The 57671-nt window shown below is 36.5% G+C and carries 59 protein-coding genes and 1 riboswitch (2 of these 60 running past the window's edge); of the genes, 43 read left to right on the forward strand and 16 right to left on the reverse strand.

The genetic code is table 11. The features are described from left to right. Positions 1 to 304 carry the 3' portion of a zinc-binding alcohol dehydrogenase family protein gene (locus NSS71_RS22895; RefSeq protein ID WP_061800699.1) on the forward strand. Its footprint begins 716 nt before the window's first position, so the window shows 304 of its 1020 coding nt (coding positions 717–1020); its start codon lies off the left edge, out of view; it ends in the stop codon at positions 302 to 304. 181 nt (positions 305 to 485) lie between these two features. Here NSS71_RS22895 and NSS71_RS22900 read toward each other — a convergent pair whose 3' ends face one another. Beyond that, positions 486 to 1331, reverse strand: coding sequence for an SDR family NAD(P)-dependent oxidoreductase (locus NSS71_RS22900; protein ID WP_235844539.1), 846 nt, complete (start codon positions 1329 to 1331; stop codon positions 486 to 488). Positions 1332 to 1492: 161 nt separating this feature from the next. Between NSS71_RS22900 and NSS71_RS22905 the strand changes: the two genes are divergently transcribed. The 10 genes from NSS71_RS22905 (at position 1493) to NSS71_RS22950 (ending at position 10230) form a co-directional block, all read left to right on the forward strand. Further along, positions 1493 to 2038: a TetR/AcrR family transcriptional regulator gene (locus tag NSS71_RS22905; protein WP_053215771.1), complete on the forward strand. Its 546-nt coding sequence runs from the start codon at positions 1493 to 1495 to the stop codon at positions 2036 to 2038. 66 nt (positions 2039 to 2104) lie between these two features. After that, positions 2105 to 2674 (forward strand): helix-turn-helix domain-containing protein, encoded by a 570-nt coding sequence (locus NSS71_RS22910; protein ID WP_061800697.1) that lies wholly within the window; start codon positions 2105 to 2107, stop codon positions 2672 to 2674. Positions 2675 to 2885: 211 nt separating this feature from the next. Beyond that, a complete protein-coding gene (locus tag NSS71_RS22915) occupies positions 2886 to 4103 on the forward strand; it encodes a CynX/NimT family MFS transporter (RefSeq protein ID WP_061800695.1) in 1218 nt (405 codons plus the stop codon). Positions 4104 to 4286: 183 nt separating this feature from the next. Beyond that, positions 4287 to 4598, forward strand: a complete 312-nt coding sequence (locus NSS71_RS22920) for a DUF3243 domain-containing protein (RefSeq protein ID WP_061800693.1) — start codon at positions 4287 to 4289, stop codon at positions 4596 to 4598. 580 nt (positions 4599 to 5178) lie between these two features. Next, a complete protein-coding gene (locus tag NSS71_RS22925; RefSeq protein WP_047943963.1) occupies positions 5179 to 6228 on the forward strand; it encodes an iron-siderophore ABC transporter substrate-binding protein in 1050 nt (349 codons plus the stop codon). Then, entirely contained in the window at positions 6229 to 7263 is a 1035-nt protein-coding gene (locus NSS71_RS22930) for a FecCD family ABC transporter permease (protein WP_172885210.1), read from the forward strand. Beyond that, complete coding sequence (locus NSS71_RS22935) at positions 7260 to 8291, forward strand: FecCD family ABC transporter permease (RefSeq protein WP_061800688.1); 1032 nt, start codon at positions 7260 to 7262, stop codon at positions 8289 to 8291. The genes NSS71_RS22930 and NSS71_RS22935 overlap by 4 nt, the downstream gene beginning before the upstream one ends. Then, positions 8291 to 9094 carry an ABC transporter ATP-binding protein gene (locus NSS71_RS22940; RefSeq protein ID WP_047943965.1) on the forward strand — a complete coding sequence of 268 codons (804 nt, stop codon included), beginning with the start codon at positions 8291 to 8293 and terminating at the stop codon, positions 9092 to 9094. Before NSS71_RS22935 ends, NSS71_RS22940 begins: the two co-directional genes overlap by 1 nt. A 162-nt stretch (positions 9095 to 9256) precedes the next feature. Next, a complete protein-coding gene (locus tag NSS71_RS22945) occupies positions 9257 to 9730 on the forward strand; it encodes a hypothetical protein (RefSeq protein WP_047943967.1) in 474 nt (157 codons plus the stop codon). After that, positions 9727 to 10230 (forward strand): hypothetical protein, encoded by a 504-nt coding sequence (locus NSS71_RS22950; protein WP_047943968.1) that lies wholly within the window; start codon positions 9727 to 9729, stop codon positions 10228 to 10230. Before NSS71_RS22945 ends, NSS71_RS22950 begins: the two co-directional genes overlap by 4 nt. Before the next feature lie 105 nt (positions 10231 to 10335). On the opposite strand, the gene NSS71_RS22955 is transcribed toward NSS71_RS22950, so the two are convergent. Together NSS71_RS22955 and NSS71_RS22960 are read right to left on the reverse strand one after the other, a co-directional pair. Continuing rightward, the gene (locus NSS71_RS22955) at positions 10336 to 10716 is read right to left on the reverse strand and encodes a DUF1634 domain-containing protein (RefSeq protein ID WP_047943970.1); all 381 of its coding nucleotides are present in this window, start codon (positions 10714 to 10716) and stop codon (positions 10336 to 10338) included. Continuing rightward, on the reverse strand, positions 10716 to 11558 hold the full coding sequence (locus NSS71_RS22960; RefSeq protein ID WP_047943971.1) for a sulfite exporter TauE/SafE family protein: 843 nt from the start codon (positions 11556 to 11558) through the stop codon (positions 10716 to 10718). The genes NSS71_RS22955 and NSS71_RS22960 overlap by 1 nt, the downstream gene beginning before the upstream one ends. Positions 11559 to 11942: 384 nt before the next feature. On the opposite strand from NSS71_RS22960, the gene NSS71_RS22965 reads away from it, so the two are divergent. The 4 genes from NSS71_RS22965 (at position 11943) to NSS71_RS22980 (ending at position 16455) form a co-directional block, all read left to right on the forward strand. After that, a complete protein-coding gene (locus NSS71_RS22965) occupies positions 11943 to 12578 on the forward strand; it encodes a helix-turn-helix domain-containing protein (protein ID WP_047943972.1) in 636 nt (211 codons plus the stop codon). Positions 12579 to 12597: 19 nt separating this feature from the next. Further along, positions 12598 to 13569, forward strand: coding sequence for an LCP family protein (locus tag NSS71_RS22970; protein ID WP_047943973.1), 972 nt, complete (start codon positions 12598 to 12600; stop codon positions 13567 to 13569). Between the two features lie 317 nt (positions 13570 to 13886). Continuing rightward, complete coding sequence (locus tag NSS71_RS22975) at positions 13887 to 15461, forward strand: hypothetical protein (protein WP_061800683.1); 1575 nt, start codon at positions 13887 to 13889, stop codon at positions 15459 to 15461. Between the two features lie 124 nt (positions 15462 to 15585). Continuing rightward, positions 15586 to 16455 carry an aminoglycoside 6-adenylyltransferase gene (locus NSS71_RS22980; RefSeq protein ID WP_341152064.1) on the forward strand — a complete coding sequence of 290 codons (870 nt, stop codon included), beginning with the start codon at positions 15586 to 15588 and terminating at the stop codon, positions 16453 to 16455. A 58-nt stretch (positions 16456 to 16513) separates the two neighbouring features. Here NSS71_RS22980 and NSS71_RS22985 read toward each other — a convergent pair whose 3' ends face one another. Then, positions 16514 to 16990: a DsrE/DsrF/DrsH-like family protein gene (locus NSS71_RS22985; RefSeq protein ID WP_047943977.1), complete on the reverse strand. Its 477-nt coding sequence runs from the start codon at positions 16988 to 16990 to the stop codon at positions 16514 to 16516. A 135-nt stretch (positions 16991 to 17125) separates the two neighbouring features. On the opposite strand from NSS71_RS22985, the gene NSS71_RS22990 reads away from it, so the two are divergent. From NSS71_RS22990 to NSS71_RS23000, 3 genes are all read left to right on the forward strand, one after another. Then, on the forward strand, positions 17126 to 17602 hold the full coding sequence (locus NSS71_RS22990) for a GNAT family N-acetyltransferase (RefSeq protein WP_047943978.1): 477 nt from the start codon (positions 17126 to 17128) through the stop codon (positions 17600 to 17602). Positions 17603 to 17708: 106 nt separating this feature from the next. Beyond that, positions 17709 to 19037: a branched-chain amino acid transport system II carrier protein gene (gene brnQ / locus NSS71_RS22995; RefSeq protein ID WP_061800679.1), complete on the forward strand. Its 1329-nt coding sequence runs from the start codon at positions 17709 to 17711 to the stop codon at positions 19035 to 19037. 307 nt (positions 19038 to 19344) lie between these two features. After that, complete coding sequence (locus NSS71_RS23000; RefSeq protein WP_341152065.1) at positions 19345 to 21036, forward strand: methyl-accepting chemotaxis protein; 1692 nt, start codon at positions 19345 to 19347, stop codon at positions 21034 to 21036. A 102-nt stretch (positions 21037 to 21138) separates the two neighbouring features. On the opposite strand, the gene NSS71_RS23005 is transcribed toward NSS71_RS23000, so the two are convergent. Both NSS71_RS23005 and NSS71_RS23010 read right to left on the reverse strand, forming a co-directional pair. Next, a complete protein-coding gene (locus NSS71_RS23005; RefSeq protein WP_328587767.1) occupies positions 21139 to 22107 on the reverse strand; it encodes a helix-turn-helix transcriptional regulator in 969 nt (322 codons plus the stop codon). Next, positions 22101 to 23033, reverse strand: coding sequence for an RNA polymerase sigma factor (locus NSS71_RS23010; protein ID WP_016201423.1), 933 nt, complete (start codon positions 23031 to 23033; stop codon positions 22101 to 22103). The genes NSS71_RS23005 and NSS71_RS23010 overlap by 7 nt, the downstream gene beginning before the upstream one ends. A 197-nt stretch (positions 23034 to 23230) precedes the next feature. Between NSS71_RS23010 and NSS71_RS23015 the strand changes: the two genes are divergently transcribed. Beyond that, entirely contained in the window at positions 23231 to 23788 is a 558-nt protein-coding gene (locus tag NSS71_RS23015; RefSeq protein WP_016201422.1) for a DNA-3-methyladenine glycosylase I, read from the forward strand. A gap of 538 nt (positions 23789 to 24326) precedes the next feature. Next, positions 24327 to 25583: a GTPase HflX gene (hflX, locus tag NSS71_RS23020; RefSeq protein ID WP_251689233.1), complete on the forward strand. Its 1257-nt coding sequence runs from the start codon at positions 24327 to 24329 to the stop codon at positions 25581 to 25583. Between the two features lie 69 nt (positions 25584 to 25652). On the opposite strand, the gene NSS71_RS23025 is transcribed toward hflX, so the two are convergent. Beyond that, positions 25653 to 26777: a hypothetical protein gene (locus NSS71_RS23025; protein WP_061800675.1), complete on the reverse strand. Its 1125-nt coding sequence runs from the start codon at positions 26775 to 26777 to the stop codon at positions 25653 to 25655. Continuing rightward, a complete protein-coding gene (locus tag NSS71_RS23030; RefSeq protein ID WP_095320609.1) occupies positions 26761 to 27294 on the reverse strand; it encodes a sigma-70 family RNA polymerase sigma factor in 534 nt (177 codons plus the stop codon). The genes NSS71_RS23025 and NSS71_RS23030 overlap by 17 nt, the downstream gene beginning before the upstream one ends. A 138-nt stretch (positions 27295 to 27432) precedes the next feature. Between NSS71_RS23030 and NSS71_RS23035 the strand changes: the two genes are divergently transcribed. Next, positions 27433 to 28338 (forward strand): NAD(P)/FAD-dependent oxidoreductase, encoded by a 906-nt coding sequence (locus NSS71_RS23035; RefSeq protein WP_047944024.1) that lies wholly within the window; start codon positions 27433 to 27435, stop codon positions 28336 to 28338. A 74-nt stretch (positions 28339 to 28412) separates the two neighbouring features. Here the strand turns inward: NSS71_RS23035 and NSS71_RS23040 are convergent, their stop codons facing one another. Continuing rightward, complete coding sequence (locus NSS71_RS23040; protein ID WP_341152066.1) at positions 28413 to 29570, reverse strand: cyclopropane-fatty-acyl-phospholipid synthase family protein; 1158 nt, start codon at positions 29568 to 29570, stop codon at positions 28413 to 28415. A gap of 175 nt (positions 29571 to 29745) precedes the next feature. Here NSS71_RS23040 and NSS71_RS23045 point away from each other — a divergent pair, with 175 nt between their 5' ends. The 7 genes from NSS71_RS23045 (at position 29746) to NSS71_RS23075 (ending at position 34437) form a co-directional block, all read left to right on the forward strand. Continuing rightward, the gene (locus tag NSS71_RS23045) at positions 29746 to 30252 is read left to right on the forward strand and encodes a GNAT family N-acetyltransferase (RefSeq protein WP_161798408.1); all 507 of its coding nucleotides are present in this window, start codon (positions 29746 to 29748) and stop codon (positions 30250 to 30252) included. After that, positions 30249 to 30749: a GNAT family N-acetyltransferase gene (locus tag NSS71_RS23050; protein WP_047943983.1), complete on the forward strand. Its 501-nt coding sequence runs from the start codon at positions 30249 to 30251 to the stop codon at positions 30747 to 30749. The genes NSS71_RS23045 and NSS71_RS23050 overlap by 4 nt, the downstream gene beginning before the upstream one ends. Positions 30750 to 30754: 5 nt before the next feature. Beyond that, positions 30755 to 31228: a GNAT family N-acetyltransferase gene (locus NSS71_RS23055; RefSeq protein ID WP_047943984.1), complete on the forward strand. Its 474-nt coding sequence runs from the start codon at positions 30755 to 30757 to the stop codon at positions 31226 to 31228. Positions 31229 to 31445: 217 nt separating this feature from the next. Beyond that, on the forward strand, positions 31446 to 32018 hold the full coding sequence (locus NSS71_RS23060; RefSeq protein ID WP_341152067.1) for a sigma-70 family RNA polymerase sigma factor: 573 nt from the start codon (positions 31446 to 31448) through the stop codon (positions 32016 to 32018). Beyond that, the gene (locus NSS71_RS23065) at positions 32011 to 32835 is read left to right on the forward strand and encodes a hypothetical protein (protein ID WP_341152068.1); all 825 of its coding nucleotides are present in this window, start codon (positions 32011 to 32013) and stop codon (positions 32833 to 32835) included. The genes NSS71_RS23060 and NSS71_RS23065 overlap by 8 nt, the downstream gene beginning before the upstream one ends. A gap of 32 nt (positions 32836 to 32867) precedes the next feature. Continuing rightward, a complete protein-coding gene (locus NSS71_RS23070) occupies positions 32868 to 33788 on the forward strand; it encodes an LCP family glycopolymer transferase (protein WP_047943987.1) in 921 nt (306 codons plus the stop codon). Between the two features lie 283 nt (positions 33789 to 34071). Continuing rightward, positions 34072 to 34437 (forward strand): YybH family protein, encoded by a 366-nt coding sequence (locus NSS71_RS23075; RefSeq protein ID WP_047943991.1) that lies wholly within the window; start codon positions 34072 to 34074, stop codon positions 34435 to 34437. Between the two features lie 104 nt (positions 34438 to 34541). Here the strand turns inward: NSS71_RS23075 and NSS71_RS23080 are convergent, their stop codons facing one another. Further along, entirely contained in the window at positions 34542 to 35003 is a 462-nt protein-coding gene (locus tag NSS71_RS23080; RefSeq protein ID WP_047943993.1) for a GNAT family N-acetyltransferase, read from the reverse strand. Positions 35004 to 35196: 193 nt separating this feature from the next. On the opposite strand from NSS71_RS23080, the gene NSS71_RS23085 reads away from it, so the two are divergent. The 5 genes from NSS71_RS23085 (at position 35197) to NSS71_RS23105 (ending at position 38421) form a co-directional block, all read left to right on the forward strand. Further along, a complete protein-coding gene (locus NSS71_RS23085) occupies positions 35197 to 35838 on the forward strand; it encodes an FMN-dependent NADH-azoreductase (RefSeq protein WP_047943995.1) in 642 nt (213 codons plus the stop codon). A 175-nt stretch (positions 35839 to 36013) separates the two neighbouring features. Then, on the forward strand, positions 36014 to 36439 hold the full coding sequence (locus NSS71_RS23090; protein WP_047943997.1) for a DMT family transporter: 426 nt from the start codon (positions 36014 to 36016) through the stop codon (positions 36437 to 36439). Between the two features lie 12 nt (positions 36440 to 36451). Beyond that, positions 36452 to 37165 carry a Crp/Fnr family transcriptional regulator gene (locus tag NSS71_RS23095; protein WP_047943998.1) on the forward strand — a complete coding sequence of 238 codons (714 nt, stop codon included), beginning with the start codon at positions 36452 to 36454 and terminating at the stop codon, positions 37163 to 37165. A 5-nt stretch (positions 37166 to 37170) separates the two neighbouring features. Further along, on the forward strand, positions 37171 to 37644 hold the full coding sequence (locus NSS71_RS23100) for a DMT family transporter (protein WP_061800661.1): 474 nt from the start codon (positions 37171 to 37173) through the stop codon (positions 37642 to 37644). 69 nt (positions 37645 to 37713) lie between these two features. Continuing rightward, complete coding sequence (locus NSS71_RS23105; RefSeq protein ID WP_061800743.1) at positions 37714 to 38421, forward strand: YjjG family noncanonical pyrimidine nucleotidase; 708 nt, start codon at positions 37714 to 37716, stop codon at positions 38419 to 38421. On the opposite strand, the gene NSS71_RS23110 is transcribed toward NSS71_RS23105, so the two are convergent. Continuing rightward, a complete protein-coding gene (locus tag NSS71_RS23110) occupies positions 38418 to 38903 on the reverse strand; it encodes a CBO0543 family protein (RefSeq protein ID WP_047944002.1) in 486 nt (161 codons plus the stop codon). The two genes, NSS71_RS23105 and NSS71_RS23110, sit on opposite strands and share 4 nt — an antisense overlap. 146 nt (positions 38904 to 39049) lie before the next feature. Continuing rightward, on the reverse strand, positions 39050 to 40039 hold the full coding sequence (locus NSS71_RS23115) for a LacI family DNA-binding transcriptional regulator (protein ID WP_047944004.1): 990 nt from the start codon (positions 40037 to 40039) through the stop codon (positions 39050 to 39052). Between the two features lie 274 nt (positions 40040 to 40313). Between NSS71_RS23115 and NSS71_RS23120 the strand changes: the two genes are divergently transcribed. From NSS71_RS23120 to NSS71_RS23135, 4 genes are all read left to right on the forward strand, one after another. After that, on the forward strand, positions 40314 to 41582 hold the full coding sequence (locus tag NSS71_RS23120) for a sugar ABC transporter substrate-binding protein (protein ID WP_341152069.1): 1269 nt from the start codon (positions 40314 to 40316) through the stop codon (positions 41580 to 41582). A gap of 72 nt (positions 41583 to 41654) precedes the next feature. Next, positions 41655 to 42944, forward strand: a complete 1290-nt coding sequence (locus NSS71_RS23125; RefSeq protein ID WP_047944007.1) for a sugar ABC transporter permease — start codon at positions 41655 to 41657, stop codon at positions 42942 to 42944. A gap of 1 nt (position 42945) precedes the next feature. After that, on the forward strand, positions 42946 to 43806 hold the full coding sequence (locus NSS71_RS23130) for a sugar ABC transporter permease (RefSeq protein WP_047944009.1): 861 nt from the start codon (positions 42946 to 42948) through the stop codon (positions 43804 to 43806). Between the two features lie 18 nt (positions 43807 to 43824). Further along, the gene (locus tag NSS71_RS23135) at positions 43825 to 45870 is read left to right on the forward strand and encodes a beta-galactosidase (protein ID WP_341152070.1); all 2046 of its coding nucleotides are present in this window, start codon (positions 43825 to 43827) and stop codon (positions 45868 to 45870) included. A 48-nt stretch (positions 45871 to 45918) separates the two neighbouring features. Here NSS71_RS23135 and NSS71_RS23140 read toward each other — a convergent pair whose 3' ends face one another. The 4 genes from NSS71_RS23140 to NSS71_RS23155 form a co-directional block, all read right to left on the reverse strand. Beyond that, positions 45919 to 46815, reverse strand: coding sequence for an SDR family oxidoreductase (locus NSS71_RS23140; protein WP_412973475.1), 897 nt, complete (start codon positions 46813 to 46815; stop codon positions 45919 to 45921). A gap of 34 nt (positions 46816 to 46849) precedes the next feature. Beyond that, positions 46850 to 47470, reverse strand: coding sequence for a cupin domain-containing protein (locus NSS71_RS23145; protein ID WP_144546749.1), 621 nt, complete (start codon positions 47468 to 47470; stop codon positions 46850 to 46852). Between the two features lie 1035 nt (positions 47471 to 48505). Beyond that, positions 48506 to 50230, reverse strand: coding sequence for an assimilatory sulfite reductase (NADPH) hemoprotein subunit (cysI, locus tag NSS71_RS23150; RefSeq protein WP_172864929.1), 1725 nt, complete (start codon positions 50228 to 50230; stop codon positions 48506 to 48508). A 29-nt stretch (positions 50231 to 50259) separates the two neighbouring features. Further along, complete coding sequence (locus NSS71_RS23155) at positions 50260 to 52077, reverse strand: assimilatory sulfite reductase (NADPH) flavoprotein subunit (RefSeq protein ID WP_144547272.1); 1818 nt, start codon at positions 52075 to 52077, stop codon at positions 50260 to 50262. A gap of 419 nt (positions 52078 to 52496) precedes the next feature. On the opposite strand from NSS71_RS23155, the gene NSS71_RS23160 reads away from it, so the two are divergent. The 6 genes from NSS71_RS23160 to sat all read left to right on the forward strand — a co-directional run. Beyond that, positions 52497 to 53390, forward strand: a complete 894-nt coding sequence (locus NSS71_RS23160) for a LysR family transcriptional regulator (protein ID WP_047944968.1) — start codon at positions 52497 to 52499, stop codon at positions 53388 to 53390. Between the two features lie 171 nt (positions 53391 to 53561). Further along, positions 53562 to 54149, forward strand: a complete 588-nt coding sequence (locus NSS71_RS23165; RefSeq protein ID WP_047944970.1) for an ECF transporter S component — start codon at positions 53562 to 53564, stop codon at positions 54147 to 54149. A gap of 208 nt (positions 54150 to 54357) precedes the next feature. After that, a riboswitch (SAM riboswitch) is annotated at positions 54358 to 54463 on the forward strand. A 193-nt stretch (positions 54464 to 54656) separates the two neighbouring features. Then, positions 54657 to 54785, forward strand: a complete 129-nt coding sequence (locus NSS71_RS23170; RefSeq protein ID WP_235973290.1) for a YezD family protein — start codon at positions 54657 to 54659, stop codon at positions 54783 to 54785. 152 nt (positions 54786 to 54937) lie between these two features. Continuing rightward, the gene (locus tag NSS71_RS23175) at positions 54938 to 55654 is read left to right on the forward strand and encodes a phosphoadenylyl-sulfate reductase (protein ID WP_047944973.1); all 717 of its coding nucleotides are present in this window, start codon (positions 54938 to 54940) and stop codon (positions 55652 to 55654) included. A 19-nt stretch (positions 55655 to 55673) separates the two neighbouring features. Beyond that, on the forward strand, positions 55674 to 56750 hold the full coding sequence (locus NSS71_RS23180) for an inorganic phosphate transporter (RefSeq protein ID WP_047944975.1): 1077 nt from the start codon (positions 55674 to 55676) through the stop codon (positions 56748 to 56750). A 49-nt stretch (positions 56751 to 56799) separates the two neighbouring features. Beyond that, on the forward strand, positions 56800 to 57671 hold the 5' portion of the coding sequence (gene sat, locus NSS71_RS23185; RefSeq protein WP_328283647.1) for a sulfate adenylyltransferase. The gene runs 277 nt beyond the window's last position; only the first 872 of its 1149 coding nucleotides appear in the window; it begins with the start codon at positions 56800 to 56802; its stop codon lies off the right edge, out of view.

Genomic DNA, 57671 nt, shown 5'->3' on the forward strand with positions numbered 1-57671 from the left:
TTTCCCTCAAGGAAGGATTTGCTCGATTGTAGAAATGGCTAATCCTATCGACCTTACTGCTTTAAAAAATAAAAGTGTCACGTTTGTTTGGGAATTTATGTTTACAAGATCCATGTATGAAACTCCAGACATGATCAAACAACATGAACTTTTATCCAAACTAAGTAAACTAATAGATGACGGGAAAGTAACAACAACCCTTACAGAAACTCTTAGACCAATTAATGCCGAAATGCTACGTAAAGCACATAAAATCGTAGAAACAGGAAGTATGATTGGTAAAATAGTAGTTGAGAATGAATAAATGCCTAATGAGATGGTCATCTTATCTAAAAAGTAGACTGTTTGGTTAACAATGACTTAGGATTGAAGATTATTAGTCTATTTAGAACTAAATTTTGGGGATTTGCCTTATAAAAGGGAGAGGAAAACCAGCAAAGCTGTTATCCCCTCCCTAAATAGATTTTTTATTATTGAATTATTCTCTACTCCTCACTATTCAAAAATTCCCTCACATAAATCCTATGTACTCCCTCTAAAACAATGGAACTATATTCAGCAAATGTAACCTTCGTGCTTTTCCCCTTTACAATAAAGTCCCCAGAAACTGCTCCAGTCTTATCCATTGCGGCATCATAGAGTAAAGCAGCCCCTTTTGTCGGTGGGGAAAAGAAAAACTTCATCAATGGTTTTATATAAAAGGGAATACCTGATTTTTTTTCTTTCCGTAACGTATTGTTACTCCCGGGGTCTACACTTAGAAACCGGAATCCATTGGCACTCTCTCTTTTTGCTATTTCTTTTGTCCATAAAGATAAAGCTAGCTTTGCTGTCGCATAGGGACCAAATAACTTTTTAAAGGAAGATGGGTTTTCCAATGTATCTGGATCAAACTGTTTCACGCGAAGGATGACAGCTGAAGATGTATTAACAATTGTCTTATCTTCTCCCATTTCAAATAAAGGGGACAGCTCCTTAAAAATAATATAAGGCACTACTGTCTGAAGTTCATAATGTAGTTCGCGATTTTGCTTAGAAAATAATAACGAAGGAAAACTGCCGCCAGCGTTATTGAAAAGGAAATCTATTTTCTTCTCCGTTGCTTTTATTTCTTCCAGCGCATTTTTTAGACTGTTAAAATCAGATAAATCGGCTTTATAAATTCGTAATTGTCCTGTAGTAATTTTTGATTGAATAAAGAGGTCGTCCTTTGAAAAAGAAGAACGTATTAATGCAATAACTTGACTCCCTTCTGCTAGCATTTTTTTGGCTAATTCTAGACCAATCCCATTATTGGCTCCAGTAATGACTACTACCTTTCCTGTTCCCAAAATAATTACCTCCGATATGATAAATAATTTTTGTTGGTAAATGAACAATTGACACTTAAGTTACAATTGTCACTTAGATTGAAAGGATTGTATAATAAATTTAAGCAAAGAAAAAGCAAAGAATTTTTTTATGTGACACAGGAAAGGAAATTGGTGCATAAATGGATAAACGGGTCGAAAGAACACAAAAATTATTGCTGCAAAGTTTAATGATGTTTAATCTTAAGAATAAAAACTTTTATGAGATTTCCATCCGAGATTTATGCGAGCAAGCTGGAATTGCAAGGCAAACATTTTACAGGAATTATTTAGTGAAAGAAGACATCATTATAAGACAGATATCCAACGTCATGAGTGATTTTAAGTCGGTTTTAAAGCAGCAATCTTTTAACGCTTCAGGCTTTATTCAACTACTAATACAATTTTGGAAACAAAATCAACAGACATTTGCATTAATTGAATGGGCGGGCATTAGTAACGAATTTATTCGTCAGTTAGCCAATTTTAATAAGCTTGTAATGGAGCAACATAAAGCGTTCGGTAAGAATAGTGAATATATTGCAAACTATTATGCAGGCGCTACTTACATGTTTTTAAAGACATTTATGGAAAAGAACGATTTTAGCCAAGAGGCTTATGCCAAAGGAGCTGCGGTTTATAATCAGTTGACCAACCAATGCAAAGGTTTGTTTGAACCACTTAATTAGGAATGGAGTTAAGCTCCTACCATAGGAATAATAATATTTCCCATAATAGAAAAATGGAGGACGAATATGAATAGAGAAACAGATGATTCAAAACAGGTAGTTATTCAAGTTGGAACAGTGCTTAAAAAATTGCGAAAGGAGAGGCGGTTGAGTCTTGAAAATTTATCTGAGATATCAGGTGTAAGTAAGCTGACGCTGGGAAATATTGAGCGAGGAGAAACTAATCCAACAATTGGGGTATTGTGGAAGATTTCGCGAAGTTTATCGATCCCTCTGATGGCGTTATTTTCCTCAGGAAGCAGTGTGAATGTATCGCGGGCTGGTAGCGGGGTAAGAATTTTCGGAGATGATGGCAATTGGGCTGTAGAGCCGATTTTTCAAAATCAAAAGGATGAGATGGAAATGTGTCGAGCATATTTACAACCACATAGTTCTTATTATCCAGAAATGCATCACCCCAATACGACGGAAATAGCTACGGTGATGTCGGGAACCATAACCATTAATGTAAATAATGAGTCATATATCTTAAATGAATATGATTCGATTAGTTTTGATGCAAATGGAAGCCATTCCTATATAAATCATACCGATAAAGTTGCTGTACTCTATATCTTATTGAGATACGGGAGGTAGTGGTTAGGTTATTCCGTCCAATAGCGGGGATATATTTTGTTTCTTCAACTTCTAGAAAAAAGAATGGACAAACACCTGCTTGTTATATTATATTATTCATTATCATAGTGAAAATATATTATAGTATACCAAATTGCTTAACTGACTACTTCTTATTAATGATGAAGGACTCATTTCATAGTCATTTGGCTACTATAATCAGGAGGAAACAATGACTAATCAACATATACAATCAAATCGAGCTGTTCATAAGTCAGCCGTTTGGATGGTTATTATAGGAATAATCTTTATTGCTGCCAATTTAAGAGCTCCGTTAACATCAGTGGGTCCAATAGTAGGATTTATTAGGGATGATCTTCATATTTCTAATACATTAGCAGGGATGATTACCACATTGCCATTATTATCTTTTGCGCTTTTTTCTCAGATTGTACCTAAATTGGCTCGTAAATTTGGTGTGGAAATGATGATTCTGATGTCTATAATCTTTCTTACACTAGGCATTATTTTACGTTCATTATCTGGGGTGGCTGCTTTATATATTGGTACTGCTGTGCTAGGATTGGCGATTTCAATTTCTAATGTGCTATTACCTAGTCTGATTAAACAAGAGTTTCCAACTCGAATTGGATTAATGACAGGCGTATATTCTATTTCGATGAATTTATTAGCTGCTATTGCTTCGGGACTAAGTGTTCCAATTGCCATTGGACTTGGAATTGGCTGGCAGGGTGGATTGGGAATTTGGGGGATACTTAGCTTCGTATCCATTTTATTCTGGCTGCCTCAAATAAAGCATCTCAACAAGGAAACAGCAGCTGTTCGAAATAAAGTAGTAGATTCTCAGGTGAACTTGTGGCGCTCTCCATTAGCTTGGCAGGTGACCTTATTTATGGGGTTACAATCGATGGTCTTTTACATTCTTATTGCATGGCTGCCTGAGATTTTACAACAACAAGGAATAAGTTCAGATCAATCTGGCTGGCTCCTTTCTGTGATGCAATTAGCATTACTTCCCTTTACCTTTATTGTACCTATTATTGCAGGGCGTATGAAAAGTCAGCGTTCTTTAGTCATTATCATGAGCGCTTTGCTTTTAGCGGGGACACTTGGACTAATTTATGGAAGTGCAAAGTTAATTGTATGCTGGATTATCATGATAGGTATTGGGGGAGGTTGTGCCTTCAGTTTATCGATGATGTTTTTTGGCTTGCGAACGGAGAATGGCAGACAGGCAGCAGAACTATCTGGCATGGCTCAATCAGTTGGTTATTTACTAGCGGCTATTGGTCCTACGCTTTTCGGATATTTACATGATGTAACGAATAGCTGGACTATTCCGTTGTTCATTTTAGCTGGTGCGTCATTGCTGCTCTTTGTATTTGGATTAGGAGCAGCTAGAGATCGGTATGTAAGCACAAGTAAATAGTTTATCATAACGAAGGTTTTTTCCGGTGCAACACTGGAGAATCTTCGTTTTTTTTACGGATAACAAAGGACCTGTGAGGAATGAGATAGAAATGGAGATTATTGCTAAGTCGATATAAAGTTTCGCGCGGCTTTTCTGGGGAATAGTTAAGGGACAAACAAATAATTGGAGGGAAGATTATTGATGAATAATTATAATGCAGATCCCAACAAGGCCGAAGAAACAGTGAAAGAAATGGATAGAAAAACAATCCAAGAGAAGCTAGAGAATTTTAATGAGTTTAAATCTTATCTAAGCAGTAAAATAGAAGTGGGCAAAAATCTTGGCATGGATGAAGAGCAATTAGCGAAAAGCGCAGAGAAAGTCGCTGGCTATCTTGCTAACAACGCAGAACCGCAAAATCGTGAGGAGGCACTTCTTCAGGAACTGTGGAAAGTGGGAAATGAAGAGGAACGCCATAAATTAGCACATATGCTTGTAAAATTGGCAAATTAATTCGTGATTTCAATTTTTAAAGGATAAAAGAAATGATGGAAAGTGAAACTCGCCTTTGGCGAGTTTTCTTTTTGCAAAAAATTAGAAGAAGGTGAGACCAAATGATTAAGTCTTTCGTAGAAGAAATAGAGAAACATCATTATTTATAATGATAAACAGTAATAGATTGTAATAACACGGAGGAAGAAATCATGCATTTGTATGATAATGTTTATTATTTGTTTGCTACCTAGCTCTTACTAGCACATTAAGCTTTCATATCGTTTTTGCCAATATTTAATCATTTGGAAAATCTACAAGCATTTAAAGCAAATGAATAGAGTAAAAGTTAATGAGAATTTAAAAAGGGCAATCGCTTTAGCGTTGCCCTTTAAATATGCCTAAAAGAGTTTAAATTTATTAGTAGTCTACTTGATTTTATGGTCTCTTAGTTGGTGAAATGGAGAATTTTCATCAAAAGATGGCAAAATCACGTATAACTTACTATTTGTAATTGACAGAAAAATAGAAAACAAGTATTATAATTGAGAATGATAATCATTTATATTATAAAATTATATAGAAAAAGAGGGACATACATATGTTTAAAAAACAAAGAAAGCCATTTATTTCTATTTTCTTATTCTCAATTGTAGCCATTCTTTTACTAGCGGGTTGTTCAAGTCAGTCATCCTCGAAGGCAGATAAAGAAAAATCAGCTGATTCTAATACAGATTCATCGTATCCAATAACGATTAAGCATGCGCTTGGAGAGACTGTCATTAAGGAAAAACCTGAACGTGTTGCAACAATTGCATGGTCTAACCAAGATGTAGCACTTGCGCTTGGTGTTGTACCTGTAGGTTTCTCAGCAGCAAATTATGGTGTTCAAGATGATAGCGGAATGTTACCTTGGACTGCAAAAAAACTAGAAGAGCTAGGTGAAAAAAATCCTAATATTTATCAAGATACAGATGGCATAGACTTTGAGGCGATTTCTGATTCTAATCCAGATGTCATTCTTGCCGCGTACTCAGGACTTACACAAGAAGAGTATGATACTTTAAGTGAAATTGCTCCTGTTGTAGCATATCCAAAAAATCCTTGGGTTGCTTCTTGGCGTGAACAAGTAACATATAATTCAATGGGAATGGGTATGGAAAAAGAAGGGAAGCAGCTTATTGCAGATACAGAAAAATTCATTGCAGATAAAGCAAATGAGTTTCCTGAATTGAAAGGGAAAAAAGCAGCATTTGTAAGTGTTAATGGTGCTGACTTATCCAAATTTTATATCTATTCACCAACAGATCCACGAGGTGAATTCCTTACAGAGTTGGGGATGGAATATCCGGAAAGTATTACAAGTCAAATGACGGATCCAACTAGTTTCTATTTGGAAGTAAGTGCTGAAAATGCAGACATATTAAATGATGTAGATATTTTTGTATCGTATGGAAATGATGAAACACTTGCTGCTTTACAGAAAGATCCGATTTATGGAAAGATTCCAGCTGTACAGAGAGGGTCTGTTGTCATTATCGAGGATAATACGCCACTTGCAGCAGCCGGAACACCAAGTACACTTTCGATTGAATATACGCTCGACGAGTACCTAAAATTACTCTCAGAAGCTGTAAGTAAAGTGAAGTAAATGGAACAGACATCCGTTCTAAAAAATAAGCAGTTATTAATACCGAGAAAATTTATTAGTGTATTAGTAATTTCTATTATCTTACTCGGTATAAGTATATTGGCGTCTCTTGCTTTTGGATCTCGCACTGTTGGCTGGAATGAAATACTGGATGGATTATTCCATCCAGAAGTACAGTCTCACGGAGCAAATGTTGTCCGCCAAAGAATTGCTAGAACTGTATTTAGTTTGTTGTGTGGTGCTGCATTGGGAGTTTCTGGTGCTCTTATGCAATCCGTCACTCGTAATCCGATTGCAGATCCTAGTATATTAGGAGTAAACACAGGTGCAGCTCTATTTGTTGTTTGTGGGATATCCTTTTTTCATATTGGCACTGCTGGTCAATACATTTGGTTTGCATTAGCAGGAGCAATCTTAACTGCCATTTTTGTATTCGGAATTGGTTCGATGGGGAGTGGCGGTGCCACCCCCCTTAAACTTGTTTTAGCGGGGGCAGCGACAAGTGCAGCATTATCCTCTCTTGTAATGGCTATTATGATTCCGCGTTCCAATGTTATGGATCAATTTAGATTTTGGCAGGTAGGAAGTGTTGGTGCTGGAAATTGGGATTCTATCTCTATTTTCATTCCTTTTCTCGTTGTAGGCATTCTAATCGCCTTGTTCTCTGCCCCGGGCTTAAATGCTTTGGCCTTAGGGGATGAAGCAGCAAAGGGGTTGGGAGTGCGGACCGGCACACTTAGACTTGTTGCGGCATTTGGAGGGGTCTTATTGTGTGGTGCAGCAACAGCTCTAGCGGGCCCAATTGGTTTTATAGGTTTACTTGCAACCCATGTGATCCGTCTTATTATTGGTCCTGATTTGCGCTACATTATTCCAATGTCCGCTCTAGCAGGAGCGATTATCCTAACGATTTCAGATGTGTGCGGCCGGATTATTGGCAGTCCCGGTGAACTGGAAGTGGGCGTAGTTACAGCCTTTATCGGGGCCCCGATTTTAATCTTAATAACTATGAAAGCGAAAATGCGTACGTTATGATGAATGAATCAATGAATCTTATTATGGTAGGTAGAACAAAAAGGCGTCGTCGTTTTATTATTGTGACTAGTTTGTTAGCAATCATTGCTTTTGCTTTATGCTGCATGATGCTTATGCTTGGAAATACGATTTATCCAGTTGGGGATGTAATTAGTGTTTTACTAGGCGAGCAAGTAAAAGGAGCCTCTTTTGCGGTCGGAACAATCCGTTTTCCAAGGATGGTGGCTGGGGTTTTTGCTGGTTTTGCTTTTGGTATTTCTGGACATGTGTTTCAAACAATGCTTCGTAATCCTCTAGCAAATCCAAATGTTATTGGAATAACAGCTGGCTCAAGTGCTGCTGCGGTATTTTGTATCATTGTTCTTCATGCAAGCAGTACGTTTGTTTCCATTGCTTCTATTATCGGTGGACTAGCTACAGTACTGGTTATTTTTCTATTATCGAAAGGCACTTCTTTTTCTATTGGCAGGTTAATATTGATAGGTATTGGAATACAGGCGATGTTAAATGCTGTAATATCCTATTTATTGCTTATTGGACAGCATCATGATGTTCCGACAGCAATGAGATGGTTAAGTGGTAGTTTAAATGGTGTGAAAATGGAGAATCTTTATCCGCTTATGATTACCGTTCTACTTTTGGCACCTATCATTATCTTACTTGGAAAACGATTAGATATGTTAGAGCTTGGGGAACAAACTGCTGCATCACTAGGCGTTAACACAGATAGAACAAGAGTTGTACTGGTTATCAGTTCGGTTCTAATTATTGCGTTAGCTACTGCTACCACTGGACCGATTGCATTTGTTGCATTCCTTTCTGGCCCTATTGCTAAACGATTAGTTGGGATAGGATTTTCTAGTGTTATTCCGGCAGGTCTTGTGGGAATCATTTTGGTTTTAGCATCTGACCTGATTGGACAGTTTGCATTTGTCGCTAGATACCCAGTAGGTGTGATCACTGGTATTCTAGGTGCACCATACTTAATCATGCTATTAATTCGAATGAATCGAAAGGAAGAGTTGTAATGGATAAGATACATGAGTTTCGAGCGGAAAAGTTAACATCAGGCTATGAAGGCAAAATGATATTGCAAGATATTGAGCTTGAAATTCCGAGTAATAAAATTAGTGTGATTATCGGCGCAAATGGCTGTGGAAAATCAACGCTTTTAAAAACACTATCCAATCTTATTAAGTCTTCCTCTGGCAGCATTGCACTCGATGGAAAGGCGATTAGTAAATTTCCGCCAAAACAATTAGCTCGCATTCTCGGTATTTTGCCACAATCCCCTATTGTACCAGAAGGAATAACAGTAGCAGATCTAGTTGGGCGAGGGAGATTTCCTCACCAAAATTTCTTTAGTGGCTGGTCCAAGAAGGATTATGAAGCAGTTGCAGAAGCAATGGAAATTATGAAGATTACAGAATTTGCTAATCGAAATATTGATGAGCTCTCAGGCGGGCAGAGACAACGTGTCTGGATTGCGATGGCACTTGCTCAGCAAACGGATATTTTATTTCTTGATGAGCCAACCACTTTCTTAGATATCACCTATCAAGTGGAAATATTAGATTTGCTGACAGATCTTAATCGGAAATACGGTACAACGATCGTAATGGTCCTGCATGATATTAATCTTTCGGCACGGTATGCGGACTATATTTTTGCACTAGACAAAGGCAAGCTTGTAGGAGAGGGGAAGCCAGCTGACATCATTACAAGTAAGTTGGTTAAAGACATCTTCGGACTTAATTGTACGGTGATTAATGATCCAGTTTCAGGAACTCCTTTAGTTGTGCCGAAGGGCCGATATCATGTTAATGCATAGGTTTATAATGAGAAAGCCTTCAAGTATGAAAACTTGAAGGCCTTTTGTGTCTATATACCGGACGATCTTAATACTGGCAATAATAGTTTATTTTGGAAATAATATTGTTTCTCTTGGGCATATTACATGTTATATGCCAAACCTTTTAAAGGATGATTATTTATGTCCATCGCTATTATGTCACTGTTAGCATGTATAGTATTGATTGTATTTGCTATTGTTCCGAAAGGTTTAATGCTTACGGAGATTGTTTTTTTGTACTTTATTATTGGAATTTTAACAATTACGATATTTACAATATTAGATGTTAATTTGCACTGGGTCCCTCTTACTCGCACGGTTGAAGGTTCATTTGCTATGTATATTTGCCGATTTATTGTGATACCATTTCAAATTCTCCTGTCTATTTGTATCCTTTGCTCTTCATGGAAGACAAAATGGCGATTACTATTTACTGGGCTCATTGTGTTGTTTTTATGCTTGGAGGATCGGATCTATATATGGGCAGATCTTCTTGCCTTCGAGAATTGGAATCAGTTATATTCTGCTCTTTTGTATGTTATATCAATAGTTTTAGTATGGTGGATAGCCCGCTGGTTTATTGGCCTGGATAAAGGAGAGTTGGAAGAAAAATGAAAGAATTACATTATGATTTTCATTTTAGTTTAAATGAGTGGAGTATCCTTATCTCGATTTTTTTGGGATTTTTATTGGTGATATTGCTCCCAAGGCGTTTTACCAAAAAGACGATGAGTATATATCTCATGTGTGGTATTTTTTTTGGTTTCGTTTTTGACCATACGTTAAGTATTTTACCAGTGCGTTATTATATAATAAATGACAGTTCTTCTTTTGAAATAATGGATTTCTTTTCCCATGTAATGTATGCCCCGATAAGCTACCTTTTCTTTTATCTATATGATCTCTTCCATATTAAACCTAATTTTACGCTGTTATACATTTTAGGCTGGGCCCTTGTGAGTGTTGCGATAGAGAGAATTTGTGGCATGATAGGGATTTTTCATTATCAACATGGATATACGATTTATTATTCCTTTGTTATTTATTTATTAGTTATTAGCATTTGGATTATCTTTTACAGATTGATTAAAGAACATGGAGAGAAACAATATTAGCCGAATTCCGTATGAAATAAATCAAGATTTGTTATCCGAAAGAGGATATTTTAACAGGATGAATAAAAACGGGGACTGTTTTCAGGAAGAAAACAAGCCCTTTTTTTAAGAAGTATAACCAATTAAGAAGCTGATAAATAATATTATTAATACTATGGCTGTTATTCCAACATATAACCAGTCCTTTTCTTTATAGAAAGCATAACAGGATATTCCAACTCTTAATACAGGGGTTAGGATTAAACAAAAGAGACCTAGCATAATAATGGCAAATGGTTTAAATGCAGCAACCCCAATAAAAATGTCTTTAAAATTAGTAGGGAACGTTTCCTTATAACCAGAGTTATTTGTAATCAAATAAGTAATAATGCCTACAAAAATAATTAGGGCAGAGACAAGAACCCCGAATCTAAGTATTTTTCCGATTGTTTCCTCAATAATGACTAATTCTTCTTCAGAAGTTTGTTCTTTTTTTTGTGCTTCCATTAAAATTTCACCCCAAATCCTTCTAATATCATTTGAGCACCGATATAGCATAAAAGTGGAATAAAAATAATTCGGATCCATTTTGCTGGTAATATTTGCATTACTTTTGCTCCAATTGTGGATCCAATTAATACCCCAATAGCAACGGGAGCAGCAACTTCTGGTAAGATAGAGCCGTTGAAAAATAATACAGTTGCACTTGCAGCAGCAGTAACTCCCATCATTAGGTTGCTAGTTGCGCTAGAAGGCTTGAGTGGCATTTTCATAAATGTATCCAATGCCATTACTTTAAAGGCACCACTGCCAATCCCTAGTAACCCACTAGCTAATCCTGCCCCAAACATCACACTAAACCCTGCTGGGACTTTTTCGACTTGATAATCAATTTGTGTCTTTAGGCTTTTATCATAATATGTATTATTTAGTTTTAGCCTGTCCGATAAATAGTCAGGTTGCGCCTTTTTCAATACTTCTTCGCCCGAACGGAGCTTTTGTACCATATTGATCGCTGAGTAAAGTAAGAAAGAACCAAATAAAATAAACATAAGAGTCGGCGAGAGAATGCCTACTAAGATTGCTCCTATGATCGCTCCAACCGTAGTAGCAATCTCTAAAAACATGGCCACGCGAATATTGAGCATTCGATCTCTTAAGTATGCTACTGCTGAACCGGAACTTGTTGCAATAACAGATATTATACTTGCTCCAATCGCATGGTGGATATCAAACCCAAATCCTAGTGTTAGAACTGGAGTAAGAATAATCCCTCCACCTATTCCGAGGATAGAGCCCAGAAGCCCGGCAAAAATACAAATAAAAAGAAGTAAAATGAAAGTTAGCATTACATAGCCTCCTAGTGAATAAGGTAATGTCTTAAACATAGTGGTAAATCTCTACATAAAAGAATCGAATGAAAACTAATTCTTACTTAAGAATTAGAATGATAGTTTAAAAGAAAACAAAGATTTGTTGTAAGTCATTTGAACCATACTATTTCATTGACAATATGTCAATATATTTGTTCATTCTAATGTTCTAATCAAGTAATAACCCATACATAGACATAAGTTCATAGATGTTTATGCGTTTTTTATAGGGATAGATAATAGAAAACGATTTGTTTGTTGACAAAAAATCAACAGTCCGCTATTTTAGTAGTATATTGCGTGTTAATATTACAAATTCTTAATATAAAAGAATAATAAAAGATAGGAGCTTAATCTAATATGAGGGACATCAATGAGATTGGATTATTATTAAAAAATCTTTTGAAGAAAAATGCTATGTCAATGAGAAAGCTCAGTGTGTTAACGAATATTGACACAGCTACAATCTCACGAATAATTAACGGCAAAAGAAGACCAACCCCAGAACATCTTCAAAAATTTGCAAAGTTTCTTGATTTTCCTGTAGATAAAATGTTTACAGCGGCCGGTTATTTACCTTCAGAAGTGTCAAGTCAATCAGAAGATATCTTCGATTCTATCGAAACCATTCAAAGTGAATTATTCTCTTCTAACCACTATAAGGAGACCTTTTCTATCAAAGAAGTGCAAGAACAGCTTCAAAAATATAATCATTATGCATTGACTGATGAAGGAAAGGGATTAGTAGCTGATAAATTTGAAGAAAAAGTGCAAAAAGTAGAAGGGGTAGGACCATTCATACAACAACTAAAAGAGTATTATCAACGTTTTTCCAACAAAAAAGGAAATATTACGGAATTAGCTGTTATGGGAGCCGCTCTTATCTATTTTATAATTTCCGTTGATGTTATTCCGGATTACATTTTCCCAATCGGATATTTAGATGATGCGGTAGCAATTAAGATTTCGGCTAAGCTTTTGCCTGCAAAGGGTTAGAGAATAAAGGAGATATAGAATGGAAAATAATACGAGAGTAAAAAGAAAAAAGGGAATAAGGTGGAAGAGGGTTTTTGGTTTTGCAATTCTTATTTTTGCTTTAGCCGTTTTTTATTCTGTTTATCAATATAATAAAGGCTTAAAACAAGCAACCCAAATGAAAGGAAATAATAAAATAGAAAGTAGTTTTGAAGACTTTGAAGGACCTGAGCCACAATTTGGAGAAATTAATATTATGTTGTTAGGAAGTGATTCGCGAGGAGAGGAACATGCTAGAACGGATACACTAATGATTGTGCATTATAATCAAAATACACATAAAATGAAAATAGCCTCTATTATGAGAGACATATATGTAAATATTCCGGAAATAGGATATCAAAAAATGAATGCGGCATTTGCTTATGGCGGACCTGAATTAGTAAGAAAAACCTTGAAAGAGAACTTTGGTATTGATATTAACTATTATGCGATTGCAGATTTTGAGGGTTTTTCCAAAATTGTAGATATAGTAGCTCCTAAAGGAATTGAAGTTGATATACCATATGAGATGTCCTATGGGATTGGTATGACATTACATCCAGGGAAACAAGTATTACATGGCGATCAGTTATTAGGTTATGTCCGTTTTCGCCATGATCGATTAAGTGATTTTGGCAGGGTGGAGAGACAGCAGGAAGCAATAGAAAAGCTGAAAGAACAAGCAGTTAGTATACACAGTGTAGTGAATTTACCTAAAATCCTAGGTACTGTTACGCCTTATATTGAGACAAACTTAGATACACCTACAATATTGTCGATAACAAAAGGGTTAGTAGTAAATAAATCAGACGATTTGGACCGTATTAGAATTCCAGTTCAGAACTCCTATGAAAATGATACGGTTAATGTGGGAGCAGTATTAAAAATAGACATGGATGAAAACGCAAGAGTATTAAATGAATTTTTAGCTGATGGACATGGACTTGTAGAAGGAAAGGCAGGTAATTAATCAAATAAATCTTCCTTTGCTGATGGCTATGCTTTTCTATAGACTTAGTTCAGCAACAATCCTCATCCTAATTATGGATGAGGATTGTTTTAAGTGATAATAAGGTTTACTAGAATAATATTTTTTTGGTAGAACAAGAAATTTGAATGGTGAAACACTTTTTTTATGCTTGGGATTTCCCTATATATAGTTTGTATACAATGAGAGTAAGAAAAGAAATGAATAGAATTCTCTAGCATATTTTGTCAGAAAATATGCTATTATTATTTTATTCATAATACAAAGAGAATTTATTTGGAACAATATGGGGGAATAAGATGAAGACCTGGATACTACAGAAATTATATTGGATCATACCAGGGGTGCTGATTTTATTAGGACTGTTTTTATTGTTTTTTGAAAATTTTTCTAAGGTGACAGCGCAGCCAGGGCCGGATTGGAGCAAAGGATTGTTAGTTGGACAATCTGAAGTAAATAAACTGCCGGCAATCAAGGAGACGGGTGATGGAGGTTACTTGTTCTCTTTCTTTCAGGAAAATAAGTTAAAGACGGCTATCATGACCAATGACTTTAGGATCAAGGAAGAGAAAAATTATGATATACCTGTAGACAAATGGACACAAATATATCAGGGAAATGATGAGCTTATTTATTTTGATTATGAAAATATTTTTGACCAAGATAAGACACAATTAGTTGCGGATGTAGAGGAGTTTATTCCACTCGAGAAAACTATTCTCTATATAAAAGAAAATAAGCTTTTTCAATTAAATCCTGAAACAAAAGAAACGTCGGAAATTATGGATATTGATCTAGAAAAGGAAAAGTTAGCAGTAGAGGAAAATGCGGATGGCATTCACCTTCTATTATTTGCAAAGGAAAAGGGCAATGTTGACCTTGCTTTATCTCGTGTCCAAGATGGGAAAGTCAACCACTTATATGAAACAAAGGTAAAGGTTGATCCTGGGAAGATAGTAAATGGCATATCTTTTACGTTTGAAGATCAAAAACTGGCGTTATTGCTTCAAGAGGAATTAGAATTAACGCAAGGAAAACCAGAGTTTTTCAACTATTATGCAGAAATTGATATTACAAAAGGACAAGAGGCTGTGCAATATGAGTTAACGTTCCAAGATCCTGCAAGGGAGAATGGGAAGCTAACAGAAATTTCAGATGTTGCATTTACCTTTAGGGATGGAAAGCCGCGCCTGCTATTTAAGGCGAATGGTTATACAGAAACGAAATATAATGAGAAGACTGGATTCAATATTTATGAATCGGAAATAGGGGAAAACGGAAGTACAAAGACGGAGCGACGAAGCAATACAGCTGCGATATCGACTATTCCACAATGGTTAAATGAAGATATGATTGCATGGATGGATTTACATGGAGATGGCAATAAAGTCTATGTTTCTTCCAATGAAATTACAAAAATAAACAAACAAATAAAACATACATCTGAGGATTGGCTGCAGGCATTTGGCAAAACATTTGGAATGATTTCCACCTCTTTTTTCGCCTTTGCACTTTCCTTTATATGGTTATTGTGGCCAATACTATTTGTTATTTTCATGTATGTATTTTTTAGTAGAAAGGTTGATTACAATCCACCGTGGATTTTCTATACCGGAATTGGAATCTATTTGATTGCAGCAGTTATATGGAAGGATCGTTTCTTTGTTCCGAATATACTTGCAACTGCACCTAAGTACCTAACATTTACGGGCAGTACTTATTTTTATTTGTTATTATTTGCGGTTATTTCCTATTTTTTATCCATACTAACAAAACGTATCAATGAATGGACAGGTGCACCGAGGATTATCTATTTTGTTGGTGTACACATTATTTTGTTAACTGTATATTTTGGTCCGTATATTATCTATTAGAAAGGAGTGGCTTTTATGAACCTATTTGAGGGATTTTTATAACGACATTGGAGCTGGATTCGTGCCCCGCCAATTATAAATAGAATAATAGAAACATATGAATAAATATAATTGGAGGGATAGCATGAGAACAGAGAAGCAAATATTAGATTTAGTGTTAAAAGTGGCTAATCAGGATAAGAGAGTAAGAGCTGTTTGCATGAATGGCTCGAGAACAAATCCAAATGTACCGAAGGATGCTTTTCAGGATTTTGATATTGTTTATCTAGTAGATGATATGGAATCTTTTTTGAATGAGCCTAACTGGATTGATGTTTTTGGGAAACGAATCATTATGCAAACCCCAGAGGATTCCTCGCTTTTTCCGGCAGAGCTAGGCGGAAAATTTTCCTATCTTATGCTATTTACGGATGGTAACCGCATCGACTTAACCCTTGTTCCGCTGGAGGAAAAGAACAAGTATTGTCAGGAGGATGGGTTGACGGTGATTCTCTTAGATAAAGACAATAGTCTCCCTTGTATACCCCCTAGTACAGATAAAGATTATTGGGTAAAAAAGCCAACTGCCGAACAATTTTCTGATTGCTGTAACGAATTTTGGTGGGTCTCTACCTATGTTGTTAAGGGATTATGGAGAAGAGAAATTCTTTATGCGATTGACCATATGAATATCATAAGGGCGATGCTGTTAAAAATGTTGGAATGGAAGGTAGGCATCGAAACAGATTTTTCCCTTAGTGTAGGAAAAAACAGTAAATACTTAAAACAGTATATTGATGATGATACATGGAAAAGGCTCATGCATACCTATCCGAGTGGCGATTATAGTCTAGTCTGGAAATCGTTATTTTCTATGACAGCATTATTTGAGGAAATCGGATTAGAAGTTGGCAGAAAGATGGATTTTCTTTATCCCTTAGAAGAGGCGGAAGGGGTGAAAGCTTATTTAAACCATGTTCGTCAATTGAAGCCTAATGCAGCAGAGGTATATTAAAGATAATAGGCGGTTTTTTTGCAGCAGCAGAGACCGCCTTTTGATGATATGGGAACCTTTAAATAAAAAGCTGAATATCAGACTTTAAAGCATCTTTAAGATAAACCTTAGCGTCGACAATTTCGACTTCTGGATAAAACTCTTCTTGCTTAAATCCAAGTATATCAACTGATAATTTGCAGGCAAGAAACTTAACTTGTTTTTTTCTTGCCCCTTTTAAGAAAGCTATAAGTGGTGAAGCTTCTTCCTCCTCAAGCATTTCCTTCATCATTATTTTACCTAGACCAGCATAATTCATTTTAGATAAAGGAAGCTGCTCTACGTCTTTAGGTTGGAAGGTGCTAAACATTTTTTCATAGAAGGACTTACCTTCCAAATCGACTTTTTCGGGATCACGAAGTAATAAAAGCCCCCAAAAGGTGAAAAACATGGTTACCTCCACATTTATTTCCCGGGCACTATTAGCTAGAATGAAACCAGCCATTGCTTTATCGTAGTCCCCGCTAAACATTAATACGTTTAATTTTTTTTCCATGGAAAAATTCCTTTCTTGTTTAAGAATATCTTTAGCTTTCATCAAATAGTTTTGGATATGCGGATTTCACTATATTGTCATATTTACGGAAGAGAATAGAAAAAAGCGGATATAATAGGAAGGTGATGAGCAGTCATGCTATATCGTAAATTTACAGCAAATGATTTTGAGTTATATTACCAATTAGTTTCTAATGAGCGAGTGATGGCCCAGATTACAGAAAGAGCTATTCCGTTAGAAGAGGCAAAGGCTGACTTTGAGAAATTATTGATCCGCAATGACAAGAATCAGATCTTTGGATCATATGCTTTTTTTCAACCAGCCTCAGAAGTATTTATAGGGCTTGGTCATGTGACTTTAACGGAGCAAGAGCTTGCTGAAGCAGAACTTGGCTATATGCTTTTGCCAGAACATTGGGGGAAGGGATATGGCGGTCTGGTTGCGGATAGATTGATGTCATTAGTGAAGCATACAGATATAAAGGTAATAAAGGCAATTATAGATCCTGCTAATAGAGCCTCGAGAAAAATATTAGTGAGTAGAGGATTTACTTCAGCATGGATTGGAGAAATAGAAGGCCTGCCAGGAGAGATTTTGAAGAAAGTTCTTTAATAGTCTAGAAGGTATTATTTGAAAATTCATTTAAAAAGTTGTTGTGTACTTTTAAACGTTCCCGTATTATCTAATTTATATGTATTTATAAAGGAGTATTAGATTTATGCAATCAAGAATTTCTTTTTCAACTTATGCTCTAATTGGGACGATGCTTTTTGGTATGTTTTTTGGAGCGGGAAACTTAATTTTTCCTATTCAGCTTGGACAGCTTGCGGGAACAAACTTTTGGCTTGCGCTAGCTGGCTTTTTAGTAACAGCGATTGGGCTTCCTTTTCTCGGTATATTAGCAATTGGCTTATCAGGAAGCAATGGCCTGCGCGAGCTTTCAAGTCGCGTTCATCCAGTGTTCGGATTTCTCTTCTCGTTATTTCTTTATTTAACGATTGGTCCATTCTTTGCTATTCCACGTACAGCGACAGTTCCATTTGCAATAGGGATTGAACCGTTTGTCGCTAATAGCCATATTGCTTTATTTTTAGCTATTTTTAGTTTTCTTTTCTTTTTACTGGTTTACTATTTTTCCTTAAATCCGGCAAAGATTATGGATGTGATTGGGAAATATCTGACTCCTGCTTTTCTGCTGTTTTTATTTTTATTAATAATAGTAAGTGTTGTTCGCCCGATGGGGAGCTTTCAAGAGCCACAGGGAGCATATCTAAATAATGCTTTTATGACAGGTTTTAAAGAAGGATACAACACCATGGATGCTCTAGCATCTCTAGCCTTTGGTATAGTGGTGATTAGCGCTATTAAAGGGAAGGGGATTATGGATGTAAAGAGTATTGCGAAGACAACATGGAAATCAGGAATATTTGCCATGCTGCTAATGATGCTTATCTACGGATTTATCACTTATATGGGTTCTTCTAGTGTACAAGCTGTAGGAACTTTTGAAAATGGCGGACTTATCTTTGCTGCAGTAGCTAAGCATTATTTTGGTCCTTTTGGCGGCATTTTGCTTGCGGTTATCATTGTGCTTGCCTGTTTAAAAACAAGTATTGGATTAATAACGTCTTGTAGTGAATTTTTTCATGAAGTATTTCCGAAGATTGGCTATAAGACTTTTGTGCTTAGTCTATGTGTTGTTTCTTTCTTATTTGCCAATTTAGGCTTAAATAAAATTATTCTATTTGCAGTACCTGTGCTCATGTTCTTATACCCTTTAGCAATTGTGCTTATCATACTTGCTCTTTTTTCGCCATTATTCAAAGGCAAGCAAAGTGTGTACCTAACGGCAATGGTGCTAACATTCTTTGTAAGTATATTGGATGGCTATCAAGCACTTGTAAAAAGCATCCCAGAAGCTAAGCTTAGCTTTTTTGAGGAGATTGGTCATTTTTACGAGAATATTCTCCCCTTTTACGAGATAGGGTTAGGCTGGGTTTTACCCGCCCTTATTGGTGCGGTGATTGGATATTTCGTTCGTAAATAGTACGCAGAGGGCGGTTCTCCTGCATTCCATAGAGGAAGCGGGAGGACCGTCTTTTTATTACCATATTTATCAAGTTTATTATTTGATAAACATTCTAAATAATACACCGATAGTAATAGTGCTATTAGTGTTTTATAAAAGAGTCAAGGGATGTCATGTAAGTTAGGGTGGTAGCTTATAACAGGTCAATCTGTAATTAGGTGTAGTAAATACTCTTTATTAAGAGTATTTTTTTAACGCTTAATGATTCTACTTGGGGGAAGCAGAGCAATATAAAGAAAATGAACAGGGAACAAGGGTGAAAGGTATGAAAATAAAATTAAAGCTAGGAACAAAAATAAATATAATTGTTTTTGCAATTATTATTGTTCTGTCTGGGGTTATCGGTTTTTTAGTAAATCAGGAAATAACAAGAGGAATGAAACAATTTGCTACAGAGAAAGCAAAAGGGGATATTGGACTTGCTTATCGGTATATAAATAATAAATATCCAGGTGATTGGGAAATCAAAGAAGATAAACTATATAAAGGAAATACGGTTCTCAATGATAATTTTGAGGTTGTAGATAAAATAGGCGCGGATACTGGTGATACCGTAACTGTTTTCCAAGGAGATACACGCATTGCGACGAATGTCATGATGAATGGAGAACGAGCAATTGGCACACAGGCCTCCCCAGAAGTTGTGAGTACAGTATTAGATCAAGGAGAAAGATTTTATGGGGAAGCAAATGTAGTTGGCCAATTGTATCAAACTGCGTACATGCCTCTAGAGAACAAAGCAGGAGAAGTTATTGGAATTCTATATGTTGGAGCTTCTCAAGAAATTATTGATAGTATTATATCCTCCTTTTTATGGAAGTTTATCGTGGTCTTGGTGATGATGATAGTGTTAGCTTCTGTTGTTGTATACTTCTATACAAGTCAATTGAAAAAGAGACTTTCTAATTTAACAGCTGCCTTAAAATTAGCTGGAGAAGGCGACTTTACAAACAATATTCAAGACAATGCTGGTGATGAATTAAGTCTCTTGTCAGATAGCTATAATAAAATGGCAGACAACCTTAAGTCGATGGTCAATGAATTGATTTTATCCTCTGAGCGACTTGCTTCTTCTTCAGAAGAATTAACAGCAAGTGCGGAAGAGACTAGCAAAGCAACAGAGACCATAACAGAATCTATACAGCAAGTTGCGGATGGGGCAGATCAATCGACTACTAGTGTTCAGGAAAGCTCGTTTGCTTTAGAAGAGGTCTCAAAAGGGATTCAATCAATTGCCGCTAATGCTGTTATTATTACTGATATGAGTAAAAGTACAACAGAGAAGGCAAGGGAAGGCAGCTTTTTTGTGGATAAGACTGTAAACCAAATACACGAAATCAATCGTTCTGTAGCAATAAGTGGAAAGGTAATGAAGAATTTAGATAATCGATCCCAAGAGATTGAAGAAATTACAAAGGTCATTACAGATATTGCGAACCAGACGAATTTATTAGCACTAAATGCGGCCATAGAAGCGGCTAGAGCTGGAGAACATGGGAAAGGCTTTGCGGTAGTTGCAGATGAAGTGAGAAAATTAGCAGAGCAATCTCAAAAATCATCTTCTCAAATTGCCTTATTGATTAAAACAATACAGGAAGATATGACACAATCCAATCAATCGATGGAAAAAGTAAATACGGATGTAAAAGCAGGATTGGAAGTTGTTAATCAAACAAAGGATAATTTTCAAGAGATTTATCACTTTATGGAAAAAATGACAGAGTTGACGGAGGATATGGCGGCAACCTCTGAACAAATTTCTGCAAGTACGCACCAAGTTTCATCAACCGTATCTGGAATCATTAACATATCAGAGAATACTTCTATGCATTCTCAAAATGTGGCAGCTTCAGCAGAAGAACAGCTTGCATCCATGGAAGAAATTGCGTCCTCTGCTTCCGACTTATCGAATTTAGCGGAGAATTTACAAGAACTAATTAGTAGATTTAAAGTATAAGAATATGAAGGGACGATACTCCTGCTTTTCTTCGGGAAGGAGGGAGAACTGTCCCTTTGTGTATGCTAAGTCAGCAATAAAACCAAAGAATTAATGGCAAAGTCAATATTGATTCATCATTTGCTGAATTCTCCTTTTTATTTCATTTCTTATGTCTGTGGGTTCGATCACTTCTAAATAATTCCCGTAGGATAATAGGTAGCTGTATAACCATTCCCCTTTTATATGAGAGGTGCAAATGATATGATAGCCATCCTTCTCTTTTGAGATATCCTTTTCCTCAAATTCATCATAAATCCGATAACTGGCTCTGGAACTAATTCTGAGCACTAAGTCTGCCCATTCTAAATAATCCCCATCCAAAGAATCATTTAAAATTAATTCTTCCGTTTTTTTTATGTTGTCATAAATTTCATTAGTTAAAGCTATATTAGACATACGGTTTATTTTAAAAGTTCTATTCGCCGATTTTTCTAGGCAAAAACCTTCTAAATACCAGGCTTTATCCTTAAACAATAATTTTGTCGCAAGAATTCGCCGTAAGCTCTTTTCCCCATTCGAATTGATATAGTGAAACGAGAGGATATGACGCTCTAGAATGGCTTGTCTAAAAAGGGAGAAGTATTCCTTTCTTTTTGTATCACTGCCCCATGCTGAAAAATCTACCTCAATCCACTTAGTTTCGCTTTTTTGAAATAGATGACTTAGTTTCGCTAAAATATCGCTTGTATCTGGGTAATTAGTGGCAGATAGACTTTGCAGGGAAAATAGTATTTCATCCTGCTCTTTGTCTAAAAGGAGTGATTTGTTGAGTACAAACTGATCCATCAAGGTAATTCCGCCACCTTTACCTTGGGTTGTATAAATAGGAATGCCAGACTCCGTAAGAACTTCAATATCGCGGTATATAGTTCGAACAGATACTTCAAGTTTATCGGCTAGTTCGTTAGCCGTGATCATTTTTCTTTCTAGTAATATATAGATAATTTGAAACAGTCTACTTATTTTCATGGGAAGACTCCTTATTGAGGAATATGGAGAGAAACGGAAGAACCGCTCCTCTGTCACCATTTTAATGGTGGTTTATCTAATTGAGCTTCTATTCCTAATTCTTCGGCTGCTGCTAAAATAAATTCTTTGCGGAAGAAGTAGCTTTGGTGGCTGACGATTTTGCCATTCTCGATTTCTTGTATTTGAATATCGTGAATTTTTAATTGCCCATCGATTTCTGCTAATACAATAATAACAGGTTTCCCCCATAAGATTTTTGACATTGCTGTATGTCCGGGTAATCCGTAGATGAGAGAGCCGTTACGCATTTCGTCTTTGGAATACTCTTGGAAGCCAAGGAAAGCTTCATTTTGAGCATAATCACTATAAAGACGTAACATCTTATCTAAATTTCCTTCATTGAATGCCTGCAGGTAAGCTTGAATAGTTTCTTTTTGTGCAAAATTAGCTTCTGTATATGTTTCAGAATTAGAAAAGTCTAAGGATTTAATTTTTTTTCGAGCGCGTTGAACGGAAGAATAGACCCCGCCTGGAGTACTTTTTACAATTCCTGCAACTTCTTCGGCGCTAAAATGAAAAACATCTAGAAGAAGAAAGGCAGCTGTTTGTTTAGGCGTTAAATTTGATTCCAAAGAAAGTAGAATCTCTTCTAAGAGTAGATGATCTGTAAAAGCAACGGAAGGGGTTGGAATATCTTCTAAGATTCCAATCTCTCTTTTCCTTTTTCTACACTGATCAATCCAAGTATTTGTCGCGATTCGAAAAAGATAGTTCTTTTTATCTGTAATCTCATGCCACCTTTGTGGAACCATTCCAAATGATTTAATAATTGTATCTTGAAATAAATCTTCTCCATCCCAAGGGGAACCTGTAACATATTTACAATAGTTCCATAAGGATTCGGAGTAGGATGAAATCATTTCTTCCAATTCATTTAATAATTTTCTTGATTCCTCTGTAAAATGCTTAGTGAACATTTTTTTCATTATTTTACCTCCTAAAGTCTTTTCCTATATATAACGGCCAGGTAGAACAAAATTAAACGGGTAAAATTATTTTTTTTAATTAAGTGTATCATCCAAAGAAAAGAGAAGCGAGAAGTGGTCTCAAAATATGACATACTGTTGTCAGGTTAATTGGATTATACTAAGAATAAGAATAATTTTTAAAAGAGGATGGTTTGATGGAAACTAGATGTGCCTGGGCAAATTCCAGTGACTTGATGCGAGAATATCATGATAAAGAGTGGTGTATTCCAAGTCATAATGATCAATATTTGTTTGAAATGCTTGTACTAGAGGGAGCACAAGCTGGATTGTCTTGGTCAATCATTTTAAAAAAGCGAGAAGCATACAAAAAGGCCTTTCACGATTTCGATTTAGAATACTGTGCAAACCTAACAGAAACAGAGTTGGAAAATATCCGAATTAATACAGAGGTTGTGAAACATCCGTTAAAGATTAAATCAGTTAAAAGCAATGCCTTAGCAATGATAGAAATACAGAAAGAATACGGAAGTTTTGCTGAATTTTTATGGTCTTATGTAGATGGAAAACCAATCATATCAAATTGGCAGTATGACAGCGAAATACCAGCGCAAACTGACCTATCAAAGAAAGTCAGCAAAGATTTGAAAAAAAGAGGGTTTAAGTTTGTAGGACCCATAACTATCTATTCCTATCTACAAGCAGTCGGAATAGTCAACGACCACATAACTAGCTGTGCTTTTCATAAAGAATAAAGGAAATCGAGGAGGTTCTCCTGTTTTTGAAAGTATTCCAAGCTTTTAAACAAACTGGATAGGAATCTTACAAAAAAGTATCGAGAGTACAAGGGGAAGCTTGACTAAACCAGCGCTTTTCTTATAAGAAAAATATTCAGCAGAAAACAGAAAAATTGCCCCTCTACTTCCCATTTATGGTATAATAATGTTAATTAGATGAATGGAGGGTTGCTTTAAGATGTGGAATTCTATCTCGATTGTATACTTTATGTAACTAATTTTATAGTACTTAAAGGCTCTGCCTGTGTGTAGAGTAATCGGGATTAGTTTGCCTATTTTTAAAAGCAACCTTTCATTAACGTTATTTATAATGATGTGGTGTAAAAGGGGAGAATTATGCTCTCTTTTTATTAAAATGGAATAATATTTTCTTTAGAAACCCATTTTAGACTTAGGGTTTACTTTATATAAATACTATTCCTCTTCCTTATTCCGATTGCTTCACACACAGGTGGCCACCTGTGTGTTTTTTTATGAATAGAATGGAGGAACAGGAATGGAAGGAAAACAAAAAGCGATAGTAGTAGGCGTTCATTATGATCAGAAAGAAGACTTTGCTAATTCAATGGAAGAGCTAATTCAATTGGCAGAAGCTTGTGATATAGAAGTAGTGGGAGAGATAACGCAGAAGTTGGATCGGGTTCATTCTGCACACTATATTGGGAAAGGGAAACTGCAGGAGTTAACTGCATTGCTTGCGGAGAAGGACGTGCAGGCTGTTCTTTTCAATGATGAGCTGTCTCCTTCCCAAGTTCGTAATTTAGAGGAAGCAACAGATTGCCGAATCATTGACAGAACAGTATTGATTTTAGATATATTTGCTCAAAGAGCGAAGACAAAAGAAGCGATGCTCCAGGTTGAAATCGCAAAATTGCAATATATGCTGCCTCGATTAGCTGGTTTAGGAGAATCACTAGGTCGTCAAGGAGGAGGATCTGGCCTTATAAATAGAGGGTCAGGGGAAACGAAGCTTGAATTGGATCGAAGACGGATTGAAGACAGAATTAGTCGCTTGCATAAAGAGTTAGATACGCTCGTGGTCCAACGTAAAAACCAGCGAAAGATGCGAAAAAAGAAAGAGTTGCCAAGTATTGCACTCGTTGGCTATACGAATGCTGGGAAGTCGACTTTAATGAATGTGCTGCTTGAAAAATATCATGCTGCAACCGAGAAAATGGTGTTTGAAAAGAATATGCTCTTTGCAACCCTTGAAACATCAGTGCGCAATATTACATTGCCAAATAATAAATCCTTTTTATTAACAGATACAGTTGGATTTATTAGTAAATTACCGCACCAATTAGTAAAAGCATTCAGGTCGACCTTAGAGGAAGTGGCGGAAGCTGATTTGCTTATTCATGTCGTTGACTACTCTAATCCAAATTATCAAGAGCAAATCAATGTGACTAATAAGACTTTAAAAGAGCTTAACGCGGAAAATATCCCAGCTATCTATGCTTTTAATAAGATAGATTTAGCAGCAGGAGATACATCGATGGCAGGAACAGATGGAGTTTACCTTTCTGCTAAAAGGCAAATTGGAATAAATGAACTAGTGGAAGCTATTTCTAAAAATGTCTTTAAGCAGTATATTTCCTGTGAAATGACTATCCCGTATGATAAAGGGAATGTATTATCCTATTTGACGGAAAAGGCAAATATCCTTTCAACAGAATATAAGGAAGAAGGAATATTCCTATCTATCGAATGCAAAGAAGAAGACTATAATCGTTATCGAGAATACGTAATATAAAATACGCAGAGGGACGTTTTACGGCTTCTATTTTTGAAAAAGGGAAGCGCAAGAACCGTCCCTCTGCTCTCATTCTACATCCTGCAAGTACATAGAAAAATCTGCTGCCTCTCCGTTTACTATTAAGGATCCATCATCGGTGAAACGGGGCATGACTAGGCGTTCTTTTATGTTATTGAATATGGGTAGTTCCTTTAAATTTTCATTTTCTAATTGATATAGTTTAACTGTATCTGTATTTTTTTCCACTACACTTAATGCGATGTAATTTTTATAGACAGCATAAGTAGTGAAAGGTGGTGTGTGGATTTCATGGAATTCTCCATTAGAGAGATCAATATACCCTAAAATAGATGGTCCCTCATCCTCATTTGAAAAGGCTGCATATATTTTATTATTTATTAAAGTAACGTTTTCAGCTGCTTTATAGGGAACGCTATATTTCCCAACTTGTTTTCGGCTGGTTAGATTATAGACAAAAAACTCCGTTTTATTTCTGTTATTTGATTTAAACTGCTCAGGAATAACAAGTAAATTACGATTTAAATCAGCTTTACTGTTTCTGGCAATTCCCGTGAAACCATGAATGCTAGTTTCCTTAAGTGTTGATAAATTTAACTGCTTATATCCAGAAGTATCATCATAAATTAATGTATTTCCTTTCAATTGAACATCTCCTATAATGTCTTTTTTATATTCTTTCTGCGACAGTGTTTTTCGATTTTTAATAAAAAGCTTATTATTTCTTTCTCCCCACACAAGCCAATGCGCATTTGCTGTCAGTGCATATGTATCAATGTTTGCACTAGATTCGACAAGTACTTGCTGTGAGTGCGATGTGAGGGAATAAGAATAAATGTTTTTTTTATCAGCATAAATCAATTCGTTCGTTTCCTTTATATAGAAAGAATGGATTAAAGATGAATAATCAACATTTGGTATAGTTACTTTTTCCAGCGGTGTATGAAAAGAAGAGTGTGTTGAAAGCCGGTTTACTAGAGAAGGACTAATTAAAATAAGGAGAAGACTAATAATGGCAACTACACTAAATATTGGACGGACTATTCGTTTTCTTTGATTAATATTTTGCATTTGCTGGTTTGCATTTCGTAAAATCTTTTGTTTGTTTTCTTCGGAAAGGGTGATATCCGCTGGGATTGTTTCATCAAATAATTGTTTAATGTTCTTTGGCATGATTTATCTCCTCCTCACTCATGGTTAGTTGTGCTTTCTTCCGTCCTCTCGCTAGTCTAGTTTTAACCGTATTGCTGGAACAGTTTAATATCTCGCTGATTTCCTGTGTAGATAATTCAGCATAGTAATATAACCATAAGACTTCCTTATACTTTATTGGCAGTTTATTAAGTAAGTCGGCAAGATAATTTTTACTTTCTTGTTTTAAATAGGCTTCTTCGGGTGTTTCTTTATGGATCAGAAAAGTGTTCTTAATCTTCGAAACTTCGACTTTTCGATAAGCCCAGCTTTTAAAGTAGTTTCGGCATTCATTTACCGTTATACGATATAAATATGTTTTCACACTAGATCGACCTTCAAATTGATCAAGCTGCAAATAATAACGAATAAACACATCCTGCACAATGTCCTTTGCTTTTTCCCTATCTTTCACAAGGGCGTAGGCAAGTCGGGATAAATAATGGCCATATGCATCCATCGCGTTTGTAAGCAATTTATCTTTTTCTTGCTTCTCCACAATTCCCTCTCCTTTCTACCTACAAATTAGACAAAACAAACAGACGAACGGTTTCTTTTTTTACAAATTTATTCTAGCACTACGAAGGAAACGTCGTTCATATACTTAAAATAGAAGAAAAAGGGGGAATCTATGGAGATGAATATTCTTGATTGTATAGTTATTGGTGGTGGTCCAGCTGGGATGAGTGCTGCGCTGACACTGGGGAGAGCGAGAAGAAGTGTGGCTATTTTTGATGATGGGACGAATAGAAATAGAGTAAGTCATGAATCACATGGCTTTCTAACAAGAGATGGAATAAATCCGCAGATGTTTAAGGATTTAGGGATGAATGATTTAATGAATTATCCGAGCATTTCTCCCTATAAGGATACGGTAACGGAAATTGAAAAGTTAAGAGAGGCTGAAGTGTTTCTTGTTAAAACGAAAAAACATAAAGAATACTTAGCAGATAAAATCATTTTAGCGACTGGTGTGCAAGAGGTCATTCCCATTCCTAATGCGAGACAATATTATGGGAAAAGCCTTTTTAGCTGCCCATACTGCGATGGCTGGGAGCTAAGAGATCAAGCTCTTCTTATTATTGCTTACACGGAAGCACAAGCATTACATATGGGAAGGTTAGTTTATAATTGGTCGAAGGATTTAGTAATAGCAACAAATGGTGCAGCGATTTCCCAAAATACAAAAGAAATATTTCTTAAGCGGAATGTTCCAATCGTTACCGAACCAATAAAGAGCTTAATAGGCGAAAACGGGTATCTTCAGCAAGTTGTATTTACATCAGGAAGGCAGATTAATAGAACGGGGGGCTTTGTTTCTCCTTCTTATTATCGTTCCAATCAGTTTGTCGAGCAGCTAAGATTAGATGTCCATGAAAATGGAGTGCTAGTAACAGATGGATCAGGGAGAACATCTCAAAAGAATGTTTATGTTGCTGGAGAAACCGAAAAAGAAGGGGCATCATCCTTACTATTTGCTGCTGCTGATGGAAGCAAAGCAGCTATAGCCGTAAATACTGATCTTATGCTGGAAAGATTCTAAAGGAATCAAAGGGCCAACTTCTTATGCTCCTATTGTTTCAAAAAGGGAAGTTAAGAACCTTCCCATCTGATTCTTTATCCTCTCGTCATTGGTAACGAATTACTGCTTTTCTTAACCAATAAATATTGAATAACATCAATGTTGCTGGCTTTAAAGGAAGCGGCACAAGCTTGCAAATACAAGTCCCACATGCGGATAAAGCGTTCATCCTTTATTTTCCTGATTTCCTCTAGGTTAGCGATAAAGTTAGCATGCCATATTTCTAATGTTTTTTGATAATGGCGACGAAGGCTTTCTAAGTCTACTAATTGCAGATTTTCAGCTGTCATATGGCTGACTAGCTCCGCGACACCAGGAATATAGCCTCCAGGAAAAATATATTTATTGATCCAAGCATTAGTCGCGCCACCTTGCTGGCGTGAAATTCCATGAATTAAGGCTGCCCCATCGTCTTTTAGCAATTGGTGTATCTGGTGGAAATAGGCTTGGAGATTTTCTTTGCCTACATGTTCAAACATCCCAACACTAGTGATGCGGTCAAAGGTCCTATCCTTTAAATCCCGATAATCCATTAAATAGACGGTTATGCTTTCCGATAATCCTTTTTCCTTAGCTAATTGGGTAACATAATTATACTGTTCTTGGCTCAAAGTAATGCCGGTTGCCTTCACCTGATAATCTTTTACCGCAGTAAAAATAAGATTCCCCCATCCGCAGCCAATGTCTAATAGATGCTGGCCCGGAGATAGATTTAATTTTTTTAAAATATGATCCACCTTATTTTGCTGTGCGGTTTCTAATGTGTCTTCTGGATTTTTGAAATAGGCACAGGAATAAGTCATGGAACGGTCTAGCCATAGTTTATAAAAGTCATTGCCGATATCGTAATGATTTTGGATATCTTCTTTACTTCGCGCTTTCGTATGAGATTGTTTGGGAACAAATTTCCTAAACTTATTATTTTGCATAAAGCTAGATGCATTTTCATAGGCAGACGCAATTAAATCCTCGATACTTCCCTTTATTTCAATCTTCCCGTCCATGTAAGCCTCTCCTAAAGCTAATGACGCGTTATTGTGAATGTCTTTAATACGAATAGGTTTCCTAAAAATAAGCTCTATTGCAGGATCGCCGTTACCATAAACAGCTGATTTTCCATCCCAATAAGTAACCTTCACTGGAATGGTGAAGGAATTGCTTAGAATAGTTTTATATATAGATTTCTCGAACACCCCATTCACCCTTTACTCTTATGTTATATGTATAATTTTACCTCTATTCCATGAAATATGTGTTCGATATGCTCAAACGAGAAAATGGATACTTTAGGAAAAAAATTATCCATCTACAAGAATGAGAATGATAAAATAGAGACAAACATCATGAGAGGAAAGAGGTGGAATGAAATTGCAATTTATAACAGCAAGCGCCAAGATGCTTGAAGAAGTTAATGATATCTATATCAAATGCAGAGAAAATCTAATTAAGCATGATATTTTCCAATGGGATGATCATTATCCGAATAGAGGCTATTTTCAAGACTGTATCGAAAATAAGATGCTATTCGTTTTATTAGAAGAGGATAAGATAGTGGGACATGTGGTATTAAATGAATGGCAAACAGAGGAATGGCAGTCCATTCCATGGAATGGAAATAATCCTTTGATTATTCACTCTCTTATGCTTAATCCCCGTTACCAAGGAAAAGGGATAGGAGCAATCATGGTCCAGCATATGGAGGAATATGCTCTTGCCAAAGGATATGATAGCATCCGATTAGATGTATTTTCAGGAAACCCTCAAGCTTTAAAGTTATATAAAAAGCATAGTTATATAGAAAAAGGGGAAGTTTTCTTTGCCTCTAAGCCTATTGGGCATCAAAAATATCTTTGTATGGAGAAGGAATTGATATGAATATTACCGCGATTACTGAAACTAACCGTGAAAAAGTAAAATTATTTTTCCAATCTCATTGGGGAAGCCCTGAAATGGTACTTTCTACAGGTATCTATGATTGCAGTGCTTTAGATGGATTTATTGCCTGGAATAAAGAAGGGGAAATGATTGGTTTAATAACCTATATTTTAAGAGATACGGAGTGTGAAGTTATCTCTTTAGACAGTATCGAAGAAGGAAAGGGTGTTGGGACAAAGCTTTTACATACTGTTGAACAAACAGCCAAACAAGTCCTATGTGATCAGGTCAAAATAGTTACAACAAATGATAATTTACTAGCTTTAAAGTTTTACCAAAAAAGGGGTTATTGTTTAGCAGAATTGCTCGTAGACGCAGTAAAAGAAGCTAGAAAAATTAAACCAGAAATCCCCTTCCTCGGAAACGATGGTATTCCTATTAGAGATGAAGTGGTGCTCATAAAAAATCTATTAACAACCAAAGTGAATGAAAGGTGAAGATAGTGTCTATATCATTGGAAGTTTATGAAGAAAAATATAAGCAGCAATTAGAAGAATATCTTTTGTCAGATGAACAGCTATATTATACAAGTACGCCGCTTGATGCTTTAGAGAAATGTTTAATGGAAGAGGATCGTCACCCTATTGTTATCTTAAATGATGGGATGGTTGCGGGCTTTTTTGTCCTTCATGGATGGGAGGGAGTAAAAGCGTATAGTGACAATAAAGAAGCTATTCTTATGCGAGCTTATTCTATCCAGCATTCATTTCAGGGGCAAGGAATAGGCAGGGAATCAATGGAACAATTAATCCCCTTTGTGAAAAAGCATTTTCCTGCGAAAAAGGAAGTAATCTTGGCTGTGAATGTGAAAAATACTAGAGCGCAATATGTTTATCAGAAAGCAGGATTTGCTGATACAGGAAGAAGGGTAATGGGGCCAAAAGGAGAACAAATTATTCTCAGCAGAAAAGTGTAAGTAAGATTATTTCAAAAGAATAATCTGAAATAGTAGGAAAATCTAATTGTAATCCGAGAAAGTAATAGATGCTTTCTTGGATTTTTTTAGTTGGGTTGTAAATACAATAAATCGCTAAAGAAAGCCTCTTACCATATTAAAAGAAAATATTAAAAAAACAGAACCTAAAGGAGGTTTGTGTCGTCTAAACGTAATAGGAAAAAGGAGGAGGTTTTAGATGCTTGAGAAAAAGCACAATATGCATCAGAGAGAACAAATGAGCTCTGCCGATCCTCTTGAAAAGAAAGAACGCCTTATTTGGTTAATGGATGAGTACGGAAAAAGTGTTGTCCGATTAGCATATACTTATGTTCGTCATAAACAAACGGCAGAGGATATTGCCCAGGATGTATTTATAAAATGTTATGAAAATATCGATGATTTCCGAAACGAGGCATCCTATAAGACTTGGGTATACCGCATTACGGTAAATCGCTGTAAAGATGTATTAAAAAGTTGGTCTTATAAAAATATCCTTTTTGCAGACTTTCTTTCTTTTAAAAGAGATAGTAAAGAACAATCTGTAGAATCACAAATTCTTTTAAATGAGGAGAATCGTTACATCTCCGAGCAAGTCATTTCTTTATCTGTCCCACTTCGAGAAGTGATTATCCTGTATTATTATGAAGGTTTATCCCAATACGAAATAGCAGAATTACTAGAATTGAATGAGAATACGGTAAAGTCCAGGATGCATCGTGCACGTCAGAAGCTAAAAAAACTGCTTGATGGAGGAGATGGCAATGGATGAAAAACTAAAAAATTTAGATGAGAAAATGAATGGAACGATATTAAAGGAAATAAATTTTTCTGAGGAACAGAAGCAAAGGATATTGAAGCAGATTAATTATTCTGGAAAGAAAAGAAAAAGCCCATGGTTTGTTCATAAATATATTCCGGCAACAATTAGTGTAGTCATGATTATCCTTTTTTTTATTGGTATAAAAAGTCTTATGATAAATCAGAGTGTTTCAGCACAATACCGAGATAAAAAGGAAATTGTTGAAAGATTATCCCAAACATTTAAACCTGTGCATACTGTTGTTGGCCAATTCGAGAATAGAATGAGAGATGGAGATAAAGCTAATACTATAACTTTTACATTAAATCTAGACAAAGAACTATATAAATCCAGCGAGAAAGTATGGACCGAAGATGGTTATCAAACAATAAATATATTATGGAAAGATGGAAAGCTAATCTATAAAAATTCCACAATAGGCGTTTCGGATGAAAAAAAATTAACAAAACAGGAATTTATAGAATCAGGATATTTAGGTTCCATTTTCGAAGGCAGAAAGTATATTTCACTTCTTGAAAATTATAATAATTGGAAATACAAGGAAGTTGAGCGGTTTGGGAGAGTGCTCTATCAGATTGAAGGTAAGCAGCCGGATAATACTCATTTTCCCAAGAAAGATGCTTTTGCTCTGACAGTAGATAAGGAAACAGGTATTATTTTGTATTTAGCCTTATATGATCAAAATGGCGCGAGCAAAGTAATAATAGACACAATTGATATATGGATAAATAAGGAAGTTCCGGATGATATATTCCAACTTTTTTAAATAAGGAGTAATAAAAAGAAAGAGAGATAACCATGAAAAAACATAAGAAAATTACTATAAGTATATTATCTATTATTTTTATTAGCATATGTAGTTTTGTATTTTACTTGTATAAAACGATAGATAATACAGTAGATAAGGTTTACGAACCTATTGATGGAGAAACAAAAACGGAAAGTAAGCTAAGAAGTGAAAATGTCAAAAATAAAAAGCCTATCTCCATTTTATTAATGGGAGTGGATGAGCGGAAGAACGATGTGGGGAGAACTGATGCCTTGATTGTTATGACGTTAAATCCGGTGAAGGAAAAATTACAAATGATAAGTATACCGAGAGATACAAGAGCAGAAATAGTCGGAAACGGGGCGATTACTAGAATTAACTCCGCTTATGCGTTAGGGGGAGTGAAGATGGTATTAGATACAGTAGAGGGATTTACTGGGCAAAAATTGGACTATTATATAAAAATTAATATGGAAGCACTAAGTGGGATGGTCGATGCTTTAGGTGGCATAACCGTAGATAATGAAATTGAATGGCTTGATGAAGGGTACTACAAGAAAGGATATCATTATCAATTAGGAAATATAGATTTAGATGGGGAGCAGGCATTAGGTTATGTGAGAATGAGAAAACTGGACCCTAGAGGAGATTTTGGCAGGAATGAAAGACAAAGAAAGGTGATAGCAGCGATTATTGATAAAGGAACTAGTATCTCCTCAGTTACTAAATTTAAGGATATATTAGAGACTTTAGGTGAAAATGTGAAGACTAACATTCCCTTGAATGAGATGGTATCTATTGAAAGAAGTTATAAGAATACTAGAAATAGTATGGAACAATATGAAGTAAAAGGTGAGGATGCTTATATAGATGGTAAGTATTTCTTCGTGGTAAATGAAGCGGAAAGAAATCATGTTAAGGAAATGCTTGCGAATAATCTTTTAGACTGAGACGAGAAGAATTAAATATGCGTTCGACTGTGAAAATAAAGCAAGTATCCATCTACATTATGATTCTGGTGGAAAAGTAGGAAGGTTGATTCTGCTCTTAACGGACGGTAAGACTCCAACTGCCAGCTAATCCCGAATGAGAGAAAGATAGCAGGCATATCAAGAGCCAGTAAAAGCCAATAGAAAACGACTAGCCATTATTTTTATCAAATCGGTTCTCGTTCTATGCAAACATATTATAATAAGCTATATCTAAATAAAATGGGGAAGAAGGTTATTTTATATGGGTCCAATTAATCTATTAGAGCAATATATTGATGCGACAAATACGCATGACTTCGAAAATGTAGAACGGCTGCTGCACCCACAAGCGATCTATTGGTTCTCAGATCAAACATGCAGAAGTAAAGAGGAGATAAAAAATTATTTTGAGAATGCGTGGGACACTATTAAGGAAGAAAAGTATTCAGCTGCAGACATACAGTGGCTAGGTATGGGAAATGACACAGCAACATGCGTCTATCATTATCATTATGAAGGATATTATAAAGGCGAATTTATAAAAGGCAGTGGACGAGCAACGAATGTGTTCGTAAAAGATCCAGATGGAAATTGGAAAATTATTCATGAGCATTTGAGCAGCTTGTAATACTGATTAAAAGGAAGATAAAGGCCAAAGTCCGTTTCCAATTATTCATTGTGAATAGTGGAAACGGAATAGGCTGCAGTATAATCGAATGAATATTTAAAATTTTATTTTTCTAACGCTAACGTCATAAAAACACTATTCGGATCTTCAGCATAATCCGAAAATGGGCCGCAATACTCAAATCCTAAGCTTTCATATAGTTTTTTGGCTGGTAGAAAAGCATCCATGGAACCTGTCTCTAAACTTAATCGGCTATAGCCACGATTTTTGGCTTCTGCGATAATATGGAGAAGCAATTTTCTTGCTACTCCTTTTCGTAAATGATGAGGGGAGGTTTTCATAGACTTTATTTCTCCATGCTTGTTATCTAGCTCTTTTAATGCACCGCAGCCAGTTAGCTCTCCATCCTCCCATGCACTCCAAAAGGTTACATCTGGTTTTCTTAATCCTTCCACATCTAATGCATGAATGCTCTCAGGAGGGGAGTGGAGGGTCATGCTATGTAAATGATCCTCTAATAAAGCAATGATTTCTTTTGATGTAACAGGGTCGATTATAATGTGCATTCTCATCATCCTTTTCATTATTTTACCTACTATTCTACTAATTTCCTCATTCCAATGAAATAGCTTATTTGCATTTTGATTGGAAATATTTAATTAAATATCTTTAATTAAAAATATTTGCCTTTGAACCATTTTTTTTGTTATGATGTTCACATAGATTTAAATTTGTATAAGGGAAAGGAAAATGAAATAAATGAATGTATTAGTAGTAAAAGCAAACAATCGTCCGGCAGCTGAAGCTGTATCAAGCAAAATGTATGAAACATTTATGGAATCTGTTAAGGGTGCTGAAAACCTTAATGTGAATGTATATGATGTCTATGCAGAAGATACTCCTTATTTTGGTCAAGAATTATTTGATGCTTTCGGTAAAGTACAAAGCGGAGAAGAATTAACAGATATAGAGCAACGATTATTAGCTGCAAAACAAAAAGCGATGGATGCTTTAACAGCTGCTGATGTAGTAGTGTTCGCATTCCCACTTTGGAACTTAACTATTCCAGCTAAATTACAAACATTTATTGATTATGTATATGCTGCAGGCTTTGCCTTTAAATTTGATGCAGAAGGTAACATGATTCAATTAATGACAGATAAGAAAGCAATCCTTTTAAATGCTCGTGGCGGTGTTTATTCTACTCCAGAAGCTGCTTCTTCTGAAATGGCTGTTAACTATATGCGTGCTGTATTTGGTGGCGTATTTGGTATGGAAATCATTGATGAAGTTATTATCGAAGGTCATAACGCAATGCCTGATAAAGCTGCTTCTATCATTGAAGAAGGATTACAAAAAGTTGCTGCTGCTGGAAAGAAATTAGTAGCACAAACTGTTTAATAAATATTAACTAGTTAAATAGATAAACTCCGTTTGAAATTAAGTTTTCAGACGGAGTTTTTTTATGGAAAAAAGATTATACTAGGAGAAGGAATGTTTAGGACATATGTCCTTTTCCTATTTTTAGAAATCGATTATCTTTAAAAAGGAAATCAAACAACAAGGGGTCGAACAAATGAGAGGTATTTTATTTGCACTAATGGGTGGGGCATTCATTACCCTTCAAGGAGTGGCAAATGCAAAAATTAGTCAGGATATTGGTTCTTGGCAGGCAGCTACCATTACACAATTTACTGGTTTTGTACTTGCATTTCTAATCTTATTAATCGTAAAGGAAGAAGCATTTTCAAAATATAAACAAGTAAAGCCATTATATTTGGCGGGAGGTTCGTTTGCTTCGGTTGTTATTTTCAGCACGATTACCGCCATGCATTTAGTGGGGGCAACGTTAACAATCTCAACTGCTTTGATTGCCCAGTTATTTATAACCTTTCTAATAGATAGCAATGGCTGGTTTGGACTGGAAAAGCAGCAAATGAGAGCTCCACAGTTTATTGGAATTGGTATGATGATAATAGGTGTTCTTTTATTAAAAATGTAAGGAGAACCATCCGTGAAAGAAATGGGAAATCTAGAGCAGATAGAAAAATATATTCGCAAGTTTCAATTAGAAGCAATCTTTCCGAAAAAGTTGAAAGACCATTTACATCTTTATGCTTTTAATCAAGGGGAATTTATTTGTACGCAAGGACAGGCAGCGGAATATCTTTACATTTTGGTAGATGGCAAGGTGAAAATATATACGACAACAGCAGAAGGAAAAACGTTAATTCTATCCTTTAAAACACCAATCGAAATGGTTGGGGACGTTGAATATGTAAGGAATACAGATATTTTGAACACGGTGGAAGCTATCACAGATGGGGTGGTCATTGGTGTACATAAACGATATTTAAAGCAATATGCGAATGATTATGCCCCTTTCTTGCAGTTTCTATTGGATATTATTACGAAAAAATTCTATATAAAATCTAGTTCGATGCGTTTCAATTTATTTTACCCAGTGGAAGTGAGACTGGCTAGTTATTTAGTATCTGTTTCTTTTGATAAGGAGGATCCTTTATACAATACGGATGGTAATGAAATTAATCTTAAGGATACAGCCAATCTAATTGGCACTAGCTATCGTCATTTAAATAGGGTAATACAGCAATTCTGTCAGGATGGATTGATTGAACGGAAAAAGGGGTTTATTATGGTGAAAAACCGCGATGGTTTATTGAATTTAGCTGGTAAAAGTATTTACGAAGAAGGGGCAGGTGAATAAAAAACATGATATATGGATTACTGATTGCCTTTATTAGCGGGAGTCTCGTTGGGGTGCAGAATATATTTAATAATCGAGTAAATCAGAAGGCTGGTCTTTGGGCAACGACGACTCTAGTGTTAGCGTTAGGCTTTATTGCCTCCTTTACTTTGGGTATTATTTCAGAAGGGACAGGCCTTTTTCACTTAGAAAATATGCACACATGGTATTGGTTCAGCGGAATTATTGGTGTCGGTGTTGTTGTATGCATGACAAAGGGGATTAAGCATTTGGGAGCAACATATGCTGTGTCGATTTCTTTGTCTTCTCAGCTTGTTTTTGCCTTGCTATTTGATTCCTTCGGTTTATTGGGATTAGATCAGGTTCCGTTTACTTTCAAGCAATTAATAGGAGTATTAGTTATTATCGGTGGCATTCTCGTGTTCAAAATGGGTGGTGCATCAGAGAAGAAACAGCCAGTGAAAGAACTGCTGAAATAATAGGAGTGAGTTTACATGCAAGGATTACTGAATAATAAGGAAGAAACAATCAGCAAAAACGCTGGGATCATGAAGTATTATCAAACATTGCTTTTTGATGTGGACGATACTTTACTAGACTTTGCAGCTGCAGAGGATCACGCCTTTCGATTATTGCTGCAAGAGCAAGGAGTTTCCTACAGAGATGAATGGAAAAAGCAATATCAAGAGCTCAATAAAGATCTTTGGAAAGCCTTTGAAGAAGGAAAAATAACGCGCGATGAGGTCGTCAATACAAGATTTACCCTCTTCTTTGACACATTGGGCATAAAAGTAGATGGTGTTGTATTACAGCAAAGCTACCGCAAGTATTTAGGAGAAGGAAATCAGCTGCTAGATGGAGCACTTGATTTAATACAAAGAATTTCCAATCGTTTTGATTTATATATTGTGACCAATGGAATATCAAAAATCCAAGAAAAGCGGTTAAAATCCTCAGGTCTTTACCCATTCTTTAAAGCTATATTTGTCTCAGAAGATACTGGCTATCAAAAGCCGATGAAGGAGTTCTTTGATTATTGCTTTGAACGAATCCCGCAAATCAACAAAGAGACAACTTTAATTATTGGCGATTCGCTAAGCGCCGATATACAAGGCGGCTGCAATGCAGGAATTGATACATGCTGGTTTAATCCATTAAAAAAGAAAAAGGAATTAGAAGTCCAGCCAACATATGAAATAGCCAAACTAGAAGAATTGCTTATTCTTCTAGACCAAGAAGAACAATCGAACCCTTAATGGATCGATTGTTTTTTATCTTCTTTGTCTAATTTTCGGATAAGTCCAATACAAGTTCTGGAAATTAAGAAGGTACAAGTTTCGGTTAGCAATGTATCATACCAATTCCAGCCCTTCTTATAGGAGATTAACTTTGTGTATTTTTCGAACAGAATTTCTACAATCGTCATCGGGATACTAAAACAAAGTGCTTTGAGAATAATTCCCGGTAGTTTGGAATGATAGCTTATTTGATTATAAACAACACAGGTGATCGGAAATAGTAAATAATCAAATAACACATTAATTTTAAAATGCTTTGGTAAAAATCGAACAGGGAAACTAAGGCGTTTTTTCGAAGTAACAATACCGTCAATAAAACTAGACAGATACCCTTTTAAAAAGAAAACAAGAAACCAATCCTTTGCTTGTTTTTTTCTAAAGATAATTGGTAAAAGTCCAATTCCTAAAAATAGGAGGAATCTTAATATTTTCCGTTCCACTCAATAATCACCCGTCTAGTTACGATTATCCTTTCTTTAAGTTATCACAGGATTTTTTTATATTCCCCCAATACGAAGAAAGTATGAAAAAAAAGCATCTGTTTGGATGCTTTTTTTGTGACAATGAAACCCCGCTGCTTTTTTAATCATGTGCTTTTCCGTTTAATTAATTCTGACTGCAGTAAAACAGTTTTTGGAATTTTTCTTTGATCTAGAATTTGCTCAAGAAGTAAAGAAACACCCGTCTTGCATAGTTCCGGTATATCAATATGAAAGGTTGTTAAGGGAGGTGATACATATTTCGCCACACTTATATTATTGACGCTTATAATACTGACTCTATTTGGAATCGAAATATTATATTCATTAAAAGCTTGAAGACTTCCGACTGCAATTGGATCAGAGGCAATAAAGAAGGCAGTCGGCAATTCTTCTTTTAAGCAGTCAATTGCTTTCTTTGTAACGGTATAGCCATCATTTACGGAAAAATGCCTTTCGCCAAATATATATCTTTCATCGAGCAATCCGATATTCTGCATATGTGCACGAAACGTGATTTCGCGAATATCCATTTCATCTTCATTCGTATCTGGATTATGATAGGTTCCACCAATAAACCCAATTTTTTGATGTCCATTTTCAATGAAGTAATCGATTGCCTTTTTGGTGATTCTTATAGTATCCGGTAATACAGCATCATATAGGTCAGGGACAGGATTAGTATCAATGAAAACCCCTTTTTTCGTTTTCTTTCTTAGTTTTTGAATTTCTTCCATCGAAAAGGCACCAACTGCAATAAAGCCAGAAATATCATGGGGGATACTATTTATACCGTCTTCATGTTTGTATAGATGCAATTCAATATTATGGTTAATAGCATTTTTTTCAAGTTCTAATCGCATTTGTTTAAAATAAACATCCTCCAGCTCTTCTTTATCCGTAATCCAGTAAAGAAGTGCAACCTTTTCAATAAGTGGTTGAATACTTTTTCTTTCATATCCTAACTCAAATGCTGTATCTAAAATTCTCTTCTTGGTTTCTGGAGAAATGGAGAGTGTTGAATCATTATTTAATAATCTCGAAACGGTAGATGGTGAAAAACCTGCCTTTTTTGCAATATCTTTTATGGTGACCATGTAAACCTCCTAAAAGCACTGTTCTCAATACATACATTATAAGCGATTTGTTTATAAATTAGTAATGTTTTTTAGTAAATTATTTTCCTGATGTTATTACTTAATAAGTAAATATTTTTATTAGTATTTATTATATTATTAAATTTATTAAGTATTGTATTTTTCTTTTTTAATAAAATATATTACTAAATATATTTACAAAAAATTCTTTGTATAGTATTCTTTTGTTAGAAAACGTTTTCAGACAATAGAAAAAGCAAAGGGTGGAAAAAAGATGAAAAAGAGGCTTACCGCAATACTTTTGAGTAGTTCTTTAGCTTTAGCGTTAGCAGGTTGTGGACCATCAGATGAAGCAAATAGCGATACATCTTCAAAGAAAAATAACAATGGCTATGATCTCCTTGTATGGGAAGATCAAAGCAAGTCGGAAGGAATTGCAGATGCAATTAAAAAATTTGAAGAAGAAAATAACGTGAAAATTAAAGTTGAAGAGAAAGCTTATGCAGATCAATTAGAAGATTTGCGATTAGACGGACCAGCAGGTACAGGAGCTGATGTTATCACAATTCCCGCAGATCAGATTGGAACGGCTGTAACAGAGGGGATTTTAAAGGAAATCACAGTTGATGATACGCAAAAGTCAATGTATACAGAGGCAGCGATGGAATCCCAAATGGTTGATGGCAAAGTATATGGGCTTCCTAAAGCCGTGGAAACGACCATTTTATACTATAACAAGGACTTAGTAAGTGAAGACCAATTGCCGAAAACAACAGAGGAATGGTATGAGTTCTCTAAAGGGGTAACCAAGGATGGAAATTATGGCTTATTGGCTTTATGGGATCAAATATACTATGCAAATGGTGTTCTAAGTGGATATGGAGGTTATGTATTCGGGCAGGACAGTTCTGGAGCATACAATCCAGAGGATATTGGTTTAGCAAATGAAGGAGCCATTGAAGGAGCAGAGTATATTTCTAAATTTTATAAAGATGGATTGTTCCCATCCGGAATTATTGGCGAGCAAGGGATAAATGTTCTGGATTCTCTATTTACAGAAGGGAAAGCCGCTGCGGTTATTTCTGGACCGTGGAATTTAGAGCCGTATGCGAAAGCAGGCGTCAATTATGGAGTAGCAGAGCTCCCGATGTTAGCAAATGGAGAACATATGGGATCCTTCATCGGGGTGAAAAGCTATAACGTAAGCACTTATAGTAAAAATGCAGAACTAGCAGAAAAATTAGTTGAATTTTTAGCAAATGAAGAGAATTCGAAAACACGCTATGAAATTACGAAAGAAGTTCCAGCAGTAAAGGCGTTAGCAGAAGATCCAGCTGTGACAGAAAGTGAAAATGCAAAGGCAGTAGCGAATCAATCTCAATATTCACAATTAACACCAGGCATTACAGCAATGGATGCAGTGTGGCAGCCAATTGACTCAGCACTTCAAACGATTGCAACAGGAAAAGCGAAGCCAAAAGAGGCTCTGTCAACAGCGGTCGAGACAATCAAAGGTTCCATTGCTGCTAATAGTGGAAACTAACTAGGAACAAGGAGGGGCACAGTATCCAAAAAATACTGGTCCCTTTTAAAAGGAGAGAGGTGAAGTTTAAGTATGAGCTTCCAAGCAAAGGCAGTTGATACAGATACAAAGACAGCGAAAAGGGCTGCATTATTATCAATCATTCCAGGTTTAGGGCAGTTCTATAATAAACAATGGGGAAAGGGAGCATTCTTCCTTATCTTTTCTATCGCATTTATTGTTGTTTTTAAGGATTTATTTAATATGGGACTATGGGGGATTGTTACGCTTGGGGAACAAGTGCCCCGAGATAATTCCATCTTCTTACTTGCAGAGGGCATTATCGCTGTAATTGTTATTTTTTTCGGATTAGCTTTTTATTACTTCAATATAAAAGATGCGTATGCGATTGGAAAGAGAAGAGAAGAAGGATTTGCTATTCCTTCCATAAAAGAGCAGTATCAGGTTCTTTTAGCAGAAGGATATCCATATATCATTACAAGTCCAGCTTTCCTTTTACTTATTTTCTCTGTTATTTTTCCGATCCTATTTTGTTTTGCACTTGCCTTTACTAACTATGACCTGTACCATTCCGCTCCTGCTAATTTAGTGGATTGGGTAGGACTTGAGACATTTAAGAAGATATTTACCGTCGATATATGGCGAGCTACTTTTTTTGATGTATTAGGATGGACTTTAATTTGGACACTGATTGCCTCAACGCTTCAAGTGGCAATAGGGATTTTTTTAGCGGTGGTTGTTCATCAGAAGGAATTACGCTTTAAAAAATTCTTTCGTACTATTTTAGTGTTACCGTGGGCTGTACCTGGATTTGTAACAATTTTAGTATTTGCAGGCATGTTCAATGATAGCTTTGGGGCGATTAATACTTCCATCTTAGCTTTTTTTGGGATAGATAGTATTCCTTGGCTGACAAGCCCAAACTGGACACGATTGGCATTATTGCTTATACAAGGATGGCTTGGGTTTCCGTATATATTCATTGTCACCACCGGGGTACTTCAATCGATTTCCGATGATCTATACGAAGCAGCAACGATTGACGGAGCTTCCCCCATTCAAAAGTTCAAAAATATTACGCTGCCACTTATTTTATACTCAATGGCACCTATTATTATTACGCAATATACGTTTAATTTTAATAACTTTAACATTATCTATCTGTTTAATGCGGGAGGACCAGCTGTGCCAGGATCAACAGCCGGTGGTACAGATATTTTAGTTTCCTGGATTTATAAATTAACGATGCAGAACAGTCAATATGCACTTGCTGCTGCATTGACGATTTTACTTAGTATTTTTGTTATTAGTATTGCTCTATGGCAATTCAGAAGAACGAATTCTTTTAAGGAGGTAAAATAAGATGGCCAAAAAAACGGTCAGTATCAAAAAACAGCGGACTATTCGAATGACACTTACTTACCTCCTTTTGCTTATTGTATGTACCCTTATTATTTATCCGTTAGTATGGACGATTGGTGCTAGCTTCAATCCGGGTAACAGCTTGGTAAGTACGAGTATTATCCCAGATAATCCAACAGTGGGTCATTATAAAGACCTTTTTCAACAGGAAGGTACTCTTTACTATGGAAAATGGTATATGAATTCGATGAAGATTAGTATTCTCACAATGGTGTTTTCGATACTATGTGTCTCTTATACAGCATATGCTTTCTCTCGTTTTCGGTTTAAAGGGAGAAAAAATGGTTTAATGTTATTCTTGCTATTACAAATGATTCCACAGTTTTCTGCTTTAATCGCAATCTTTGTTTTGGCGCAAATGCTTGGGTTAATCAATAGCCATTGGCTCTTAATATTTATTTATGTTGGTGGCCAAATCCCAATGAATACGTATTTAATGAAAGGATATATTGATTCTATACCGCTTGACCTGGATGAAAGTGCGAAAATTGATGGAGCTAGCAACACCAGAATATTTTGGAGAATACTCATGCCCTTATCTAGACCGATGCTTGCGGTAGTTGCAATGAATGGATTCACTGCTCCGCTGGGAGACTTCGCGATATCATCGGTTATATTGAGAAATCCAGAATACTATACACTTCCGATAGGCTTGTATAAATTAGTCAGCGACAAAATGGGAGCAAGCTACACCACCTTTGCAGCTGGAGCTATTCTGATAAGTATTCCGGTTGCGATTGTATTTGTAGCTTTACAGAAGCATTTCGTATCTGGATTAACAGCAGGAGGAACAAAAGGATAAGAATCGGAGGGCATTAAGATGACAGATAAAACAGTAGCAGATAATCGCTTATTGCATGGTGGAGATTATAATCCAGATCAATGGCTCGATTATCCAGAAATATTGAAAGATGATTTACAATTGATGAAATTAGCAAAAGCAAATACGTTCACTTTAGGGGTATTTGCATGGAGTGCACTTGAACCAACAGAAGGGGAATTCCAGTTTGACTGGCTCGATGAAAGAATAGAGGCTATTTATCAAATGGGCGGGAGAGTCATCTTAGCTACTCCAAGCGGCGCCAGACCAGCATGGATGTCTAAGAAGTATCCAGAAGTCTTAAGAACCACCGAAAATCGCATGAAAATGTTACATGGGGGACGCCATAATCATTGTTTTTCTTCCCCTATCTATCGTGAAAAAGTAGCAATTATTAATAGAAAGCTAGCGGAGCGCTATGGAAATCATCCTGCGTTACTAATGTGGCATATTTCCAATGAGTATAGCGGCGATTGTCACTGTGAACTTTGCCAAGATAATTTCCGTAATTGGCTGAAAAAGAAGTATGGGACCTTAGATAAACTAAATCATGCTTGGTGGGGACCATTTTGGAGCCATACGATCACGGATTGGTCAGAAGTTGAATCTCCTTCTTCCATTGGAGAAAGTATGGTTCATGGTTTGAATTTAGATTGGAAACGTTTTGTCACTGACCAAACAATTGATTTTTACAAGCATGAAATAGTGCCATTAAGGGAAATCTCTCCATCTATCCCTATTACAACAAACTTTATGGCAGACACGCATGATTTAATACCCTTTCAAAGTTTGAATTATAGTGAGTTTGCAAAGCATGTGGATATTGTTAGTTGGGATTGCTATCCTGCTTGGCACAATGATTGGGAGGAAACAAAGGACTTAGCTGCAAAAGTTGGTTTTATCAATGATTTGTATCGCTCTTTAAAACAACAGCCTTTTCTCATTATGGAAAGTACACCAAGTGGCGTCAACTGGCATGATGTGAATAAAACGAAGAGACCTGGTATGCATTTGCTATCCTCCATGCAATTTATCGCACATGGTTCAGACAGTGTTCTGTATTTTCAATGGAGAAAATCAAGAGGATCCTCCGAGAAATTTCACGGGGCAGTAGTGGGTCATGATAATAGTGAAACGAATCGAGTCTTTCAAGAGGTTTCAGCAGTTGGTGGAGCTCTAGAGAAGATTGCTGAAGTAAAGGGAACACATAAACAAGCAAGAGTAGCAATTGTATATGATTGGGAAAATAACTGGGCTTTAAACGATGCACAAGGATTCTCCGATTCAACAAAGCAATATCCTCAAACGTTGCAAAAGCATTATCAAAGTTTTTGGAAAAAGGATATTAGTGTCGATATAGTTACATTAAATCAAGAGCTTGCTTCCTATGATTTAGTTATTGCTCCAATGCTCTACATGATGTCTCTTGATACAATTTCTAAATTAGAAAACTATGTTGCAAATGGAGGAACACTTGTAAGTTCATATATTAGTGGCCTTGTTAATGAAACGGATCTTGCCCATTTATCAGGTTGGCCGGCAACGCTAAAACGAATATTTGGCATTGATGTAAAAGAAACAGATACTCTTTATCCAAAAGATAGAAATACCCTTACCTATAACGGGAAGCAATATGAAATAAAAGATTATTGCACCATTTTTGAAAGGAAAGAAGCGAATATTTTAGCGACGTATATGGAGGACTTTTATCAAGGGAATCCTGCTGTTGTAGAAAACTGCTACGGGAAAGGAAAAGCCTATTTTATAGGGGCAAGAACGGAACAGGCCTTTTTAGATGATTTTTATGAGGAATTGCAAAAAGAAGGTAATCTTGACAGCGAAAGGGAAATTCTGCATAAAGAAGGTGTTTCCGTCCAAAGAAGGGATTCGGCTGAGTGCTACTATTTATTTGTCATGAATTTTACAGAACAAAAGCAAACAGTAACGTTAAAAGAATCCTTTTTCGATTTACTTACACAAGAAATAAAGCAAGAACAGATAGAACTTTTGCCATATGAAGTAAGGGTGTTAAAAAGAGAAAAATAATGAGGAATAACAAAAGAGGACGACGGATATCGTCCTTTTTTTGCTGTTCTAAGTCGTAACCATAGCACCGCCATTTACATGAATCGTTTGTCCTGTCATATAAGAACCATCATCAGAAGCAAGCAACACATAGACTGGAGCAATTTCATACGGCTGCCCCGCCCGCTTCATTGGTACATCTGAGCCTAATGTAGCAATATTTTCAGCTGATTGTGAAGCAGGCTGGATGGGTGTCCAGAAAGGTCCAGGAGCAACAGCGTTCACACGGATACCTTTTTGCACAAGGTTGTTGGCTAGCGCTCTTGTATAACTAACAATCGCACCTTTAGTCGTCGTATAATCAATCAAGTCACTTACCCCAATATAGGCAACCAAAGAGGTCGTATTAACAATACTGGCTCCTGCTTTTAAATGAGGCAAGACAGCCTTTGTTAAGTGAAAATAGGCATGGATATTTACATCAAACGTTAATTCCCATTGTTCATCTGGTATGGAAGTTAAGTCTTCTCGCAAAAATTGTACAGCTGCATTATTAACCAAAATATCAATTTTCCCAAACGTTTCTAATGTTTTTTGCACAATGAATTCACAATGTTCTCTTCTTCGCAAGTCTCCTGGAATCAGTAAGCAGGAACGACCATAATGCTCGACAACTCGCTTTGTTGTTTCCGCATCTGTATGTTCGTCAAAATAAGAGATAACAATGTTCGCCCCTTCCTTCGCAAAAGCGACGGCAACGGCTCTGCCAATGCCGCTGTCTCCGCCGGTAATAATAGCTGTACGATCCTTTAACTTACCTGTTCCGATATATTTAGGGTTATCAAAAATTGGAAGTGGATCCATCAAATATTCAAACCCCGGCTGCCGTGTTTGCTGCTGAGGAGGAAACGTCCATTCAATTTCTTCACATTTTACTTCAGAACCATAATGTTGTTTCTTTATCACATTAATAACCTCCATACTTTCTTACTTTTCCTGGTTAATAAGCGTGGGGAGGAGAGGAAAGATTGAGATAAGGATGTATAGTGGGTGAAGGCTGAGTGGCATGGTATGGATAGTTTAGGACTCCTCCGGTTTGGTCACATCCTGGTGGTGGCCCGAGAATAGTAGACTGTGTAATTGGGGCAATGGCATGTGCGTAGGCGGCTTCGTTTACACAATAAGCTCTGTTAGCAATTTCCTTTGGCAAAAAGCGTAGAAAATCAGAACCAAACACGATATCAGGTTTCGGCTGGTCGAAAATAGTAAGAAAATGAGTATTGTTTCGCAATGCTACTATCCAGTGGAACCACCCCTTTGGAAATTGGGAAGCTTGCCCGGGTTTTACATGATAAGTCATGATGCTTTGTGTAAAGGGGTTGAAGACAGAGGTCATAACTTCCCCACTAATGACAAAAACAAGTTCATTCACATTTGTGTGCCAGTGCGGCTGAACAATGAATCCTTGATTAAGATGGACATTGAATAACCCAGTATGTATCGCAGGCAATTGTTCAGAAAATAACTGTGTAATGTAATTATAAGAATCCCTTTTATAATTAACAGACTGGGTAGAATCCCCGAATAGTTGAAAGGAAGGGGAAGCTGGATTAACAGACATGATGTAGCCTCCTATTTTTCATATGGAAATATTTATATGGCTTACAACTTTAAATATATACAAAACTAGGTTGGCCTATGAGTGGGAAAATCAGTTTGTTTGTAGGAAAAGTAAGGCAATGGCTTGATATGGATGGAGGTGAAGGGCGGAAATCGAAGTGGGAGAATCGGCAAAATTTTGGGTATAACAGTTAAAATAGTGGGGAAATCAGTAAAAGTATAAGTATTATATTAGTCAAAATAGTAGGGGAATCGGTGAAATTATGAGTGTACCAGCCAAGGTGAAGGGGTAAATTAGCTAAATTATGGATATATTAGCCAAAGTGTAGGAGAAATCAGCCAAACTCTGAAAATATCAGCCAAAAGGGAGGTAGAATCAGCCAAACTCCGAATATATCAGCCAAAAGGGAGGTAGAATCAGCCAAACTCAGGATATATCAGCCAAAGTGGAGGTAGAATCAGCCAAACTCTAGATATATCAGCCAAAGTGGAGAGGGAATCAGCCAAACTCCAGATATATCAGCCAAAGTGGAGGTAGAATCAGCCAAACTCAGGATATATCAGCCAAAGTGGAGGTAGAATCAGCCAAACTCAGGATATATCAGCCAAAGTGGAGGTAGAATCAGCCAAACTCCAGATAAATCAGCCAAAGTGGAGAGGGAATCAGCCAAACTCCAGATAAATCAGCCAAAGTGGAGATAGAATCAGCCAAACTCTGAAAATATCAGCCAAAAGGGAGGTAGAATCAGCCAAACTCCGAATATATCAGCCAAAAGGGAGGTAGAATCAGCCAAACTCAGGATATATCAGCCAAAGTGGAGGTAGAATCAGCCAAACTCCAGATATATCAGCCAAAGTGGAGAGGGAATCAGCCAAACTCCGAATATATCAGCCAAAGTAGAGAGGGAATCAGCCAAACTCCGAATATATCAGCCAAACCTCAACAACCCAATCAAACACCCCCCCACCCTCCAATTCCAACCACAAAAAAGCACCACCCAATCAAAACGATTAAAGTGGTGCAATGACTCATCTGTCAATCATGAAAGTTTGTACCGTCGGTTACTTCTTTAACAATGCCAGCGCGAATAACAAAGTCTCCAAAATGTTCATTTGCCGTTCTTTCTTTCGCATAGCGCGGGAGCAGTACGCGAAGTTCTGAAAGGATTTCTTCCTCGCCAACATTTTCGCGATAGAGTTTGCTTAAGCGGCTACCATTAAAGGCGGCGCCTAGGTACATATTGTACTTTCCAGGTCCTTTTCCAATGAAGGCGATTTCCCCTAATGCATGGCGGGCACAGCCATTTGGACAGCCTGTCATACGGATTGTAATTTCTTCATCACGAAGCCCATTTTCATCCACAATTTCTTCTATCTTATCGATTAAGACTGGTAAGTATCGTTCTGCTTCTGCCATCGCTAGCCCGCAGGTTGGCAGGGATACACAAGCAATAGAATTACGACGCAGTGCAGAGAAACGTTTTCCATCCATAATGCCATATTGCTCGATTAAATGAGCGATTTGCTTTTTATTACGGCTGGAGACATTCGCAATGACTAGATTTTGATTGGCTGTTAACCGGAAGTCGCCAGTATGTACTTTAGCAATTTCGCGCAAGCCTGTCATTAATGGATAATTTTCATAATCTTTAATGCGGCCGCCTTCCACGAATAAAGTGAAGTGCCATTTTCCTTTAATGCCTTTTTCCCAGCCATAGCGGTCGCCGTTATGATTAAATTGAAATTCTCTTGCTTCTTGAAGTTTCCAGCCTAAGCGATTTTCTAGCTCTTCTACTACAGTATCTAGACCAAGACGATCTACGGTATATTTAAAACGGGCGTTCTTTCGAACAGAGCGATTTCCATAATCACGTTGAATCGTAATTACTTTTTCTGCCACATCAAGAATTTGCTCAGGTGTACAGAATCCAATAACTTTTGCAAGCTGAGGATAGGTTGCTTTATCTCCATGGGTCATTCCCATTCCGCCGCCGATGGCAACATTAAATCCAACTAATTTTTCTTCTTCCGTAATGGCAATTAGCCCCAGGTCTTGGGAAAAAACATCAATATCATTAGAAGGAGGAACGGCAATACCAATTTTAAATTTTCTAGGTAAATATAATTTTCCGTACATTGGCTCCACTTCTGTTTCCTCGACAGTTGGAGTGAAAGCTACCTTTTCCTTATCTAACCAGAGCTCATGATAAGCTTGTGTACGAGGCAGTAAATAATCACTTAATTTTTTTGACCATTCATACACTTCACTATGCAAAGCTGATTGATACGGATTAGGGTTGCACATCACATTTCTATTGACGTCGCCACAAGCAGCAATTGTATCAAGTAGGGATTGGTGTATATCTTGAATAGTCTGTTTCATATTCCATTTTAAAATGCCATGCATTTGGAAAGCTTGGCGTGTCGTTAATTTTAATGTTTTATTTCCATACTTTTGTGCAAGATCATCCATTGTTAGCCATTGAGCCGGTGTAGCTACTCCACCCGGTGTTCGAACTCGCAGCATAAATTGGTAGGCAGGCTCCAATTTTTGCTTAGCGCGTTCGTTGCGTATATCACGATCATCTTGCAAATAACTTCCGTGGAATTTCATTAAGCGGTTATCATCGTCTGAAATACCAGCGCTTAATTCTTCCTCCATGGATTCCTTCAATGTGCCACGTAAATAATTACTCTCTTCTTTTATTCGTTCTACATCACTTGGTGGTCCATCTGGTGCTTTTAATACTTGTTTTGCCATTTTCGAAAAACTCCTTTCCTGCCAACTATTTAATAGACGTCACGCTGATAACGCTTGGTTTGAGTCATAGAAGCTATATATTCCTCAGCCTTTTCTAAAGCCATTTTGCCTTCTTTTTGGATAATAGTAAGGAGTGTTTGGTGAACATCATGCGCCATATGCTTTTCGTCTCCACAAACATAAAGAACAGCTCCTTCTTCCAGCCATTCAAATAACTCTTTGCTATGCTCCAGCATCCGGTGCTGCACATATACCTTTTCCGCTTTATCGCGGGAAAAAGCAATACTCATTTTTGTTAACACCCCATCTTTAAGCCAATTTTGCCATTCGGTTTGATAGAGAAAGTCTGTAACAAAATGTTGGTCGCCAAAGAATAGCCATGCTTTTCCTTCTGCACCGATTTCTTCTCTTTCCTGCAGAAAAGAACGGAAGGGTGCCACCCCTGTCCCAGGACCAACCATAATAATAGGAGTATCTGGGTTTTCCGGAAGTTTGAAATTTTCATTGTTTTGTATATAGATAGGCAGTTTATCGCCTGGCTGAATACGTTCCGCTATTTGAACAGAGCAAACACCATTACGATCTCGTCCGTTTGCATGGTAACGAACGGCGCCAATCGTCAAATGTGCTTCATCAGGGTTTGCTTTGTAGCTGCTGGCAATCGAATAAAGGCGGGTAGGCAGTTTACGAAGCAAGGCTACAAATGTCTGCACATCTGCCTCAATTGGCCCATAATCTCGAATAAGGTCTAATAAGTCACGCCCATTTATATATGCCTTTAATTTATCTTCATTTCCTTTAGCAAGTAAGTCTTCTAAAGCTGGATTGGTTGTTATTTTTGCAAATTTCTCTACCAATGGTTTGGTTAAAACTGTAATTTCAAAATAGGTTAATAAAGCTTCTCGAAAAGCCAGAACTTCTCCTTGTTTATTGATTGTGACACTTTCTGTTGGAGAAAAGCTTAATTCTTGTATTAAAAGATCAACTAATTCTGGGTCATTATTTGGGAATATTCCTAGGCTGTCACCTGGTTCGTAAGAGATTCCAGAATCCTCAAGCGAAAGCTCTACATGCAATGTTTCTTTATTGGAGCCACGTCCATTTAAATTAATGACCTCCAGTACCTCTGCATAATACGGATTGCTGCGAGAATAACCAGAATCTAGAAGAGATGGTGGTGTTATACTTATGGACTGAGCGGTTGATTCTGATTGAAGGCTCAAGCTGCTGACGATGCCTTCGAACCATTCACTAGCTGGTTCATCATAATCAAGGTCACAATCCACACGTGGATAAAGTCTTGTTCCACCCAATTCTTCTAAACGCTGATCAAATTGTTTCCCTGTTTCGCAGAAGAATTCATACGAGCTGTCACCAAGCGCTAACACGGAATATTGGAAGTTCTCCAGCTTAGGTGCTCGCTTTCCATGTAAGAATTCATGGAAGGCTATAGCGGTATCTGGTGGATCGCCTTCTCCATGAGTACTAACAATAACAAGGAGATTTTGTATTTTTTTAAGATTATTTGGTTTAAAGTCACCCATTGACTGTACAGTGACATTAAACCCTAATTCTTTTAAACGATTGCCATGATTTTTGGCAAGGCTTTGTGCATTTCCAGTTTGGGATCCAAAAAGAATCGTAATGTCTTTTGTAATTGGTTCAGCTGCCTTTTGCTCCGTTAATGCAGTATTGGAGATAGGTTCTGCTGATGCTGCGATTGCAGTGGAAGCAGATAAATACCCGCTTAGCCAAATTTTCTGTGATTCAGTTAAAGTTGGTAAAAGACGGTTTAATAATTCTGTTTGTTCTTGATTAAAAGGACTATTTATTACTTGAAGCTGCAACACTTTCACCTCGCATAGATAATGGTATTCCCTATTGTTATTTGATTAGTGGGATAATTCTTGCAATTCATTTTATAATGAAGAGGGAGGATTGTCACTCTGTATTTTATTAATCCTATCAGACAAATCGGATTAGAAATACAAAAGAAGCTTGTTACTAATTAGAACAAGCAAGGGATATTGTTTTTCTAAATAAATAGATTAGTATCTAATTGGAGATTAATTTAAGCATGTGACGAAAGCTTGATAGGCGTTAAGGTATCCATACATGAAAGCAGCCGCCTTAAGCATCCTCGTATGAGATGTATTCTAATTGTACTTTACTGGAAATTAAAGAATTAGTAAAATACATATAATTAATAGCAACTATTAGTATTCTTAATAATTAATTTTCCTATTAGCGAAAAGGAGGAGGAAAAATGCAGTATGAAGCTCTAAAAACATTTGTGACGCTTGTTGAAGTAAAGAATTTTACAAAGACAGCAGAAATGCTGTTAATGAGTCAGCCGAGTGTAAGTCTACATATTAAAAACCTGGAAAAGGAGTTTCAAACAAAACTATTGGAGCGGTCACCAAAATATTTAAAAGTAACACCCACCGGTCAAATGCTTTATGATTGTGCCATTCAGATGATACGCTTATATGACCAGACGAGACAGCATATTTTAGAGCATCATCATGCGATTAAGGGTGAATTAAAAATAGGTGCTAGTTTTACGATCGGCGAATATATTCTTCCTGCATTACTGCTTGATCTGCAAAGAAAGCATTCTGAATTGCAAATTCAAGTGACGATTGGTAATACAGAAGAAATTGTTCAAGCGGTAAGATTATATGAAGTAGATATCGGTTTAATTGAAGGACAAACAAATGATAAGGAATTGCAGGTGGTGCCATTTATGGAGGATGAGTTATTTATTGTGGCATCTGTTCATCATCCACTTGCGACTCGGGAAGGCATTTCCATTTCTGAACTCCATGATCAGACATGGATTACAAGAGAGCTTGGATCGGGTACAAGAGAGTACTTAGATCATGTTATTCGATCCAATGGGTTAAGAGCTGAATCCTTTTTAACCATTAGCAGTAATCAAGGCATCAAGGAAACGCTTATTAATGGCAATGGCTTATCACTCTTATCCAAAAGTGTGATAGAAAGGGATGTGAAGAATGGAAACCTAAGTATTATTCCAGTCACAAAAACGCGATTTACAAGGAGATTATCTTATCTCTTTGCTCCAATTATGAAGGAGAAACAAAATGTTATCACCTTTATTGAAACCCTTAAAGAGACTTTTCCTTATAACGAGTAATCCGATAATGTATAACAGCAAGTAATTAACCCCATCCTAAGGAAAATGCAGAAAATCCTTCTTATTATCATAGAAAAAATACTTGTATTTGTAGTATGATAACAAAGGAATTTTATTAAATTGAGGGAAAAGTGGATAATGCTTTTTCCACATAAGGAGAACTACTTGCAGATGAAGAAAAAAAATAAAACTACTCGTTTGGTTCTACTAGGACTTCTTACGGCTATTATTATTATTCAAACCTTTGTTCCAATATTAGGGTATATTCCGACTCCTGTACTTAGTATAACAATCATTCAGATCACAGTTATTATCGCAGCGATTGTTTTAGGACCATTAGAAGGTGCAATTATTGGAGGAGTATGGGGCATCATCACATTTATTCGTGCTTTCACTTATCCGACAAGTGTTCTTGCTCCGATTATTTTTACCAATCCGTTAATATCTGTTTTTCCTAGAGTAATGATTGGAGTAGTGGCAGGACTGTTATTTTATAAGGTGCTGAAAGACAAAATGAATGAGACAGTAGCAATGAGCATTTCGGGTGTGATAGGATCTCTAATCAATACAATTCTTGTGCTAGGTTTTGTCTATTTATTTGTAAGAGAGCCGTATGCAAACGCAATTGGCGTGAATGTGGAAGATCTCTTGCCGGCGATACTAGCTGTAGTTGGTACAAATGGTGTCCCAGAGGCAATTTTATCAGGTATTTTAACACCTATCATTGCAAAGCCGTTATTAAAGATACGAAAAAAATAAGAATGGAAAGATAGCTGATATAGTCTAGTGCTAATCAGCTATTTTTGCCAACAATAGTAATAGGACATTCACTAATACTATATTTTTTTCTATAATAAGAAAAGTATTTCCCCTAAAATACTAGGAAATAAATCGTTAATCCCGACTAAACAACTAGAAAAACTTATTGACAATAATGGCAATTATGATAAAATTTAGAAAATAACAATGCCTTTCAAGAGAGATGGAGAGAATCAGCCCAAGGAAGTCTGGCAACTTGCTGGATGCAAGGTGCAAAATCCAACAAAATGGATACCCATTTTGAAAGAGAGGGTAAGGAATAATACTCAACTCTTTCCAAATGGAAGGATTTTTTTAATCGTAAATGCATTTCACTTACGATGGTCGAGCATTCCTTTGATAGGCGTTTTCGATTCAAAAATATGTCTGGCGTAAACGCTATTCAAATGGTTTAGTAAGATTTCACCTTTTTTAAGGAGGGATTTGTTGGTGGGGGAAACAAATCAGCTGGACAAAGTGAAAATTCAATTAGAGCAAATTCTAAACACAATGAAATTTGGATCGGTCACATTAGTCGTACAGGATGGAAAAATTATTCAAATCGAAAAAAATGAAAAGATACGCTTAGGAAAATAACAAGAATTTCCTGTTTAAGGCGTTTGATAAAGAAGCTGACTAGACAAACTAGAGGCAACTTTAACTGAGAAAGTGGGTTAAAGCTGCCTCTTTTTATATTTTGGGCACATAATCCACGAACAAAATACCATTATTAAATTGGAGGATTTTTAATGAGTCAGTTATTAACCTATGAAACTATTGATACGTATCCTCCTGTGAACTTTTCAAGTGAAACGGAAACAAAGGGAGCTTTAGAGGTTTTAAAGTGGGCTTATGATACGTACCGAGAGGATATTGTCTATGCTTGTAGTTTTGGAATTGAAGGGATTGTTCTTATCGATTTAATTTCGCAGATAAAAAAGGACGCGCGTATTGTCTTTTTAGATACAGATGTACATTTTGAGGAAACTTATGAATTAATTGAAAAAGTGAAACAGCGGTATCCAGATTTGCAAATTGAAATGAAAAAACCAGCCATTACGTTAGAAGAACAGGCTGCACAATATGGAGAAGAACTTTGGTTAACTAATCCAAATAAATGCTGTGAGATTCGCAAGGTTGTTCCTTTACATGAAGTGCTGTCTGAACCGATTGCCTGGATTTCAGGACTTCGCAGAGAACAGTCAGAAACAAGAAAAAACACGCAATATCTAAATAAGGATAATAAATTTAAATCCATAAAGGTTTGTCCACTGATTCATTGGACATGGAAAGATGTTTGGAGATATGCCCATAAGAACTCTTTGGACTACAATATTCTTCACGATAAGGGGTATCCGAGCATTGGCTGCAGAACATGTACCCAGCCTGCTATTAATATGGATGATTTACGTTCTGGAAGATGGACGGGAAAAGGAAAAACAGAATGCGGGCTACACTTACAATAATGAGTAGAGGTACAAAGAAATGATCATTATTTTAGCAGGTATTATGTCATTGTTTTTTGCAATGAACATTGGTGCAAGTGGTGCAGCAGCAAGCCTTGGTGTTGCCTATGGATCAGGCGCCATACCAAAAAAGAGAGTTGCTCTGCTTATATGTGCGGTAGCGATTTTTCTAGGAGCGGTAATTGGCGGGAGTGAAGTAGTAAAAACAGTTGGGGAAGGATTAATTCCGAGTAGTATCCTTGATGCCAAAATTGTCTTAATCATTTTATCATCAGCTGCACTCTCCCTATTTATAGCTAATATAATGGGGATTCCATTATCAACAAGTGAAATTACAGTTGGCAGTGTAGTAGGAGTAGGTGTGGCTTTTAAAAGCTTATATATTGCGAATATATTATGGATTGTCTTCTTTTGGCTTCTTGTTCCAATCGTTTCTTTTTTTATAGCTCTATGGGCTGGGAAATATGTAAGAAAGCTTGAGAATCAAAATGAATGGATTCGCAATCCAAGCAATGAAAAATACTTATCTATTTTTGTTATTATCGTTGGATGCTTTGAAGCTTTCTCTGCGGGAATGAATAATGTTGCAAACTCTATTGGACCATTAGTTGGCGCTGACATGATATCCATGCAAACAGGAGTAGTAGTGGGTGGATTTTTTATTGCAATCGGCGCTTTTCTGTTAGGGGGAAGAGTCTTGCAGACAAATGGAAAGAAAATTGTCCAATTCACGAAGCTGGAAGGAGGATTAATTTCTGGCACGGGCGCGACATTAGTGACAATAGCTTCTATATTTGGAATACCAGTTCCGTTAACGCAAGTAACTAGCTCTGCCATTATCGGAATAGGTGTCTCGAAGAATGGATATGAGATTCTGAAGAAGAAACTAGTGTTAAGAATTTTTAAGGTATGGATTGTTTCACCAGTCCTATCATTAGTTATTTCTTACGGTTTAGTTCAATTATTTATTGAAGCAGATATCTATAATGTACTTATTATTCTTAGTGTATGTATTGCTACACTTGGAATTATAAGCCTAATGAAAACGATTCGTGAAGATAACAGTACTATTTATGAAGATGGTGGCGGAATTTAACGGAAATCATTTATAAGAAAAAGTCCGAAAAAAGAAAGGTGTGCTAAAAATGTCATTAAGTCAACCACATGGTGGAAAATTAATTAATTTATACGATCCTAATTATGATGTCTCTGAACTAAAGGTGGAGCTAGAAATTGATACTATTGCACTTAGTGATTTAGAACTGATTGGAAATGGAGCCTATAGCCCGCTTACAGGATTTTTATCCCAAAAAGATTATGAAGCAGTGGTAGAGAGTATGCGCTTAGCAACAGGTGAGGTTTGGAGCATCCCTATTACATTGCCCATTTCAAAAGAACAATCAGATACCATTGAACTTCAGGATACGGTAAAACTAGTCCATGAAGGTGAAGTATATGGTGTGCTGACAGTAGAGGATATTTATATTCCAGATAAAAATAAAGAGGCTGTTTCTGTTTACCGTACAGATGATTTAGCACATCCAGGTGTGAAGAAAATGTTTGATCGTGGAAATATATATATTGGCGGTCCGATTAAACTCTTAAAGAAAGTAGAGAAAACGGATTTTAGCAGTTTTTACTTAGATCCGGCAGAAACGAGAGAAATATTTGCAGAAAAGGGATGGAAGACAGTAGTCGGGTTCCAAACAAGAAATCCTGTTCATCGTGCACATGAATATATTCAAAAATCAGCACTTGAAATTGTGGATGGTCTATTCTTAAATCCATTAGTAGGTGAAACGAAGGCGGATGATATTCCAGCAGATGTTCGCATGGAAAGCTACCAAGTGCTATTGAAAAGTTACTATCCAAAAGAACGTGTATTTCTAGCTGTATTTCCTGCTGCTATGCGTTATGCAGGACCAAGAGAAGCGATATTCCATGCGATGGTGAGAAAGAATTATGGCTGTACTCACTTTATCGTCGGCCGTGATCATGCTGGAGTAGGGAGCTACTA

It is taken from the genome of Niallia sp. FSL W8-0951 (genome assembly GCF_038006525.1).
In the GTDB taxonomy this organism is placed as follows: Bacteria; Bacillota; Bacilli; order Bacillales; family Cytobacillaceae; genus Niallia; species Niallia circulans.

Excerpts from the sequence above, each read along its gene's own strand:
- NSS71_RS22905 (WP_053215771.1), top strand. The coding sequence starts at position 1,493 with ATGGATAAACGGGTCGAAAGAACACAAAAATTATTGCTGCAAAGTTTA.
- NSS71_RS22910 (WP_061800697.1), top strand. The coding sequence starts at position 2,105 with ATGAATAGAGAAACAGATGATTCAAAACAGGTAGTTATTCAAGTTGGA.
- NSS71_RS22915 (WP_061800695.1), top strand. The coding sequence starts at position 2,886 with ATGACTAATCAACATATACAATCAAATCGAGCTGTTCATAAGTCAGCC.
- NSS71_RS22920 (WP_061800693.1), top strand. The coding sequence starts at position 4,287 with ATGAATAATTATAATGCAGATCCCAACAAGGCCGAAGAAACAGTGAAA.
- NSS71_RS22925 (WP_047943963.1), top strand. The coding sequence starts at position 5,179 with ATGTTTAAAAAACAAAGAAAGCCATTTATTTCTATTTTCTTATTCTCA.
- NSS71_RS22930 (WP_172885210.1), top strand. The coding sequence starts at position 6,229 with ATGGAACAGACATCCGTTCTAAAAAATAAGCAGTTATTAATACCGAGA.
- NSS71_RS22935 (WP_061800688.1), top strand. The coding sequence starts at position 7,260 with ATGATGAATGAATCAATGAATCTTATTATGGTAGGTAGAACAAAAAGG.
- NSS71_RS22940 (WP_047943965.1), top strand. The coding sequence starts at position 8,291 with ATGGATAAGATACATGAGTTTCGAGCGGAAAAGTTAACATCAGGCTAT.
- NSS71_RS22945 (WP_047943967.1), top strand. The coding sequence starts at position 9,257 with ATGTCCATCGCTATTATGTCACTGTTAGCATGTATAGTATTGATTGTA.
- NSS71_RS22950 (WP_047943968.1), top strand. The coding sequence starts at position 9,727 with ATGAAAGAATTACATTATGATTTTCATTTTAGTTTAAATGAGTGGAGT.
- NSS71_RS22955 (WP_047943970.1), bottom strand. The coding sequence starts at position 10,716 with ATGGAAGCACAAAAAAAAGAACAAACTTCTGAAGAAGAATTAGTCATT.
- NSS71_RS22960 (WP_047943971.1), bottom strand. The coding sequence starts at position 11,558 with ATGCTAACTTTCATTTTACTTCTTTTTATTTGTATTTTTGCCGGGCTT.
- NSS71_RS22965 (WP_047943972.1), top strand. The coding sequence starts at position 11,943 with ATGAGGGACATCAATGAGATTGGATTATTATTAAAAAATCTTTTGAAG.
- NSS71_RS22970 (WP_047943973.1), top strand. The coding sequence starts at position 12,598 with ATGGAAAATAATACGAGAGTAAAAAGAAAAAAGGGAATAAGGTGGAAG.
- NSS71_RS22975 (WP_061800683.1), top strand. The coding sequence starts at position 13,887 with ATGAAGACCTGGATACTACAGAAATTATATTGGATCATACCAGGGGTG.
- NSS71_RS22980 (WP_341152064.1), top strand. The coding sequence starts at position 15,586 with ATGAGAACAGAGAAGCAAATATTAGATTTAGTGTTAAAAGTGGCTAAT.
- NSS71_RS22985 (WP_047943977.1), bottom strand. The coding sequence starts at position 16,990 with ATGGAAAAAAAATTAAACGTATTAATGTTTAGCGGGGACTACGATAAA.
- NSS71_RS22990 (WP_047943978.1), top strand. The coding sequence starts at position 17,126 with ATGCTATATCGTAAATTTACAGCAAATGATTTTGAGTTATATTACCAA.
- brnQ (WP_061800679.1), top strand. The coding sequence starts at position 17,709 with ATGCAATCAAGAATTTCTTTTTCAACTTATGCTCTAATTGGGACGATG.
- NSS71_RS23000 (WP_341152065.1), top strand. The coding sequence starts at position 19,345 with ATGAAAATAAAATTAAAGCTAGGAACAAAAATAAATATAATTGTTTTT.
- NSS71_RS23005 (WP_328587767.1), bottom strand. The coding sequence starts at position 22,107 with ATGGTGACAGAGGAGCGGTTCTTCCGTTTCTCTCCATATTCCTCAATA.
- NSS71_RS23010 (WP_016201423.1), bottom strand. The coding sequence starts at position 23,033 with ATGAAAAAAATGTTCACTAAGCATTTTACAGAGGAATCAAGAAAATTA.
- NSS71_RS23015 (WP_016201422.1), top strand. The coding sequence starts at position 23,231 with ATGGAAACTAGATGTGCCTGGGCAAATTCCAGTGACTTGATGCGAGAA.
- hflX (WP_251689233.1), top strand. The coding sequence starts at position 24,327 with ATGGAAGGAAAACAAAAAGCGATAGTAGTAGGCGTTCATTATGATCAG.
- NSS71_RS23025 (WP_061800675.1), bottom strand. The coding sequence starts at position 26,777 with ATGCCAAAGAACATTAAACAATTATTTGATGAAACAATCCCAGCGGAT.
- NSS71_RS23035 (WP_047944024.1), top strand. The coding sequence starts at position 27,433 with ATGAATATTCTTGATTGTATAGTTATTGGTGGTGGTCCAGCTGGGATG.
- NSS71_RS23050 (WP_047943983.1), top strand. The coding sequence starts at position 30,249 with ATGAATATTACCGCGATTACTGAAACTAACCGTGAAAAAGTAAAATTA.
- NSS71_RS23060 (WP_341152067.1), top strand. The coding sequence starts at position 31,446 with ATGCTTGAGAAAAAGCACAATATGCATCAGAGAGAACAAATGAGCTCT.
- NSS71_RS23065 (WP_341152068.1), top strand. The coding sequence starts at position 32,011 with ATGGATGAAAAACTAAAAAATTTAGATGAGAAAATGAATGGAACGATA.
- NSS71_RS23070 (WP_047943987.1), top strand. The coding sequence starts at position 32,868 with ATGAAAAAACATAAGAAAATTACTATAAGTATATTATCTATTATTTTT.
- NSS71_RS23075 (WP_047943991.1), top strand. The coding sequence starts at position 34,072 with ATGGGTCCAATTAATCTATTAGAGCAATATATTGATGCGACAAATACG.
- NSS71_RS23080 (WP_047943993.1), bottom strand. The coding sequence starts at position 35,003 with ATGCACATTATAATCGACCCTGTTACATCAAAAGAAATCATTGCTTTA.
- NSS71_RS23085 (WP_047943995.1), top strand. The coding sequence starts at position 35,197 with ATGAATGTATTAGTAGTAAAAGCAAACAATCGTCCGGCAGCTGAAGCT.
- NSS71_RS23090 (WP_047943997.1), top strand. The coding sequence starts at position 36,014 with ATGAGAGGTATTTTATTTGCACTAATGGGTGGGGCATTCATTACCCTT.
- NSS71_RS23100 (WP_061800661.1), top strand. The coding sequence starts at position 37,171 with ATGATATATGGATTACTGATTGCCTTTATTAGCGGGAGTCTCGTTGGG.
- NSS71_RS23105 (WP_061800743.1), top strand. The coding sequence starts at position 37,714 with ATGAAGTATTATCAAACATTGCTTTTTGATGTGGACGATACTTTACTA.
- NSS71_RS23115 (WP_047944004.1), bottom strand. The coding sequence starts at position 40,039 with ATGGTCACCATAAAAGATATTGCAAAAAAGGCAGGTTTTTCACCATCT.
- NSS71_RS23120 (WP_341152069.1), top strand. The coding sequence starts at position 40,314 with ATGAAAAAGAGGCTTACCGCAATACTTTTGAGTAGTTCTTTAGCTTTA.
- NSS71_RS23125 (WP_047944007.1), top strand. The coding sequence starts at position 41,655 with ATGAGCTTCCAAGCAAAGGCAGTTGATACAGATACAAAGACAGCGAAA.
- NSS71_RS23130 (WP_047944009.1), top strand. The coding sequence starts at position 42,946 with ATGGCCAAAAAAACGGTCAGTATCAAAAAACAGCGGACTATTCGAATG.
- NSS71_RS23135 (WP_341152070.1), top strand. The coding sequence starts at position 43,825 with ATGACAGATAAAACAGTAGCAGATAATCGCTTATTGCATGGTGGAGAT.
- NSS71_RS23145 (WP_144546749.1), bottom strand. The coding sequence starts at position 47,470 with ATGTCTGTTAATCCAGCTTCCCCTTCCTTTCAACTATTCGGGGATTCT.
- cysI (WP_172864929.1), bottom strand. The coding sequence starts at position 50,230 with ATGGCAAAACAAGTATTAAAAGCACCAGATGGACCACCAAGTGATGTA.
- NSS71_RS23160 (WP_047944968.1), top strand. The coding sequence starts at position 52,497 with ATGCAGTATGAAGCTCTAAAAACATTTGTGACGCTTGTTGAAGTAAAG.
- NSS71_RS23165 (WP_047944970.1), top strand. The coding sequence starts at position 53,562 with ATGAAGAAAAAAAATAAAACTACTCGTTTGGTTCTACTAGGACTTCTT.
- NSS71_RS23175 (WP_047944973.1), top strand. The coding sequence starts at position 54,938 with ATGAGTCAGTTATTAACCTATGAAACTATTGATACGTATCCTCCTGTG.
- NSS71_RS23180 (WP_047944975.1), top strand. The coding sequence starts at position 55,674 with ATGATCATTATTTTAGCAGGTATTATGTCATTGTTTTTTGCAATGAAC.